The sequence below is a fragment of the Bacteroides sp. genome (assembly GCF_028690125.1).
GTDB lineage: Bacteria > Bacteroidota > Bacteroidia > Bacteroidales > Bacteroidaceae > Bacteroides.
This window is the reverse complement of the sequence record NZ_JAQVBV010000018.1, coordinates 57,672-105,330: the sequence shown is the minus strand read 5'-3', so window position 1 is coordinate 105,330 and position 47,659 is coordinate 57,672. Positions and strand designations below refer to the sequence as shown.

Sequence of the window (47,659 nt, the reverse complement as noted above, 5' to 3'; positions counted from 1 at the left end):
CAATTGCTGCCAGTCATTTTCTGCCAGTGCTTTCACCTCTTCTTCCAGTAAAGTTGAGTCGGGAATGATTTCCGTTCCGGCAGGTAGGTGAAGGGTGGTCACTAATTGATGATTCATGATTTTGCAAACATCTTGTACTTTGGCCAGTTGTAATTTTAAAGTCTCTTTTTGTAATTCATAGCGGGTGATATCGTTTCTCAAAGCAGTTCCTTGTGTACGTCGTGCTTCCATGTTATGTATCACTTGTTCTGTTAAATCGAGGTTTTTCTGTAATACTTGCATCTGATTGTTCAGTTTATACAGATCCAGGTAATAACCAGTCAGAAGAAAGCGTATTTCCTGACGGTTCTTCTGCCAATCTAATTCACTCATCTTTTGCCCGAGTTCAGCCAAAGCGATTCCGCTGTTGATTGCTCCACCTACATAGATTACTTGCTGTGCTTCCAGGGCAAAGTTGTTGCCGAAATGAGGCATCGGGATATTCTGACCATTTGTGAAGTCACGATCCCATAAATATCCATCACCAAGATAACTGAACGACAGTGAAGCGCCTATATCCGGCAACCGTTCTGATTTGGCGGCTTTTAAAGTTTCATCAGCTGCCTCTTTCCCGGTTTTGTATGTTCGGATACTTTGGCTATTTTCATCTGCCAGACGAAAGATTTCATTAATGCCCAACACCTGTCTGGATGGTGTCTGGGCAAATAAACCCTGACTGCATAGTGCCACGCATAGCGGTACTATGAGCCTTCTTTTTTTGCTCATAAAGTAAAATAAATAATGTGATTAAAATATACGCTCTTATATCACGCTTTCTTTCTCTAAGGTTAGCGTTTTGCGTCGTGATGAGTCCTTAAAATGAGAATTATCAAATTTGTGCAGCTACTCCCCAACCGTGGAAATCGTGCATTTTGTTCTTATAGCGAATGGAAATTTGATAATACTTAAGTTTCATATTAATACTTGTTTTCTATTTTGATTTGCAAAATTATAAAAAATAACAGATAAGTTGCGACCTTATATAGGTGCAGATATAAGCTTTTTTAACGGTTGGCAATATAAAATCTCTTATAGTCTTTTTATTTCTCATCGTCTTTTTGAAAAACATCGTTTGTTCTGAAAAGGCCTAATTTTGTTCTGATTATGATGACCTTAAACGGATAGAAAGCCTATACCTTTGCACTCAAATTTAAATTGTTGATTATGAGTGGTATAAAAAGAGAAAATTCAAAGGCTTTTCTATTGTTGCTATTGGGGATGCTGACCGCGTTCGGACCTTTCGTTACAGATATGTATTTACCTAGTCTTCCGTCTATGGCAGACTATTTTTCTACTAGTTCCTCTATGGTGCAGTTGGGACTCACTACAAGTATGGCAGGTTTAGCATTGGGACAAATCTTTTTTGGACCGCTTAGTGATAAATATGGGAGACGTCCGTTGTTGTTATCTTCGATGTTACTATTTATAGTTTCTACTTTGCTTTGTCTTTATGCACCGGACATTTATTCGTTTGTCGCTTTGAGACTGATACAAGGTATTGCGGGAGCAGGTGGAATTGTTATTTCTCGTTCGGTAGCTACCGATAAATTTTCGGGAAAGGAATTAGCTAAAATGCTTGCTGTCATTGGGGCTATAAATGGAGTTGCGCCGGTAGCGGCCCCCGTAGTCGGAGGATTATTGACGGGTGCATTAGGATGGAAAGGAATTTTTGTTGTGTTGTTGATTATTGGACTTATACTAGGAGTCAGCTGTATCTGTTTTAAAGAGTCATTACCTAAAGAAAAACGTTCAAAAGCTGGAGTATTTGCCACTTTTCTCAGCTTTGGAAAGATAGTACGCAATCGCCGTTATATGTTCTATGTTTTGCAGTTGGCATTTGCCCAAGGTATTTTGTTCGCCAATATAGCTTCTTCTCCTTTTATTGTACAAGAGCATTATGGCTTTTCACCTTTAGGTTTCAGCATTTGTTTTGCAGTCAATGCAATAGCTATTGGAGTAGCTGCCGCCCTATCGGTAAAGTTTCGCAAACTGGAAAATGGGACATTAACCGGATGTATCGGTATGGTTCTTTTCGCTGTTATGGAAATGGTTGCACTGTATAACGGTTGTAATTTCTGGATTTACGAATTGCTTCTCTTTGCTTTGCTGTTTATGATGGGACTCACTTTTACAACCTCCACCATTTTAGCAATGGACTGTGAACGTCAGTATGCAGGAGCAGCTTCCGCATTACTAGGCGCACTTTGTTTTGCGTCCGGTGGAATTGTTTCTCCATTGGTTGGTTTGGGTGATATACTTACATCTACCGGAATAGCATTTGTCGTCTGTGCCGTTTGTTCACTGCTTTGTGTGTTATGGACTTTTAAAAAGGAGACAGTTAAATTAGCTGTTTCTCCTGTATAGATGTAAATACTGCTGATTGTGTATCCTTTTTATGCATGACTTTTTGAGATGTGTTACACTTTTTTGCACGACTTTTTGTTGAAATTCTACATTTTTATGCACAACTTCCGCGTATCTCTACTTTTTTGTTGATAAAGATATTTAAAAGCCCTTCTGAATATTATATTTGCTTTGATACTCTCTGGGTGACATTCCTTCGTGTCGTTTAAAATATCTGCCCAGATACGACTGGTCCGGGAAACCGAGCCGGTCGGCTATCTCTTGTATGGTTAGTCCGGTGGATTGGAGTAACACTTTAATTTCCAGAATGGCAAAGTCATCAATAATCTTTTTAGCGGAATCTCCGGTCACACTTCTACAGATACCAGTCAGATATTTGGTAGAAATACAAAGTTTGCCGGCATAGAAATTCACTTCCCGTTCCGAAATACAATTTTCGTGGACTAAAGAGACGAAATTCTTAAATATCTCATCCTGTCGGTTTCCTCCTTCAATTTTCTGCCGGTCAAAGTAACGATAACACTTGTCATAAATGTCCAACATGAAAGATTGAAGATGATTTTTGGCTATTTGATTCCGAAAACGGTTCTCACGGTCTTTATAGATTGCTGTTGTGGCACGTATTAGTCCTTTAATGGCTTCGGTATTTTCTTCGGGGGGAGTGTAACAAGGATTCTCTTTGATGAACCGGAAGAAAATGGGTTCGAACCGGAGACAAGCTTCCCGAAACATATCCTGGGGGAATCCGAAGAAAGAGGCGGTAAAGTCACTGCTGCAACCATTGACACGTATGATAGTACCCGGTAATAATACTACTTGAGTGTTTTCTATAATTTCATAATCTTTCAGGTCAATCGTAACGTGTGCCCACCCACTTCGGCAGAAATAGATAGCACCTCCATCCAATTTCCATAAATGATGCATGATAGGTGATAGATTTTCATCTATGCCGGCCACAAAAGGTTCGCGAAGTACGGCAAGTAATGATTCTCTCTTTTTCATATACAGTTCTATTTTTGGAATACAAAAATAGGACTTTTTTGCTAAATATTAGTTTTTATATTCCGAAAATGAACAAAACTGGAAACACTATGAATAGTTTTCTATTATAAAATGTATCTACCTTTGCCGCAATAATTTTTTAATTAGGTAATAATAAAATGAGTAAAAAGGTATGTAAAATGAAGCAGGCATTAGTATTGCTATGCTCTTTGGCTGCTGTGGGATGTAAACAGGCACCGCCGGCACAAATGGAAACAGGATACGAAGTGATGACTCTTGCTCCGGCGGACCGGAAGATTTCGAGTACACATTCGGCAACGATTCGGGGACGTCAAGATATTGATATTTATCCACAGGTGAGTGGTACGCTGACCAAAATCAGTGTAACGGAAGGTCAGCGTGTGAAGAATGGACAGACATTGTTTATTATCGATCAAGTACCCTACGAAGCTGCATTACAGACAGCTTTGGCAAATGTGGAGTCTGCTAAAGCCTCTCTTGCTACGGCACAACTGACTTACGAAAGCAAAGAGGAACTGTATAAAGAAAATGTAGTTTCCTCTTTCGACCTGAATACAGCGAAAAACTCTCTTCTGGCTGCTAAAGCACAACTCGCACAAGCAAAAGCTCAGGAAGTAAATGCCCGTAACAACCTTTCTTACACAGTTGTGAAAAGTCCTGCGGATGGAGTCATTGGTACATTGCCTTATCGTGTAGGTGCGTTGGTTAGTTCCAATCTAGCCGAACCTTTGACTACAGTTTCCGATAACTCGGATATGTTCGTTTACTTTTCGATGACAGAAAACCAATTGCTGGGCTTGATTCGCCAATATGGTTCTAAGGAAGAAGCGTTGAAGAATATGCCTGTCATCGACTTGCAGTTGAGTGATAAGTCCGCTTATCCTCAACAAGGACAGATTGAGACTATCAGTGGAGTTATCGACCGTTCGACCGGAACTGTCAGTTTGCGTGCCGTATTCCCAAACAAAGAAGGGCTGTTACATAGCGGTGGTGCAGGCAATGTGATTATTCCTGTACAAAAAATGGAAGCACTTGTTATTCCACAAGCTGCCACATTTGAAATTCAGGATAAGAGATATGTATATAAAGTAGTGGACGGTAAAGCGCAATCAGCTCTGATACAGGTTACCCGTGTAAATGGTGGTCGTGAATTTATTGTAGATGAAGGACTGGTTCCGGGGGATGTAATTGTGGCGGAAGGAGCTGGATTGCTTCGTGAAGGTACGCCCATCCAGGTAAAGACCACCCAGGCTACAACGACAACTACTGAAAATCAAACAAAGGAGGGATAATCCATGAATTTAAGAACCTTTATTGAACGCCCTGTATTATCGGCAGTCATTTCTATTACGATTGTCGTTGTGGGTATCATCGGGCTGTTCAGTCTGCCCGTTGAGCAGTATCCGGATATTGCTCCCCCTACCATAATGGTGAGTACCACCTACTATGGTGCAAGTGCAGAAACTTTGCAGAAAAGTGTGGTTGCTCCTTTGGAAGAGGCTATTAATGGTGTGGAAGATATGACATACATGACCTCTTCGGCCACTAATTCCGGTTCAGTGAGCATTACCGTTTACTTTAAACAAGGAACAGATCCGGATATGGCGGCTGTCAATGTGCAGAACCGTGTGTCGAGAGCTACGGGACAGCTTCCGGCGGAAGTAACTCAGGTGGGAGTAACCACTTCCAAACGTCAGACAAGTATTTTGCAGATGTTCTCATTATACAGTCCGGACGATAGCTATGACGAAAACTTCCTTTCCAACTACATCAGTATTAACCTGAAACCGCAGATTCTGCGTATTTCCGGTGTGGGCGACATGATGATTATGGGAGGTGAGTATAGTATGCGTGTGTGGATGAAGCCAGATGTAATGGCGCAGTATAAATTGATTCCGTCGGATATTACTGTGGTACTTTCCGAACAGAATATTGAATCTGCCACAGGTTCATTTGGTGAAAACTCTAGTGAAACGTATCAGTATACAATGAAGTATAAAGGACGTTTGATTACTCCGGAGGAATTTGGAGAAATTGTCATCCGTTCTACGGACAATGGCGAGGTGTTGAAACTGAAAGATATTGCGGAGATACAGCTTGGTCAGGATAGTTATGCGTATCATGGTGGTATGGACGGTCATCCGGGTATTTCGTGTATGGTGTTCCAGACAGCGGGTTCCAATGCTACCGAAGTAAATCAACAGATTGACGACTTGCTCGAAGAAGTAAGTAAAGACCTTCCCAAGGGAGTGGAACTCACACAGATGATGAGTTCGAATGATTTCCTGTTTGCTTCTATTCATGAAGTAGTGAAGACGTTGATTGAAGCTATCATTCTGGTAATTCTTGTAGTGTATGTCTTTTTGCAGGATTTCCGTTCTACGTTGATTCCTTTGGTGGGAATTGTTGTTTCATTGGTTGGTACATTTGCGTTTATGGCTTTGGCTGGATTCAGTATCAACTTGCTTACTCTGTTTGCGCTGGTACTTGTGATTGGTACGGTGGTTGATGATGCCATTATTGTCGTCGAGGCGGTACAGTCTAGGTTCGATGTGGGATATAGATCGTCGTATATGGCAAGTATCGATGCGATGAAAGGGATCAGCAATGCCGTCATTACTTCTTCACTTGTGTTTATGGCAGTATTTATTCCGGTATCTTTCATGGGGGGAACTTCCGGTACGTTCTATACTCAGTTTGGTCTTACAATGGCGGTGGCTGTCGGTATATCGGCTGTCAATGCATTGACATTGAGCCCGGCGTTGTGTGCTTTGTTGCTGAGACCTTATATTAATGAAGACGGCACACAGAAGAATAATTTTGCGGCACGTTTCCGTAAGGCATTCAATTCGGCTTTCGATGTGTGGGTGGAAAAATATAAGAATATCGTATTGTTCTTTATCAAGCGCAAGTGGCTGACTTGGTCGTTGTTGGCTTGTTCTATCGTACTGTTGGTTTTTCTGATGAACACAACTAAGACCAGTCTGGTTCCGGATGAAGATCAAGGTGTGATATTCGTCAATGTAAGTACAGCCTCAGGCAGCTCATTGACAACGACTGACGAAGTGATGGAACGTGTTGAAAAGCGTATGATGGAGATTCCTCAGATTGCTCATGTACAGAAAGTTTCCGGTTACGGATTGTTGGCAGGACAGGGAAGTTCATTTGGTATGTTGATTCTGAAACTGAAACCTTGGGATGAACGTCCGAATGATGAAGATAATGTGCAGGCGGTGATTGGTCAAGTGTACGGTCGTACGGCTGATATTAAAGACGCCAGTGTCTTTGCTATTTCTCCGGGTATGATTCCGGGTTATGGTATGGGTAATGCGTTGGAACTTCATATGCAGGATAAGATGGGTGGTGACATCAATGATTTCTTTACGACTACCCAGCAATATCTGGGCGCGTTGAATCAACGTCCGGAGATTTCGATGGCGTATTCTACGTTCGACGTTCGTTATCCGCAGTGGACCGTAGAGATTGATGCTGCTAAGTGTAAACGTGCCGGTATTACACCGGATGCAGTGTTGGGTACGCTCTCCGGTTATTACGGTGGTCAGTACGTGTCCAACTTCAACCGTTTCTCTAAGGTGTACAGAGTAATGATTCAGGCAGATCCGTTGTTCCGTATGGATGAGTCATCACTTGATAACGCATTTGTACGTATGTCCAATGGTGAGATGGCTCCGTTGAGCCAGTTTGTTTCATTGACACGTAGTTACGGTGCAGAATCATTGAGTCGTTTCAATATGTATAACTCTATTGCAGTGAATGCCATGCCAGCGGATGGTTACAGTACCGGAGATGCCATCAAAGCAGTACAGGAAACAGCTGAACAATCTCTTCCGAAAGGATATGGTTACGATTACGGAGGCATTACCCGTGAGGAAAATCAACAAAGCGGTACGACGATTATTATTTTCGGTATCTGCTTCCTGATGATTTACTTGATTCTGAGTGCCTTGTACGAGAGCTTCCTGATTCCGTTTGCCGTTCTTTTGAGTGTACCTTGTGGATTGATGGGAAGTTTCCTTTTTGCCCGAATGTTCGGACTGGAAAACAATATCTATCTGCAAACGGGATTGATTATGTTGATCGGTCTACTGGCGAAAACGGCTATTTTGCTGACGGAATATGCTGCGGAACGTCGTAAGGCAGGTTTGGGAATCGTGGCTTCTGCGGTAAGTGCTGCTAAGGCTCGTCTGCGTCCAATCCTGATGACAGCATTAACGATGATATTCGGTTTGTTCCCCTTGATGATGTCCAGCGGAGTAGGTGCAAATGGTAACCGTTCGTTGGGTACAGGTGTAGTCGGTGGTATGACGATTGGTACGTTGGCGTTGCTTTTCATTGTTCCGACTTTGTTCATTGCTTTCCAGTGGCTGCAAGAACGTTTGCGCCCTGTGCAAACCATGCCTACAGAGGATTGGCAAATCGAAGAAGAAATCAAGATAAGTAATGAAGAAAAGTCTGAGGCAGGAAAAAAATGAGTCACCACAACGTGACACAGAGTTTTCAATTATAAAAAAGAAATATGAGAAAAATAATAATATTATCCGCAATGACGGTTGTTTTGAGTAGTTGCGGTATCTATAATAAATATAAACCGGTATCGGAAGTTCCCGAGGGACTTTACGGCAGCGAGTCAGTCGCTGCCACCGATACGGCAAATTTTGGAAATCTTTCTTGGCGGGAAGTGTTCACCGATCAGCATCTTCAAGTGTTGATCGACTCGGTTCTGGTGAAGAATACAGATATGCAGACAGCTCATTTGCGTGTAAAAGAGGCGGAAGCTTCTTTGATGACCGCAAAGTTGTCTTACTTGCCTTCTTTGTTTCTTGCACCGGAAGGAGCAACTAGCAGTTTTGATAAAGGAAAAGCCACACAGACGTATTCATTACCTGCAACAGCTTCGTGGGAACTGGATATTTTCGGTCGAATCACTAATACAAAACGTCGTGCGAAAGCAGCTTACGAGCAAAGTAAAGAGTTTGAGCAGGCTGTAAAAACACAGTTGGTATCTGCCGTAGCCAACAATTATTATACGTTGCTGATGCTCGACGCTCAGTATGAAATAGCTGTTGCCACCGAAAAAGCATGGGAAGAGAGTGTAAGAACCTCCCGTGCCATGAAGAAAGCAGGTATGATGAATGAAGCGGGGTTGGCGCAGACAGAAGCTAACTATTATACCATTCGTACAACGGTGCTCGATCTGAAAGAACAAATCAATCAGGCGGAGAATTCTATGAACTTATTGTTGGCGGAAGTTCCCCACACCATTCAGCGTGGTAAATTGGAAAACCAACAATTACCGGAAAACTTCTCTGTAGGAGTTCCTTTGCAGATGCTTTCTAACCGTCCGGATGTTCGTAGCGCAGAATTTTCTTTGGCGCAGGCGTTCTACTCAACAAATTCCGCCCGCTCGGCTTTCTATCCTTCTATCACGTTGAGTGGTAGTGCCGGATGGACGAATAATGCCGGAAGTATGATTCTCAATCCGGGTAAGTTTATTGCTTCGGCAGTGGCTTCCCTGACTCAACCTTTATTTAATAAAGGTGCAAATATCGCCCAATTGAAAATAGCGAAAGCACAACAGGAAGAAGCTCGTCTCAGCTTTGAACAAACATTGTTGAATGCGGGAGTGGAAGTAAATGAAGCGTTGGTACAGTATCAGACAGCGCGTGAAAAAGCAACATTCTACGATAAACAAGTTGCTTCTTTGCATACGGCTGTCAGGAGTACAAATCTTCTGATGAAGCATAGTGATACAACTTATCTGGAAGTCCTGACCGCACAGCAAACATTGCTGAATGCTCAGCTTTCTCAAGTGGCAAACCGCTTTACCGAGATCCAGGGAATGATTACTTTATATCAGGCACTGGGTGGTGGCAGGATGTAAGAGAACAGTATGAATCCTGAAACATTACGGAGTGAGATACTCGATTATACCAAACGGGAAATGTCTTTGCATGGAACCAATGGACTGACTATGGACGACATAGCCAAAGGGATGAGAATGTCGAAGCGCACGCTTTACAAACTCTTCCCCAGCAAAGTCTGCCTGTTCCGTGTTTGCCTTTCCGATTTTGCCAATGAAATCAGAAATCATGTACAACAGAAGCAAATACGAATGGATCGTTCGTGCATGGAACTTCTTTTCATGACAGTGAACGGGTATCTCACTTTGTTGCATTCGTTGGGGAAGACTTTACTGTTGGACATTGCCGCAGACGAAGAGTATCGCCTCTCTTTTGAACGGGAAAAGGCTTTCTGGTTACAGCAGTTCATTGATATACTGACGCATTGTAAAATATGTGGTTATCTGCTTCCGGGAGTCGATACGGATCGCTTTGCGGTAGATTTGCAAGACGTAATTTACCGGAGTTGCCTGCAAGGCACTCCATATATGGTACAACGGGTGTTGAATTATATGCTTTTACGAGGACTTTTTAAAATGGATGGGATTCGTTATATTGATGAACATCTGGCATTCGATAAGTTAAATGTTTGTGTTTGAAGAGAGAAGGCGTATCCGGGTAAAAACGGATATGCCTTTTCATTTATAATGAGTACTCTATTGTAGGATTCCGGTATTTTTGCAGGTAAAGATTATCTGTTTTTGTTTATAATCTCTATATTTGCGGGTCATATGAATGAATCTTATAGTGTAAAATATGAAAAAGCTACTTTTAATTTTATGCGTTATTGCGGGACTACTGTCAGGATGCAGTAAAGACGATGATAAACCTATTGTTCAGCAAGAATCAGAAGTCACCTTGTTTGACAAGAAGGCAGAACCGATGGCTTATATAAATTATGTGGATGATGATTTGACTATTTATATGTGGGACGGTACTCCGGTGGCTTATTTGGAAGATGACGGACTAATTTATCATTTCAACGGACAATTTCTGGGATGGTATACGAATGGCATAATATATAATAAGGATGGCTATGCTGTTGCGGCTAAAAAAGGTGTCGTGAGAGGAGACATAAAAATGAATGAGACGCTTGCGGAATCAGCGGTAAAAGGAGTGAAGCACGTTAAACCTGTTCCGTATGTTCAGTCATTAGTGCCGGAAACTCCCTTATTTAAGGATGAATGGAGTGTAACAGACTCCTCGCTTGATCGTTTCTTTCTAACAGAAGTTACTTTGTTTGACAAAGATAAAAAGGCTGTAGCATATATTGCTTATGCTGAAAAATCTACTATTTATATGTGGAATGGCACTCCGGTTGCTTATGTGGAGCAGGAAGATAAAATCTATCATTTTGATGGTCACTTTTTGGGATGGTTTGCGGATCGAATAGTATATGATAAGGAAGGATATGCTGTTGGAGCAGAGAAAAAAGTATTAAAAGGCGAAATATCAATGATTACTCCGCCAATGGAGCCGGTTAAATCTATGAAGCATGGTAAACCGAAAAAGGAAATTCAGGTCTTGGCACCAACGTCACCAGATTTTAGGAATTCTTGGAGTGTGACTTCTTTGACCGACTTTTTTCTTTAGTTATCAGTCACCTTCAGGCTCATATTCCTTACACTGATGGCGGCATCAAACGTACCGGGTACTTCCCAGCCGAAGTTTATCCCGCAAATTTCCATATCCTCCCAAGTTGTATCCTTAAAAAAGCCTTTTGATCTCATTCTCTCAATAGCTTCTTTAATCAGAGGCAGTACATCTACTTTAGCCTGATGCCATTGTTTATCTTGAAAAGTGATATCGCCCCATACAGGTAATTGAGGCACATTATAAATATAAGTGGAAGTACCCAAATCCCAAGAAATAGTTTCCCGGTCTGTCATCTGTTGATACCGGTAATCATAAGAAGGAATACCCAGCCAAATAAAAGAGTTAAAGTCCGAAGACTGGCTATTCTCATTTTTCAAAACAAAGTAAAAGGGAGATTGAGCCGTATGTATCTCCGGATTATATTCACTATCAGACATTTTCTTCTCACATTTCTCTAGTTTTATTTCCATTGAGAAGTCCAGTTGCTTGACTTTACCTATATTCGGATGACGTGCGAAGTCTTGTTCAATCAAGAGGTGAGGCCAGGGTTCATTTCCCTGTCGTGGTTTATCATACTCTTGGCTTGCATTGACTTCCAACCATAAACTACCGTCAGGATTCCAAATCACTTTTTTCCCCTGATTGGTATATGTTATTGCTCCATTCTGATTCTCCACAGGAATTGTATTCCCTAAATCGTGTTTACTAGACCATTGAGCCATTTTCCAAGTTGGAATTATGTTTTGTTTCTCAAAATAGAGGGTATCTACGCAAGCTTTCTCCCATCCTCCCTTTTCCTCCACTATCTTAGTATTCAGTGGACTTAATGCAAATCCATCTTTAAATGCTATATCTCCAAAAGCTTCCCACTTTTCTGCCGGAGGAACACTAGCGAAACAGATGCTTAAATTCAGTAGGAAACTACTCCACACAGACAACATGATAATTTTTCTTCTTTTCATACCAGCTACATTTTTAGGAGATTATTTAAATCGATTGAAATATAGGATAAAAGTGTCGGATTTGCAAGAAACAAACTAAATATATGTATAGAAAAAACTGCTTTTGAATAGTAGAAAACTTGTTTATCTCTCAAATAAAATGTATTTTTGTGGGAAAGAAACTATAATCGCAAGCTCTGATTATAAATCCGGAACTTTTGATTATATATTCAAAATCTTCGATTATATATTCAGAGCTTGCGATTATAGTTTTGTATTAAAGAAAAGAGACTTTTCATTTAATACAAAGCAAGTTATCTCTTAGTAGTATACAAGTTTGCTTCTGATAGCCGATATGCTTTCTTTTAATAGTCAATACTATATCAATGAGCAATATAAAATAGAAACAATGGCAAGATACATTATGGAAGAAATGCCCGATATCAATGGAACGGGCGAACGGATACTTTATCCGAAACTGGCAAGGATAAAACAAGCCTCTACCGAAGACTTGATAAACGAAATAGCATACAATAGCGGATTTAATGCTGGGGTTGTAAGAGGAGTAATTACACAGATGGCCCAAGAAATGGCACATCTAATGGCAGATGGCAAGTCGGTGAAGCTGGATGACATAGGCACATTTACCCCATCTCTTACCTTATGTCGGGACAAAGAACGTGAGAAGGTGGAGGATGGAGCAACTCACCGTAACGCGCAAAGTATCATGGTAGGCGGTGTGAATTTCCGGGTAGAAAAGAAGATGGTGAAACGTATCAACGGACGGTGTGATCTGGAAAGAGCACCTTGGAAATCACGACGTTCCTCGCAGAAGTATACATCTGAGGAACGATTGAATTTAGTTCTCAAATATTTGGAGGGGCATTCTTTCCTGACAGTTCATGAATATCAAAAGCTGACAGGATTATTGCATACTACGGCTGCCGAAGAACTGCGCCAATGGGCTCACCAACCGAACTCCGGTATTGGAATTGACGGACGCGGAACACATCGGATTTATGTAAAAAAGTAGTTACTACGTTATCAATCTATGGAGAATGTATGTATATTTGCGGACAGTGAGAAAAATTCATTTTAGTATCAGATATATGAAGACAAAAAAATAGCAGCCTTTTTATTGGTTATTGTGCTATGCCTCGCATCTTGTCAGGACGATGCAAAAATCATTTTGTTTAGTGGTTCGGAGTTGAACAACGAATCGGGAACTTACACCAATACCGTTTCTTCCACTACGTTATATTTGAATGGAACACCGAGTACGGATATTGGAATTGCCAATGGAAAAGGAAGCTATTCGGCAAAAAGTTCTGATGAAACAGTAGTAACGGCTACAGTAAAAGATGCGCGACTGTTACTCAATACGCATGATAAAGTAGGAACGGCAACGGTGACTGTCAGCGATAAAGAGGGAAATACCGTTACCCTGCCCGTAAAAGTTTCTTATGGAATTATATCATTCGATTGTCGTAATGAAAGAATCTCGGTAACAGTCAATAATACGTATTGGGAGGATGAGGAATTGCAGAAACAAGTAAGGACGGAACTGGCATCTTACTCCTTTATGAATGGACAGAAATATTGTACTTTGCAACCGGAGAATGTCAATAGGGTACTGAAAGAGAGCTCTAAAGGTAAGTTTGCTATTGAAACGGGTAATTGGGAAGTCCGGAGGCAAGGAACTTATCTGGTAAAATTGAGCGATGCTTTGACTGGAAATTGGGAGAGTACTATTGAATTTACGTATGATGATAATAATGAGAAACATATTTTCTTCCTTAATCCAAAATTAAATAATTCTTCTGTCAGAGATACAGGGCCTACTCCGTTTGTTTGGGTAGAAGATATAACAGTTACTCAGCCGGTATCATCGGTTCAGTTGCCCGAAGACAGTAAAGTGTTAAACGTTGTCTATGGTTCCATCTGGAGATTAAGACCGTCGGAAATTAAATAAATCGGTATTTTTTAGATTATGATAAAACACTGGTTGTAGATGCAATAAATAAATTTTCTATTAAATAGTTGGAGAATAGTTTTTTTCCAACTATTTTTGTCTCCATACTTTTAAAGCACTATATGTTCTCATGAAACGGAACCGCTTACGAAAACAAATTTCAAAGAATTACAATGAAACGATGACTACGAAGTTCGTGAAGGAACTTTGTATGCATTGACGTTGTGTTCTTTGACAGATTGGACACCCGTCCGGTATTTTGTAGTTGATTACAAAATGAGAGGTCCGGAGTATTTACAAAAGCGGTAATTTCCTATCTCCTTTTATTATTTGTAAATGTACTTATGTCTGTATGAATCGCATCGATTCGTACGGATTATTCTCGTATGAGAGTTTGTCGAAAGAAAAATAGACTATCAATATGTGATTTCCAGATGCGATAACACCCATGGACTCGGACTTAAAACTAAAATTCCCGTTATCTGTGTCATTCGCATCTAAAAGATAGTGATTATATACGTTTCGCAAGCCTCATTTTACTTTCTATTTTTATTTCCTCGTTTTTATATCAAAATTTATAGTGCTATGACAAAAAAGAAAAATACAACTATTGATGAAAATACAAATGATTTGGATGAACAAATCAAAGCTTTTTTAGTGGACATGGGAGCTTACAATCTCTCTTCTGATAATTCTAACTCTTCTGATACTTCTAATGTGACTGAGCCGGAGTCTGAATCAAAGTCAGATTATGACTACAGACTTTATAGGACAACCCGTTATGTAGATAAAGGAGTGACTTACTTTATTCCGGTCGATACTGAGTCGGAAGGGAAATATAAATTAGAAGATCTGATAGTAAATGCTGATGAAGAAAGTTTTCACCATGAAAGAATACAAAACAGACTTTATTTTAAACCGGATACTAAAAGGACTATTCGCATAGCGGTGTGCGCATCCAAAGTTAGAGGAAATGATTCACCCAATAATGCCTTATTTACGCTGTATCGGGAAGGATGCCGGACCCCTATTTTCAAGCGGTTGGAGTATATTGACCCGAATGGATATGAGAATTCTTTTACATATGAAGATTCGGAAAAACTGTTGCCCGGCTGTTACTTTCTGTTGATTGGCAATATGGAGAATAAATTGGAAACAGAGTCACCGTTGGAGTTGATGGGAACACAATTGTGTTACCGCTTTCGGATATTAACTGAAGGGGTCTATTTGCCTAAGCCGGAAATAAAAAGAGTGTCCGTATCTCGTCCCGTGGTGGAGCAAGGAAGTATTTGCGGTACTTCCGGGAAGCTGGATATAAAGATAGCTTTGAAAGGATGGATAGAGGAAACATCTGATTTTTGTATTTTTTGTTATAATTCTGATCATCGGTTGATTGCTTGCGTAGAAACAGGAGAGAAACTGACAACGCAAGACCAGAATACATGGCTGAAACTCTCTTTGAATTCGTCAGATATTTGGGTAGAAGGAAATTATTCATTGGTCTTTGTATATAATGAAGAACCTATTTACCTGTTTACTTTTTATCTTTCATCACGTGCTTTTGTACAGTGTGAAATAAAAGAACTTCAACCGGACACTTTTCATTATCTTATGGTCAAATATGGTGAGAAGAAGGTTGCATGGAAAAGCATACTATGCAAAGTACCCGGTATGCGAAAAATGTGGGAACAGTTTATACCTTTAATAGAAGAAACTGTTTTTTATGAACTGTCCTGTCGGCAAGGAATGAGTATTGCAAAAAGAAACAGGCATTTTGTGATCACAGGAGTAGAATCTTCGGTTAAAATCAAGGCTGCAACTTACCTTTCTTCTATCTTTTTATTAGGCAATGACCATGTAGATAAGGTGGATGCAATGTCGTTGATTTCGTCTAAAAATGCAATGACTCCTTATGAAGAAGTGGATACTTTGATGAATAATCGCTCGTATCATATGATTTGTTTGAATAATTTCTCAGTGTTGCTTTCTCCAAACGGATTGCCCGTATTGCGTAAAATTACAGAGGCTTTACAAAATCAGGAACATTCCTGGTCGTTGGTACTCTGTGGGACAGAAAGTGAGGTTGCCCAACTCTTTGAAATGGTCCCGGAGTGGAATGCTTTTTTCCCGAAAGAGTATCGGTTGGAAACTGGAAATTATTCGTTGGCTGATATATTATATTTGCTGGTATATCTTCTGGAACAACAAAAGTATAAGTTATCACCAGATGCCGAATTGTGTTTGTATGATGCGATCAAACAATCATGGGATAAGGGAGAACTGATGTATTGGGGTGAGAAAGAAATTACCGGTTTTGTAGAGAATGCTATGCTGCCTTTCATTCGTAAGCGAATAATGAAAAGGGTATTACTAACAGCCTCTCCAGATGCACAGGCATTGTGGACTTTACGCGCGGACGATTTGGAACTTTCTTTCAGAAATAATCAGACGAATAGCTTTGAGGAAAACATCAAGCCACTTCAAGCAATGATTGGATTGACCGAAGTGAAGGAACGGCTGGCTGAGCATTTCAATTTGTCCTGTTTGCAAAAGATGCGCCAACAGGCAGGACTTCCGGTGGAAGACGGAGGTCCGTATCACATGATATTTACAGGAAATCCGGGTACTGGAAAGACAACGGTCGCTAAGTTGATCGGGAAAATCTATCATTCGTTAGGAATACTTTCAAAAGGGGATGTAGTGGTGACGGACCGTTCACATATCGTAGGACAATATGTGGGAGATACGGAAAATAATATGCTCGATATACTGGAAAAATCACGTGGCAATGTGTTGTTTATTGACGAGGCTTATACATTGTATTGTGGAAAAGACGACCGACGAGATTTCGGATTGCGTGCTATTGAAGTGTTACTTCCCATATTAGCACAAAAGAATCCGGATATGCTTGTTATCATGGCTGGATATGAGAAAGAAATGGAATTGATGATGAACGGTAACCAAGGCTTGGCAGGACGTTTCCCACATAAACTTTATTTTTCAGATTATACGGCTGATGAACTCTTCCGAATCGGACAGAATTTATTGGAGAAAGGTGAGTATCTACTGACAAAAGAAGCAGAAGAACTTTTCAGAAAACTAATTGCTGAGGCCGTTGCAAATAAAAATGCGTTATTCAGCAATGCACGTTGGGTAGAACAAGTAATCAGTTCCGGCATTCTGCCTGTCATGGCGAAAAGGTTGATGCGTACTTGTCAGACTCTTTCTAAAGATATGCTTCGAACAATAGAATCAGGGGATGTGGAAGAAGGAATGTATCGCTTTATCAACGTACTGGAGGAGAAACCTAAAAGAAATCCTATCGGGTTCAGAGCATAAATAAATGAAGAATGAAGAATTTGGCTGTGTATGGTATATCCGCATCGCAATTCTTCATTCTTATTTTTTAGTTTATTATTGGGAACTTTTCATTTAGCCAAGCGCTTGCTCAATATCTGCAATGATATCGTCAGCATTCTCGATTCCTACTGACAGACGGATCAAGTCGGGACGTACACCTGCTTCCATCAGTTGTTCGTCAGTTAGCTGACGATGTGTATGGCTGGCCGGGTGAAGTACGCAGCTACGTGCATCGGCAACGTGAGTGACGATGGCGATAAATTCCAGTGAATCCATGAATTTGATGGAAACATCGCGTCCGCCTTTCAGACCGAAAGAGATAACGCCACATGAGCCATTCGGCATATATTTCTGGGCAAGTGCATAATATTTGTTGTCAGGGAGTCCGCAGTAGTTTACCCAAGCTACCTTATCATTCTTAGATAGATATTCGGCTACTTTCTGTGCATTGTTACAATGTTGAGGCATACGAAGATGCAAAGTTTCCAGACCCAAGTTCAGCAAGAAAGAATTTTGAGGACTTTGGATACTTCCGAGGTCACGCATCAATTGTGCTGTTGCCTTAGTGATATAAGCTCCTTTGCCAAAAGCCTTGGTGTAAGTCAGTCCGTGATAAGACTCGTCCGGAGTACAAAGTCCGGGGAACTTTTCGGCATGAGCATCCCAATCGAAGTTACCGCTATCAACGATACAGCCACCTACACTGGTAGCGTGTCCGTCCATGTATTTAGTGGTGGAGTGAACAACGATATCCGCTCCCCATTTAAACGGGCGGCAGTTGATCGGAGTTGGGAAAGTATTGTCTACAATCAAAGGAACACCGTTACTGTGAGCAATACGGGCAAACTTTTCAATATCCAGCACTTCGAGAGAAGGATTAGAGATTGTTTCGCCGAACAGTGCTTTTGTGTTCGGACGGAAAGCTGCAGAGATTTCTTCTTCACTGGCATCCGGACTGACAAAAGTAACCTCAATACCGAGTTTCTTCATCGTTACGCCAAACAAGTTGAAGGTTCCGCCATAGATAGCAGAAGAACAAACGAAATGATCACCTGCCTGGCAGATATTGAATATAGCATAGAAATTAGCTGCCTGACCGCTGGATGTAAGCATGGCTGCTACACCACCTTCGAGTGCGGCAATCTTGGCGGCTACTGCGTCGTTTGTCGGGTTTTGCAAGCGAGTATAGAAATAACCGCTATCTTCGAGATCGAAGAGACGTGCCATCTGCTCACTGGTTTCATACTTGAAAGTTGTACTTTGATAGATGGGCAGCACGCGTGGCTCGCCCTTTTTAGGAGTCCATCCTGCTTGTACACACAGGGTTTCGGGCTTGAATTGTATTGCCATAATGTTATTGAGTTTATTGTTTTATTGCCAAAAAAAGTTTTAATGACGCAAAAGTAGGGAAAATAATTGTATTTTTGCCCAGCTTATAGGCATTTAGTTTACCATAGAGAACGCAGAATTTTACGGAGTTCTCTTTAGATATACTCCATAGTGAGAATTCGGTAGAATGGCGTGTTCTTCGTGATGAATAATAAAGATAGTCTGCATAGAAATGAAAAAGAGATTCTATATTCTTTTGTTACTTACTTGTCTTTTTTCAGTAACTACTCTTTGGGCGCAACAGAGGGCGACTCCGAAAGCAGGAGAGGGCATTTCTTCTTTTCTGTTACGTCAGAACCGTGCTCCGAAGAAGTATTACAAGGATTTTGTAGAACTGAATAAGAAGAAGTTAGGGAAGAATAATGTGTTGAAAATGGGGGTGAGCTATGTGATTCCTCCGGTGAAGAAAGCAGCTGTTTCTTCTATATCTGAAAAAATAACTACTGAAAATGATACAACTGAAAATGCTATAACAGAAAATGCTACGTTTTCAGAAGACACAGATAGCAATTCTACACAGCAAACGTTAAGAGTCTCAAAAGTAGGTAACAGTATTAATGAACCTTTATTTGGAAAGTATTTAGCAAATGTAAAGGTTACTTCAAACAGACTTGCAGGAGCCTGTTTCTATGTAGTCAGTGGTCATGGTGGTCCTGATCCCGGAGCTATCGGACGAGTTGGGAGACATGAGTTGCACGAAGACGAATACGCTTATGATATTGCACTTCGGCTGGCACGGAATCTGATGGAAGAAGGAGCAAAAGTACATATTATTATTCAGGATGCTAAAGACGGTATCCGGGATGATGCTTATCTTTCGAATAGTAAACGTGAAACTTGTATGGGTTCGCCGATTCCGTTGAATCAGGTGCAGCGTCTTCAACAGCGTTGTGATAAGATCAATACCCTTTATCGGAAAGACCGTAAGAACTATAAGTATTGTCGTGCCATCTTTATCCATGTAGACAGCCGCGGCAAGGGCAAACAGACAGATGTCTTTTTCTATCATACCCTTCAAAAGCCTGAAAGCAAACGTCTGGCAAATAATATGAAAGATATGTTTGAAGCAAAGTATGGCAAACATCAGCCCAACCGGGGATTTTCGGGAACAGTGGGCGGACGAAATTTATATGTACTCTCGCATACAACTCCCGCATCCGTTTTTGTAGAATTGGGAAATATCCAGAACACTTTTGACCAACGCAGATTGGTGATGAGTTCCAACAGACAGGCACTCTCTAAGTGGCTGATGGAAGGCTTTCTAAAAGATTATAAAGTAAAAAAATAAACTTTTTGCTCTTTTGCTTTGAACAAAGTAAAGAGTGGTAATGTTATATATGTGCAAATCGCCTGATAAGCTACTTGTAGGTATGTGAATATATATGGGTTAGTACTATGCCTCCCCGGCATAACAGGAAGATTGCATAGTAGTTTTGTCGTGTTTTATTTTGTGTTTGTGTTGTGACGGTGCTGCGATGTGAATCGAGGTACCGTTTTTTTTGCATCATATTTTTTTCGAATTCTTGTGAACAAAAAGAAAACAGAGTTGTTATATATAGTGCAATCGCCTGATAAGCTACTTATAGGTATGTGAATATATATGAGTCAGTACTATGCCTCCCCGGCATAACAGGTAAATTGCATAGTAGTTTTGTCGTGTTTTATTTTGTGTTTGTGTTGTGACGGTGCTACGATGTGAATCGAGGTACCGTTTTTTTATTATATTGGTCCGGTATGGGCGAACTGCGGTAGGGTGTAAGTCCCGAACGAGCCCTGATAGTGGGAATCGTTAGCCAACGGCAACGAAGTCCAATAACTATCCGAGTCGTATGTTGTATATTCAGAGAGCACATGAGATGAAAGCAGTTTCTCTTAACTGGGGAGGTCTCACGGACAGGTACAACTTTATAGTATTCGGTTGAAACAAGATTTGCCGTAAGAAGTCAGCCGAAGCCATAGTACCGAGTATAAATTATAATCGGGAAGGGCTGAACCTTAATTACGTAAGATACATGAATGTTATCTGATGAAAGAAAGAATGCAGAACATAGATACTCTATCCGACCTGCGGGGCGTGATGGGAAAAAGAATGAATAAATAAATTTGTTTTGCCGGGCAGTTTTACCTCTTGCCCGGCGGAGAGTGATAAATCAAACGAATGGTCGCAAAAAGTTGCTACTATTAATCGCGGACGCAACGCACGGCAATCCCGATCGGCCGGCTGACGGTGTTGCCCGAGTTCACGGATGATTCGCTGAAGCTTAGGCAATAGCCATAGGTGTTGCTCACGGAAGCGCTCCAATAGCGGCCCGACACAAGGCTGCTCAATTGGCCATTAAAGAGGCGATAGCCCGAAGCCGGGAATTTCAGACCAGATGGGTGAGAAACGAACGTATTCTCCCATTTCCAGCCGGTATCAGGATAGTTAGTTTTATCATTGAATAACGTCCCAAATTCCGTACTTGTAGGTAATCTCCAAGTACCTCCCAGATAATAACGACAAGGGTCGCCAATACCAGCTATCTCATCAGCAGAACCGGCAGTTGTAAATGGAACAGTACCCGTTGTTTCCTGCCAGATTTTTCCACTACTTGCCCATTTAGCTTTGTCGCCAGAGTCATCAAAATTAGCAGGTTTCGCTACGATTGTAGCAGGTTCACCTGTATTACTCCAACCAATGAGTGAACCGAACTGGAAGTACAAGCCACCATCGGTATCCGTACCAATCTTACAGCCACCTTTTCCGTCGGCTACCAAGTTACCTTTTGCCACCTTTAACTTTGCGCCATCACTCAATGTCACTTCGATAAAGTCATCAATTGCCGGTGTACCGTCGAAGTCCATCACATAATGTATGTTACGCTCGAAGTTGATGCCTGTTTTCGTTATAGATTTCACAATATCATTTGTTCCATCATTAAACGTCACCTCAATCGTGATGTCTTTACCGGTCAGATTGGTGGGAAACAGAGCGAAAGAGATGGCCTTTGTTGCATCATTGGCAGTTCCGTCAGTCACGCCCATGGATAGTTCGTTCCTGTAAGAGGCGTAATCCGAGATTATCGAGGCATCACTCAACTTTATCTTCGCCGCAATATAGAAAACGTCTTCGGCACACTTCAGCTTCACCCCTGTCACCTTGCCAGGAGCGTTGGTGATGTTCAGCTTGATGATGCTCATCACCTGCTTCAGGCTGGCTGTGGCGGTGATGTTACCGCTGCCGTCGGCGGTAGCCGTACCGGTTCCTACCATAAAGCTGTTACTGATAGGACCGCCCACGGTATATGCCTGCGAAAGGAAAATAAAATCAACGGTTGCATTCGCTGGGACATCACTGTCGTTCACCGTATACTGACCTGTAGCCTTGTTAGGATAAAAGGCATAGATGGTTTTCTCGCCATCGAAGGCAGTCACCGGCCCGTTGAAGGCCGCGCTTTTGCCTTCGCCCGTGGTAGAGAGCTGGCAGTTTTCATTACCCGTCACTCCATCCACCACCACGCTAGTCTTGTCGCCGCTACGCCACGAGAAGAGCATCTTGTTGTTAGTTTCGTCGTCCGTATAATCGGCACGGCTTTGAGGTCCATCGGTAGCGGCTTGCATAGTCATCGTAACCTGCTTGCCGATTTGTGTTTCGCCGTTGTCCATTTCATTGCTGCATCCCGTCATGACGAGTGCACACAAAGCAGCTCCCGCCGCTAAGAATTGTTGTTTCATTCTTCTCTTTTTCTTTTTGTTAATCAATAAATGCATCACCAGTTTTGACGGTAGCCATCTTCACCGGACAGGTTAAGGATTGGACCTTCGATTTCCATCTCGATCACTTCCATACGTGGAGCTTCGTACTGTTCCATCTGTACGTCTTGTGTGTTGTTTTCAAATTCTTGTCTCATGTTTTTTTTTTTAATGTAAATAATATAATAAACAACCATTATTGGTTTCTCTTAAGATGCACGCTATCGTGGCAAGCGTTTGTTGCTTCGCTGCGGTGAGTGACCAGCACAACGGTTTTACCTGCCGTCGCCTCCGCCAGACGTCGGAGCAGCGTGCGTTCCGTCTCGCCATCGAGCGACGAGGTAGGCTCGTCGAGCAGCAAGATGCTACCCGGACGGAGCAGCCCGCGGGCAATGGCGACGCGTTGCGCTTGCCCTTCGCTCAGTCCCTCGCCGCCTTCGCCGCAACGGGTATCCATCCCTTCGGGAAGTGAGAGTACAAATTCGGCAGCAGCGATGCGGAGTGCCTCTTTAAGCTCATCATCCGTTGCAAGGGGATGCCCTAGCAACAGATTTTCGCGTATCGTTCCACTCAACAGGGTGTTGCCTTGCGGCACATACACCAGGTTGCAACGGGTGAGCGGCGAAGTAGGTATTTCTTGGGTTTCATTATAGAGTGTCACTGTTCCCCTGTCAGGCGTGAGCAATGCCAGCATCAACCGGATAAGCGTACTTTTTCCTGCCCCCGTTTCGCCCACCAGGGCGGTGAAGCTGCCGGGACGGAAATCGTAGGTAAAGTCACTTATCACCTGCCGTTGTCCGCCCGAATAAGCAAAGTCCACTCCTGTAAGGCGGATGCCTGCCTTACCTTTGAGGAAGACAGGCTCGCCCCGCTCTTCAGCCGGCAATCTGTCCAGCTCCGCCAGCCGTTCCACCGAAGTGACGGCATGGACGAAGGAAGGAATGTAACGGCTCAACTCCACCACCGGGCGTTGTACCTGCCCCACCAGTTGCAGAAAAGCAGTCATCATTCCGAAAGTAACCACCCCGCCCATCAGCCCATGTATGCCCCATAGGAAAGCGACGCAGTATCCGGCGGCGAAGCCTGCCTGCACTGCCGTGCGCGAGAAAAGCGTGAAGTCTGTGCGGCGGGTCACCTGCCGTTGCAGCAGGGCTTGCATACCATCCAGCGCGGCAAGGGTGCGGGGGGTCTGTTCGAGTGTACGAATGAGCGTGCGGTGTTGCAGGTGTTCCTGTACATGCGCCAATATTTGCCCCTCGGTGGTGCGTATCTCCCCGGTGAGGCGGCGCATCCGTTTCAGGTAGAGTTTGCTCATCAGCAATGCCACAGGCATGATGCCCGCTAGCATCCATGCCAGCGTGGGTTGCAGTGCCAGCAGGAAGCCAAAGGCAGCAATGAGTTGTACCACCGCCACCATCGCCGATGGTAACGCATTGGTCATCGCTTCGGTCACCACGCGGGTGTCCTCTTCCATCCGGTTAAGTGTATCGCCCGTGTGCGTCCGCTTTCGGTCGGTCAGGCGGCTTTCCATGACACGGGCGAAGAGGCGTTGGCGGAGCGTATTTTTCAGTCTGATGGCATTAATCATATCTAACCGCGAGCCCGCCGCCGAGAAGCATAGCTGAAAGACAACGCAGCCCGCCAGCAAGGCGGTGTATTGCCATAGTTCCCCGGCGGCTTTGGCGGTGGCGATGTCCACCAGCCGTTTGCTCACCCACACGAAGGCGAGCGACGCGCATACGTAGCCCACCCCCGAAGCGCCACTCAGGACGCTGCGGGAACGGACGATGCGGGAGGCATCCCAAAGCCATTGTATGCACGTTCGTGTATTCATTATCGCGGAGATTTTGACGTGAGAACTTCTTTTATCACTTGCCTAACCCCTACATATAGATAGCGCACGCATATGGCTACCACCTCCCTGGGAAAGAGGGCGAAGAGCTTTGCATAGTGGCCGTTCATCCTTCTGAAAGAATGCATTTTTCCGGCTATATAGCCCGTCGGGCGTTCTGTGCGAGCGGGATCGAAGAAGCCGAAGTTGCCACCCACTTCAATCATCCCGACGACCGTGGCAGCCTGTCCGGCATAGCGGTCGGTGTAAAACGGGTATTCCTCGCGAGGGAGTCCCAAAATGTCTACGGCTATGGAACTAAATACCCTCCACGGATGCCACAAGCCGAAGGAACGCAGGTCACATTCCAGTCCTGCACGGTCTATTTCGTGCCGGAAGGTGTGCAGGTAGCGCACCCAGTCGCACAATTGCCTCCAACCGATACCGCCACCTGCCGAGAGGTGGTGCCAGGCATGGTTGAAGATATAGAGCGCGTCGAAATTGATAGGCGGAAGTACTACGGTAGCATCTTCTATCACAACCGACCGCAGGCTATCGCCATGCAGGTGGTGGCGGGTCCAGTGCTGGAAACGGGCATTGTGCCAAGGTAGGGGAAGCTGTTCGGCAATGCGGTGGAGTTCCACTGTCACACCCGCATGGTGGAAGTGGTAGTGTTTCTCGCTTTCCATACTTTCACCCTCTGCCTCTCCCCATTCCCGGACGAGGTGGCAGGCTTTGCGGTAATCGGGTTGGCCAATATAGAGGTCAATATCACCGCACATACGTAAGGTCGGTTCGGTGTAGTTGGTGGCAACGCCTTGTCCTTTGAGTAATATGGGACGGATGTCGTTCTGTGCCAGCATCTCCACAGCTTCGGCAAGCGTGCGGTTCAGCAGGGCATGGCTGCGGATGGTGGCTGCCACGATGCCACGTGCTTTACCGAGAACAGGTGAGGGCGGTTGCACCTCCGTGGGAAGCGTGCTCGCAGCTTTCGCCACAAGCCCTTGCACGGTTTGCCGGGCAGCCTGCACAAAAATTGTTTCCCAGTGGGTGTCACCGTAAAACAGCTCGGCATCCGCGGGAGTGTCCCACAACCCGGCACGCAGCAGGGCAAAAAATTGTTGTTGTTCTTTTTGGTTCATGGCTCGACGGTATGGGATGCTGTTTTATTCTTCGCCGTTCTCTACAATTCCGCTCTTTATCCACTCCCCGCTGATGGCGGCAGCGTCTTTCCGGGCGGTTGCCTCGTCGATGCTGTAACGCTCCGTAAGCAACCCTGCCAGTTGCTCTACAGTGAACTCTTTTCCTTCCACCGACTGCCACAAGTAGGCCGCCGTGCCATTGAGCGTGATAAGCTTGTTGAAATTGATCTGTCCGATACCTTCGCCAATGACGGTGGGTTGCCCCATCACTTCGCGCAGTCTGAATCCTTCTATTATCTTCATTCTTGTATGTTTATTTGTTTTCTTATTTTGTTTTTATGTCTTTATGTCAGAATGCCCGTTTGTAGATAGCTAGCAGGTATCTCCTGATGGGTAGCAGTACTTTCCACAGTTTCGCCTTCCGCAGTTGGGTGGGCAAGGTGCAGTCTATCGTCCTGCTGCCTTTTATCACTCGGATGGCTTGTCCGGCAATGGAGTGCCGCATACACGTCTCCGTGCCGTAAAGATTGCCGTCACCCATCAGCGTGAACCATTCACCCCGAATAGCGGTGATACGGTGGAGTACATAACGTCCGTCGTCCAGCCGTGCTAGTACGATGTCGCCTGTGTGCAGGGTAACTGCCCGGCGGAGCACAACGCTGTCGCGCCCGCCTGTGATAAAAGGCAGCATACTGTTTCCTTTCACTTTCATGGTGACGGTTTCGCCCGCTTCGAGCAGGCGGGTGACTTCGGGCAGAAGCACATCGTTGGGCAGCACTATCCGTTGCATGGTTCCTCCTTTCCGGCTGTCGAAGCGCAAAGAAGCGCCGCCGCTTCATCGGGCAGGCATTCCAGTGTCCAGCAGGCGACGCCGGTGATTATCTTTTGCAAGGTGTTGTCTTTGCAGTCTGCCAGTTCTTTCTGCCAGAGCATACCCGAACTGCCAGGCAGTAGCGAGGCGTAGGACTCAATGGGCGAAAGGCGGCGGATGCGGTTTTCCGTGGCCCGCCTGATTCGTACAATGCCGCCCACCGGGGCGCTCGCGTTGTGGTAGCAGGGTGTTTTCCCGCTCCACGGGCTGCCGTAGGCAATGACACTCCCCTGTGCGTCAATACGCAGGATCGGGTGGTCGTCGTTCAACAGAGTTGTTCCGGCAATGGCTTGCAGCCACAAGCGGCTGTGGGTGCTCTTGCCCGTACCGCTGCGTCCGAGGAACAGGTAGGCTTTTTCGTCCTTCACCACGGCAGAAGCGTGCATCAAGACCGTGTCTAACTGGGCAGTGGCAAGAAGGAAAGCGAGCATCAGGGCACTGTTCAGTCCGTAAAAACGTTCCAGACGGTTACCCGACAGGGTGACCCGGGCGGTACGGAAATCATCGCTGATGTGCAGTTGGCAGTTCTGCCTGTCAGTGAAAGGAGTGCGCATAGCGAACAGATAGCCCTGAGCGGTGCGCCAAACATCTAACTTGGCTTCTTCTTCTCTGGGATTAGAGTCTCTCAGAATGAGGGATGCGTCTTCGGGAGGAATGGAATCGGTTACCGTCACCTCAAAAAGTGGTTGCCCGGTTAATGGAGCAGCAAACGGGGAGTAAGCGGGGGCAATGTCCCGCCACAGGTGCTCGCCCTCCGGGATGATGACGCGGAAGCCGTGTCCGGCAACTATATAAGATTCTATTTTGTCCATTGGGTGGGGTTAAATGCGAAAACTCCGCCAAAAAAAGATGAATCTTTTTGCAGAAATGTATTGTATTTGATTGTTTTTTAGATATATTAAGCGAGAGAACCTATTGTATAATAGGCGGTGTGTGCCTATAATAAATTCAGAAACTACCAAATTTTCGGGCATAAATTTAGAAGAAAAATTCATCTTTTCTTCTTGATAATTGTAGCCGTTGGCGGAAGTTACTGACCCTGTACCTTTATGAATTATATATTCATACATTGCTTACTTTTGTATATTTCTATTAATTGATGGTAAAAATAGTACATTTCATTGTGGTAGCCAAATGTTTACAGGAGAAATGTTAAGGAGGGGTTGAGAATAAGGGAAAGAGGGTATAAAAAAACGGTTACACCTTCAAAGAGCACAGTTTGTTCTCGTTATCTGCATCCGGCATTACTTATTTATCACCTGTTTCCGGTGAACTTTAGCATCAAATCGGTGACGTAGAAACTCATGTACGATTTAAAAATTGGCCATATAGTTCCTTTCTTTAGGTCAGTACTCTTGTCTGGAGATTTCTTTAAATATAGACTCTCCTCTTCAAATTTTTAACTTAGGTTCGCTTTCTTTTCAAGTAAAGATTGGTATGCAAGTTTATATTGGGTTTTTCATAGTATTAGATTTAAGGTTCACAAAGATTGGCTGTCTATCCCAGGCAGCCAATCTTTGTGACTAATCATTAGAAATAAAGAATGGCTTTTGCACAGTAGTTCAAAATAAAAAATTACCTCTGCTAATTGTTGCAGAGGTAAATGCTTTATAATAAGATTGAAATCAACTCATTATATGCTTACGTTTTGTTTATGGGTGCTATAGTGGTTGAATGATCACCCGGCTATTAGGCAAGTCGGGAATGTACATAGTTTCATCTATTACGGTGATGTCAGCAGGTCCTGCCAAGTTCTCTTTTATGGTGAATGGAGTGATTTGTTTGGTTTTCATATCGATAGCACTGATTCCGGCAGGCGACCAATTAGTGATATACATTGTCTTCTGATCGCAAGACATGGCTATACCATCGTACTGGCCGGATATCGTAATGAATTTCGCTGGAACAGGATTGGCGAAATCAGTAATTTCATAAATGACGTTTGCTTCTGTCGTATTACCGTCAGCAGGATAAGAAGCGATATACATGGCCCCATTATTAATAATCAATCCGTTCGGCCCCGTGATGTCTACCCATTTTACAGGGGTAGCATCGTTCAGATTTGCCGGATCGGTAATGTCTATCTGATAGATTCGTCCGGTATTGGTGACAGATGCATATAATGTATTCTCATTGGCTACTAAGTCGTTGATAAATAAATCATCTTCGGGGAAGGTAATGATTTGAGGATCTCCCAATATACTGATGTTATAAATAACTATTTTATTGACATCGCATATGAAAAGATAGTTATCTTTGATATACATACCTTTTGGAGCCGAGAGATTTCCATCGCTGGCAATGAATATGTTTGTTACTCCGTCTTTATAGTAGCTGATATATCCTTTGCCTTCGTCATTAAGAGGATTCAACTGTTCTGTGCCGAAATTACCGATCAGTATACCTTCTTTATAAGGATACGTACTTTCGCAGAAACGAATATTTTCATTGATTACGGAATGTTGGTTTTCTGCACTTTCATTACTCTTCTGCTTGGAGTTGTTCTGACAACTGATGGCTGGGAAGCAAATCACCAGAATAAGTAAATAGATTATTTTGTACATTCTCATAAAGCCGTCATTTTTGCTGTTTATTATTTGCAAAGGTATGCAGAAAGTACAAAATGATTCTTATCTAAATGGTTCAGCTTTTTGTCTGTTTGGCTCTATATTCAGAAGGAGTAAATTGATAGTACTCTTTGAATAACCTGGCAAAGTGAGGACTGCTAACGAATCCGCTGGTTTCAGCTATCTCTTCGATAGTTTTGTCGGAGGTATTGAGCAGATAGGCAGCGCGTTCCAGTTTCTTTTTCCGTATCCAACCGTGTGGTGGTTCGCCATATTGCAGGGAGAACTCACGTTTGAAACTTGACAGACTTCTTCCTGAAAGTATGGCTAGTTCGTTGAGCGTAGCAGAAGAGTAAAGATTACTTTCGATAACAGAAGATATGGACGGATTTTCACCTCGTGCCGCATCCAATAAAAAAGAGAGAATGAGCCGTTGATAAGGACTGTCCAGTAACAGATAAATCAATTCAGTGAATTTTAGTTTGAGAAGTTCGCAGATAAAAGGGCTTTCTCCATTGCTGTATGCTGCTATGGCAGAAAATATTTTCTCGATATCCGGGTTGTGTGGGATGATTTTGATGGCTTCTTTCTTCATTCGGCTAACATCACTCATATGCTTGGAAAGGTATCCGCTGATTTGTTCTATCAAGTCCTGTGCTACTTTTTTGCTAAAGAAAATCATCAGGCTTTGAAAACCATTTTCTCCCATGATATATTCCGACATAACATATTCCCCGCGTGGTATAAGAAAAAGCTCTCCCGGTTGAATCTGAAACTTATTCTGTGCTACTTTGATCTGTTTGACTCCGGAAAGAATATAGACCATGGCAAAATGCGTCAGGAAAGCATCATAATTCTCTTGCGTGGTTGAATTGACGTATTGTAATAGTCGTAAATTGGTGTTTTCATCCGGGCGAGCAGGACGAATAATGTCATCAGGGACGAAGAAGCGTTTGGTAGGCATAGTACGGACTTTTTTATCGTTTGGACAAAGATAAAAAAGTATCATTTATTTTCCCTATTAATTACATATTTTATTTTAGGGTAATATTGATGTTTGCTTTTTCAATTATACTTTTAAAAGTCTGCCGTGAGTTTTTTTGCTCTAATTGTTTTTATACGATGTATGATATCAAGGCACGGATTCTACGAATAAATACATTTCTTTTTATGAGAAATGTGAAATTCGCTTCATCCGTGCCTTGATATTATATTGGCTGATACTCAACGTTCCAATTTATAACGGCATATTACCGTGTTTCTTTGGTGGATTCGTTTGCATTTTGTTTTCTGTCATTTCTAAAGCTTGAATCAAGCGTTTGCGAGTTTGTCTCGGATAGATGATTTCATCAATGAATCCGAGTTCAGCAGCTTGATAGGGAGTCGCGAATTTAGCTTTGTAATCCTCAAGTTCTTTAGCCTTTGTTTCGGCGTCTGCTTTGCGGAACAAGATGTTGATAGCACCATCCGCACCCATTACAGCAATCTCTGCGCTTGGATAAGCGAAGTTTACGTCTGCTCCTGTTTGTTTGGAATTCATTACGATGTAAGCACCGCCATAGGCTTTACGGGTGATCACTGTTAGTTTGGGCACTGTTGCTTCGGCAAAGGCATAAACGATTTTTGCTCCGTGGCGGATGATACCATTGTTTTCTTGGGTATATCCGGGAAGGAATCCGGGAACATCTTCGAATGTGATTAACGGAATGTTGAAACAATCGCAAAAACGAATAAAACGGCTTGCTTTATCGCTGGCGTCAATATCGAGCACACCTGCAAGATAAGCAGGTTGGTTGGCGACGATTCCTACCGAACGACCGGCCAGACGAGAAAAACCGATGATTATATTCTTAGCAAAGTTAGTCATTACTTCGAAGAAATAACCATTGTCTACTACTCGTTCGATAATATCTTTCATATCATATGGAACATTCGGATCAGCCGGGATGATAGTATCCATAGTCACATCTTCACGATTAATTTCATCTGTGCAACTCAGCTTTCTGGCTTCATCCATATTGTTTTGTGGCAAGAAAGATAGCAGTTCGCGAATGCTCATCAGCAGTTCTTCTTCGGTGTTGCACATAAAATGAGTAACACCACTTTTAGTACTGTGTGTCATGGCTCCACCTAACTCTTCTTTGCTCACCTCCTCATGAATAACCGTCTTCACTACGTCCGGGCCGGTTACAAACATATGACTTTTTTCTTTTACCATAAAGATGAAATCAGTCAGGGCAGGAGAGTAGCAAGCACCTCCGGCACATGGACCGAGGATGGCGGAGATTTGTGGAATTACACCGCTGGCCATCGTGTTCTGGTAGAAGATGTCTGCATAACCGGAGAGGCTTTCGATTCCTTCCTGGATACGAGCACCCCCCGAATCGTTTAGTGCAATGATCGGAGCACCGTTTTTCAGTGCCAACTGCTGAACTTTTACAATCTTCTTAGCATTGGAAGCCGATAATGAACCACCATATACAGTAAAGTCATAGGCATAAATAAATACCTGGCGACCGTCGACCTTTCCATAACCGGATACAATACCATCTCCGGGAATCTTATTCTTATCCATGCCATAGTTAGTGCAACGATGGACCATGAGTTTGTCCAGTTCAACAAATGTACCCTTGTCGAGCAACATATTGATACGTTCACGTGCGGTCATCTTTCCACTTTCGTGCTGCTTTTCAATTTTATCAACGCCTCCTCCGAGTGAAGCGATGCGGTCACGTTCCTCGAACGTGGCGTATGCTTTATTTATATTTTCCATTATTCAATTGGTTCTAATGTTATTAATGTCTGGTCACCGGTGATGTTGTCCCCCTCCTGAACCAGGATTTCTTTGATACGGCAATCCGAAGTTACTTTATAATTGCTTTGCATCTTCATGGCCTCTATGACAATAACAGTGTCTCCGGCTTTCATCTCCTGACCTGCCGTCACGGGGATTTTTACGATTTTGCCCGGCATTGGAGAAGTAATGCAGTCATTCTGCTCTTCCTCTCCTTTCTTGCGCATACGTAGATATTTAGCCTGACTGTCTACGATTTCGACATTGAAGCTGCTATAGTGTGTATTGACTTTATAACTCTTTCCGTTTTCACGGCGGATCAGCTGCGCATTTGCACTGTGACCATCCATCAAAATATTGCAATTTCCGTTTTCTGCCATGACCACGTCTGCTTCAACTGGTTTTCCGTCAATGGTAAGTACTACCTTATTATCTTCTTTGCTGACCAGCTCTACCTCAGCGATGCGGTCTCCTATATGAATATCCATAATTTGAATGCTTTTTTATTAAATACGAAGTACGCCCTTATGCAATCCGAACTCTTTCCATTTACTGATAGGACGGTTGTCGGCAGCCAAGCCACTGTTGTTCTCCTCAAGATTCATCAAATAATCCATGTAGGCGGCAATCAGTGCAATATTCTCGGCACGTTCACTGGTACGCATAATACATTGTCTGAGGTATTCACCGTTCTTGGCAATGAAACCGGTATCATAGTGACCTTCCACAAAATCGGGAGTGTTCATGATAGCACGTAGATAACTGATATTGTTCTTTACTCCTGTGAGTTTATATTCATGGAGTACGCGACGCATACGTTCGATGGCATATTGCCGGTTGGTAGCCCACACAATCAGTTTACCGATCATCGGGTCATAGTAAATCGGAATTTCGTATCCTTCGTAAACATAGCTGTCAATACGTACCCCAATACCGTTAGGTTCTGTAATTTGCTTGATGATTCCCGGACTCGGCATAAAATTCATTTCCGTATCTTCGGCACAGATACGACATTCAATGGCGTGGCCACGTTGTTGGATATCTTCCTGTTTCAAGCGAAGTACCTGTCCGTCCGCTACTTTAATCTGTTCTTTCACTAAGTCCACTCCAATTACTTCTTCCGTGATCGGGTGTTCTACTTGCAGACGGGTATTCATTTCGAGGAAATAGTAGTTGCGGTGCTTGTCTACAAGAAATTCGATAGTCCCCGCACCGATGTAATTGACTGCTTTAGCAGCAGCCACTGCCTTCTCACCCATATCTTTCCGCAGTTCCGGAGTAACGAACACCGAAGGAGTCTCCTCAACAATTTTCTGGTTACGGCGTTGAACAGAACATTCACGTTCGCAAAGGTGAATCACATTCCCATGTTTATCGCCCAAAATCTGAAACTCAATGTGGTGAGGCTCTTCAACAAACTTTTCGAGATAAACAGTATCATCGCCGAAAGAAGAGAGAGATTCGCTTTTGGCAGTCGTATAAGCCTCTTCCACTCCTTCGACGCTATGGATGAGACGCATACCTTTTCCTCCTCCGCCCATAGAAGCCTTCAACATGACGGGGTAACCAATTTGATTACAAAGTTCTACGGCTTCTTCCACACTTTTCAAGTTATCTTGTGTGCCGGGCACTACAGGCACTCCGGCTTCCATCATTTTGATGCGGGCAGAGATTTTATCCCCCATAGCTTCCATTGTTTCAGGATTTGGACCGATAAAAATAATACCTTCTTCCTGGCAACGCCGGGCGAAGGTAGCATTTTCGGATAGGAAACCATATCCGGGGTGGATGGCATCTGCATGGCAAGCTTTTGCCACTTCGATAATTTTTTCTATATTCAGATAACTTTCTTTAGATGATGCCGGACCTACGCAATAAGCTTCGTCTGCATAAAGTACGTGCTTTGCAGTTCGGTCTGCCTCAGAGAATATAGCGATACTCGTTATTTCCATCTCCCGGCAGGAGCGCATCACTCTCACGGCAATTTCACCGCGATTGGCTACTAAGATTCTTTTTATCATACTTTTACTCAATTAAGTACATACATATTTATGCCTTCCCATTTTGCGGATACAATCCACTCAATGAAAACACAGTATTTTTTTTGATTTTGTAGCTTAACAAATGATATTATTCCTCCTAACCCACGAGGGAGAATAACGTTTACATCGATGGCAGGTCTTCTGACTGACTCCTATCTTATGGGGCCTTCCCAATGGATAATGACCATTAGTGGCATGAATAAGTTCATTCATAAGATATTGATAGAGCTTCACAGCAGCGGGACTGTACGGGATTTACACCCGATTCCCTTTTAATCTTCGTCCGTTGGATACGGATTCTGAACCAAATCGGGCGCAAAGATAAATAAATACTGAATAGAGTGTTCCTTTTTTGCACGAAAGTTTCTTCTTTGTGCAATTAAGGGGCGTGAGAAGAGGTATGGGATAAAAGAAGATAACACTGATTTCAATGACTTGAATAGCCATTTTTCTTCTTTGGATTCATTGGAAAATATGTTGGAAAATTCAGTAGAGTATTTCCCTGTGGAACTTAGAAGATTGGTCAGATATTACAATAGAACTAAATCTGTGTATATTAATGTTTATCCATTAAACTTTCCTTCTTTGGTATTGTTGAAATTTCCAACAATTAATTAAAAGGAGAAACAGTATGAAAGAAAAGAAAATGGCTCGTGATTCGAGAAACGCAGAAAAACTAGCTGGTGATGATTGGGTAATGGCTGAATTTTATGCAACGTGGTGTCCTCATTGCCAACGTATGCATCCTCTGGTAAATGAGTTTAAAAAAGAGATGGAAGGAATACTTGAGGTAGTACAGGTGGATGTGGACCAAGAAAGTGACCTTGCTAATTTTTATACTATTGAGGGTACCCCTACGTTTATTCTTTTCAGAAAAGGAGAACAGCTTTGGAGACAATCCGGTGAACTTACTTTAGAAAGGTTGGAAAGAGCTGTCAAACAGTTTAAGTCTTGAAAAAATATTAATAAAAGAGTATGTTTTATCCCGAAAGTTTTAAATCGTGTTATAAAACATACTTTTTTATTTGGAAAATTTGGAGATATGTCAAAAGTGCGTATCTTTGCAATGTGTTTTTCATAGTATTAGATTTAAGGTTAACAAAGGTTGGAGCAAGGCGTTGCTCCTTTTTTTATGCCTATACTCCAGATATACAATAATGATGGAAGATTCTATCATATCCACTATTTCAGTGTATTTATAAAAGAATTGCTATATTCCTAATATCATAATAATTGAAGTAATGGTTGTTGAGTTTGAAAAAATTATCTTTCAGAACTTTACTATGAAGGCATATGTAATGTAAGAAACATCGTTTTCAACCTCAAGTAGTAAGAAATTAGGTGAAGCGGGTAGTGACTTTGGCTGAAAGTAATGGCTCGTCTGGAGAATTTACGAAAGATATGTGCAACGTTATTATAAGCCTGTTAATCTCAGTTCATACAAACAGGCTTGTACCTCTTCTGGGCTACCCGTATGTTTTCCCGGATCATCCGATAGTTTAATACATTCTCTCCATTCTTGATTCGCATTCATCTTACATTGAGTCAGCTTCATCACAATATTAGAAGGTTTGAAACCTGTGTCATTTGTGAGATTAGTACCGATTCCAAAAGAACAGCGGATTTTATTCCGGCAATATTCCTGAATCTCTAATGCTTTGCTAAAATCGAGAGCATTGCTGAAAACAATTGTTTTGGTAGTTGAATCAATGCCTAACTCTTTGTAGCGTGCCACTAGTTTGTCGATGAATTTAAATTCATCACCTGAATCACAGCGTACTCCATCAAATAGTTTGGCTTGTTTGCGGCTAATGTTACTGAGAAAAATGCCGGAAGTATATGTATCGGATAAAGCAATACCCAAATCTCCATCGTACACATTCACCCAATTTTCAAGTGCCATATAATTGGCGTGCTTATATCCGAATTGTGCACCATGAAACATGAACCATTCATGAGGATGCGTTCCCATCATTTTTATGCCATATTTCATTGCGAAATAGCAGTTGGAAGTACCGGTACAATATTTTGCTGTTTCATTCAGCTTCTTGATAACTGTCTCCTGTACTTCTGTAGAAAACCTTCTGCGTGTGCCAAACTCAGAAAAGCGAAGCTGATTTTGATTGGATAATTCTACTTTTTCGGACAATTTGCAAAGGATAGTATCCATATCAGCTACATTCCCCGAAAATTGGTTTTTGATTTCGGAAACAATGGCAAGTAAAGGCACTTCATATAAAGTGACTTTATAGAGAAAGTCACTTACTTCAATGCGCAGATGATGCGCTTCGTCCAGATGAATTTTTATTTTGTCAGGATCGAAGCGGAAAGAAGATAACCATTCCCAATAAACTCTTGGAAGAAAACGGCAGTTACGAGTCATGTATTCCAATTCTTCATCCGTAAGTCTCAATTGATTCAGGTTCTTGACTTCCATTCTGAGTGTTTTCAAAAACTCTTCGGTATATATTGTCTCGTTTCTGTCATTGAAACTAAAGGTTCCCATAGCAGATGGAAACAGTTTTATATAAGCATACGAAGTGGTAAACTTATAAAGATCTGTATCTAGTAGTGTTCTTACAATCATTGGTTCGTTCTTTAGGATAGAAAACGCTGTAAAGTTAGTTTTTGTTGGTCAAAACTGATACCTAATTCCCAATAATTACTTCACTCACTTTTTTGGGGGGTGAATAAGGCATTGGCCATGCATATCTTCTATCAAGAACAAATAGCCTGTAAATATATTATTTCCCTTAAAAACTCTTTAATACGATTCAAAAGTCAGTTCGTAAACTTTTGCAGCTCTTTTTATTTGAATACTAATGTGTTTAAGAAAATTTCAAAATGTTAATGATAACTTGATTATCTGTTAATCTGTTTACGATTCTATTAAACCATGTTATAAGATGTCCCGTTTTTCTTGAAAAATTTGGAGATAAGTCAAAAGTGCGTATCTTTGCAATGTGTTTTTCATAGTATTAGATTTAAGGTTAACAAAGATTGGCTGTCTGGGATAGATAGCCTTTTTTTATGCCTTTAAAAAAGTGAGAACCAATCATTTCGTAAACTTAGCATTTCCCTCTTTTTTACTATATCATTTTCTGATAGACGGCCTATGAGCAGAGGCGAATTTCTATCGTGCTTCTGCATATTATATTCTACATTATTGTATTTACCCTTGATCGCATAACAATAGATGCATCCGTTGAGGCAACTTTTATAATTACCTATATCCATACTTTCAATGTTTGTGGCAATATAGTGACAGAGTGAAACAAAATAATTAGGAGAAGGTCAATTCTTTCGAAATAAATAAGGGTAGGCTGAATTGTGAACGAATATGTTAAATGTTAAATTGAAAAGTGTGAATAGTTAATTCGCTTCGGATACCTTTAAACCGTGTTATAATATTGCTGTTTCAGGTCTTGAAATTTGCTATTTATATTCAATTTGGTATCTTTGTATAGTGTTTTTTTCATAAGTATTAGATTTAAGGTTAATAAAAGATTGGTTGCTCGTGATGAGTAGCCATTTTTTGTTTTTATACCTCTTAGATTGTTTATTCCATAATCATCGTTAATAACATCTTGAATCTCTCAATGGCTGTGAGAGCATGAGGCACATTTGCCGGAAGTATAATGCTTTCTCCGGCCTTTACTGTAAAAGGTGTGCCATTGAGAACGACGTTCGCTGTACCTTCCAATACTTGTATGAGTGCGTCGAACGGGGCACGGTGTTCGCTTAATCCTTCTCCTTTACCGAAAGAGAATAAGGTAATATTCCCTGACGGGCTTTTGACTAACTGTTTGCTAATGATGCCTCCCTCTGAATATTCGATGAGAGAAGTTAAATGGAGTATTACTCCTTTTTGAAATGATTGTTCCATATCGATTTTGTTTTTGATGAATATATGGATGATAACAGTAGTAAAACCCGCATTGTTTGTTGGTTGCAAAAGAATAAATGACGATCTTTTTTCTGATAATGGAACTTTTATTTTATGTTTTATAAATTATTAATCAGCAAAAATCAATTTCTTTTGTTATAGTAAAAAGTAAGTTATTACTATGGCTTGCTATAAACGAATCATTCTATCTACAACTTAGTAAAGAAAACATTATGAGAAAGAAATTTTTGTTTTTGGGAACACTATTGGGTGCTTTCCTATTGGTTTCTTGTTCGGGAGGAAACAAGAAGCAGGACACTTCGGCAGTGAATGCAGAAGAATTGGATAACGCGAGTAAAGTGATTAATTATTATCATACGTCACTTAGTGTATTAAAGCATATAGCTAATGCAAAAAATATTAATGCAGTGCTGGGCTATATGGAACAAACCGGAAAAGTTCCTGAGGTTACTCCAATTGCGCCTCCGGAACTCTCCGCAAAAGATTCGGCAGAACTGATGCATCCGGGTGACTATTTTAGTGAAGAAATCCGTCAGCATCTGGAGCAGACTTATGCCGGACTGTTCGGGGTACGTAACCAGTTCTATGCTAATTTCAATAAGTTTCTGACTTATCGCCAGGAAAATGATACAGCAAAAACCAACCGGCTTTTGGATGAGAATTATCGGTTGAGTATACAATTGTCAGAGTATAAACAATTGATTTTTGACACTTTGTCTCCTTTTGTAGAGCAATCAGAGAAGGAATTGTTGGCTGAGGAACCGTTGAAAGATCAAATAATGGCTATGCGTAAGATGTCTGCTACGGTACAAAGTATAATGAACTTGTATAGTCGTAAACACGTGATGGACGGTGCACGGATCGACTTGAAAATGGCAGAATTGAAGAAACAATTGGAGGCTGCTAAAAAACTTCCGGATGTTAGTGGTTATGATAAAGAGATGAAAACTTATCAGGATTTTCTTTCTACTGTAGAGTCGTTTATGAAAGACATGAAGAAAGCCAGAGATAAGGGAAAATACTCTGATGAAGAATATAGTTCCATGATGGATGCTTATGAATACGGACTTTCAGTCATTTAACAAAGTTAGCTCCTGCCATTTTATGATTGGTTTCATAAGGGCAGGAGTTATTTGTTAATAATCTTTATATTATAAGGTATTAATTGTTTCCTTGAATTTGATCAAGGATTTTCTGTTGGCTTTGTCTTATTTTTGCTGTTACAACTACTAAACGATTTATATAAATAACTTATACCTTATATAATTATGAAGAATCTGAAATTTCTGGGATTAGGCATTCTGTTTCTTTCCATTTTGATATGTGGATGTAATGACAGTTTTGTTATTGAAGATTCGGTGGATAAAGGTCATTCTTACCAATCCGACCTTAATGTATTGAAAAAGTTTGTAGAGATTAATGAACCGACTCAAGAATACTACATTAATCCGAACAAGAAAAGTACGCTACTGTCTTATATTACAAACTCAGATTTGGATGAACTGAATGCTGTTAATCCTCTTAATGCATCGAGATATAAAGACAATTTGAGTATGCTTAATGCACAAATAGTGCACGCTATATCTTCTCAGGTTGTAGATTTTGTTGTAATGAGTACGGACCATGAGATCATTATAGAAAAAGTAAATGAAGATGCTCCTGTCGAGCTGACTCATATCGGTTTTTCAGGTTCGGCAAATAATCAGGTAAAATCTTTGTTAGATATATCAGATCAACGGCTGTCAAAGGATGTCTATTCCGGAAGTCTAATACAAACGGGTATCGAACTGAATCCCTCTTTGTATAATAAAGACAATTGGTCTTTCCGGATCAGATGCGAAGTGGGCGATACTCATAATAAGCAAACTGTACGAGTTCTTTTTTGTGGTACAGGATATTTTAGTGATGCTTCTTTTAACTGGTTGGTATCGGATTTTAATGATGGCAAAGTTTTGTGGAATTTTACTTGTGAGCGGGTGATGAATGAAAATCTGCCGTCAGTTGCACAGATGGTTTTCTACCAATAGTTATTGATAAATGAAAATAATAAAAGGGGTTGTCTCGGTCGTGATATATTTATGTTTTCATTTTATACCCGATGAATGTCGTTGATAGATATGGTATATTTGAAGAAAAGTGATATTCGTAACGGCATTTTATCTTATCATTGTCAAAAGACCAATCAACAACTCTTTATCAAACGGAAAACACGGACGCAAGAGATTGTAGGCAAGTATGATACCTCGTCGACACCTTATCTGCTTCCCATTATACGAAATATGAAAACTGATTCAAGAAGGTTGTATAGAAATGCCTCTCATTTGATAAATGCCAAACTGAAAATAATAGGAGAACAATTGGATTCTCCTATCCCTTTGACAAGCTATGTTGCCCGTCATGCTTGGGCGAACATTGCAAAGAGCAAAAATATACCTATTTCTACAATTAGCGAGGCAATGGGGTACGATTCTGAAAACACCACAAGTATATATCTCGCCACACTGGACACCTCAATTGTGGATAAGGCAAATAGCATTATTCTTAAATCATTATTATAGGAGGGGTCTAAATAGGATTATAACACCGTAAAGTAAGATGTACATTAAACTCCGTATGTCATACTTTACGGCTTTTGCATATGCTACTTGTAAATTTGATGAAGTTTCTATGATAAGAGAAACAGTAAAACAAGTCTATCAAAACTATCACTTCCAAGTTTCAGGTAAAGGAGCCTAATGCAAAAATACGCTAATGATAAGTATTTAGTGCAATATTATATATAGCTGATAAATAGTTGGAAATAATAGAATTACACCAAATTTTGTTTTAAAATTTGTCAAGTTAAAAATTTGTTCTCTTTATAAGAGAAGTATATAACCCTTTATATATACATATATATTTAATATTCAGGTTATTACAAATTTACACTAACCATGAAATGCTCAACATTAATCAAACTAATTTTCTTTAAACGAATAATTTTGAAAAAATTATGTCCTTTTTATACCTCAATTTGTGAAATATATATATCTTTGCGTCGTAAATACTTCTCTTATAGAGAAATATCGGATTTAGACTCGAAAAATAAGTCCTGCAGAGATCTTGCTATTGGCAAGTAAAATTTGTTATGATGAAAATCAAAAAATGGAATAATAATGGGGAATACCAGTTCCCAACTTTTACGATAGTTAGCTATAACTGCTTGATATGTAATAACTTTACAGTCTTGCAGGATTAGAAACATTGCCCTTAATCGAAATATGGCATCAAAGGAAGAGAGCAAAAGGATATGTTGGTATGTAATGCGTGATCTAAAACGTACTAATGCCAAAAAACCGGCTTACAAACAGTTTAATGAAAAACACATCGAGGTATTCACACCTATGAAATGGTGTCTAAAAGACAATAATGGGAAACAAGTACGTGAAAAAGTACCATTTATACAGGATCTCCTTTTTGTACACGATTCACGGGAAGTTATTGACCCAATAGTCCAAAAAATACCTACAATTCAATACCGCTACTGTAAGGGTGGCGAATATCGCAAGCCTATGATAGTTAATGAGACCGATATGGAGCGATTTATTCAAGCTGTCAATGCATCAGATAATCCAAAGTACTATCTCACAGAAGAAATAACTCCAGAAATGTGCAGACATAAAATTCGCATAATTAGTGGTAAACTCAATGGTTATGAGGGATTTTTGCTCTCTGTTCGTGGGTCAAAAGTTAAACGCTTACTGGTTCAATTACCGGAATTCTTTTCAGTAGGTGTGGAGGTAAATACAGATATGATAGAATTTATATAGAATATTGTAACTGCGCACAAATAGATGGAATACAATCAAACCGCAAGTGAACCTTCGTGGAAGCAACTGATGCGATTAATGGAGTCTAAACTATTGGATATTATCCGCAAGGAACACAAGAATGAAACACGCATTTGTCTATATTGGGTTGGTGGGTATTGGACAGCATTTGAGAAATCAGCATATATGCTCAGACAAATTTTCCCCAAGTGCGAAATTTTAGTTATTAATCACCCTTCATACCCTTTTTCGGTAGTGGTTGCGAGTGTACCTGATGATGAATTACACAACTATGGTAAAACTCACATTTTCTGTCGCAACTATCTGAATTATAAAGAACTTGTCTATATAAAGATTTACACTACTAAGTACTATTCTTGGCATCGTAGGGTGACGAATAAATTTAGCGAAACAATAAATTTGCTTCGACAGGAGAGTGTGTGATTCGGTGGAGTAATTAAATTTAGATTACAGATTTAGATAAATTATCATAGTGAATAAAAAAAATAAATCAATGAAAAATTTTGTATTAATCGGAGCTGGTGGATACATTGCTCCAAGACATTTAAGGGCAATTAAGGATACTGGTAATAAACTTATTGCGGCTTATGATAAGTTTGATAGTGTAGGTATTATGGATAGCTTCTTTCCTGAATGCTCTTTCTTTACTGAAAACGAACAATTCGACAGATATTGTAGCAAGATTAGAAATACAGAAAACAACATTGACTGGGTGTCAATATGTACACCTAATTATACACATGATGCATTTATACGCTATGGTTTGCGTATTGGCGCAAATGTTATTTGTGAAAAACCGGTAGTCCTCAATCCATATAATATAGATGCGCTAATGGATGTAGAGCGTGAAACGGGTTGTAAAGCATACAACATATTACAACTCCGCCTTCACGATTCAATCATCGCGCTTAAAAAGAAGATTGATGAAGGACCCAAAGATAAAATCTATGATGTAGATTTAACCTACATTACTTCTCGTGGAAATTGGTACTACACTTCTTGGAAAGGAGATATTCACAAAAGTGGTGGAGTGGCAACAAATATAGGTGTCCACTTCTACGATATGCTTACTTGGATTTTTGGCGATGTTAAAGAGAATATCGTTCACGTTATGTCGCACGATAGAGTTGCTGGATACTTAGAGCTTGAAAAGGCACGTGTGAGATATTTTCTCAGCATTAACTCTGAGCATCTTCCTGACAATGCTGTGAATGGAGAGAAAAAAACATATCGTACAATTATGATTGATGGTGATGAGTTTGAGTTTAGCGAAGGGTTTACCGAGCTTCACACCAAAAGTTATAAGCATATCTTAAATGGTGACGGTTTTAGAATTTCTGAGGCGAAAAGATGTATACAGATTGTGTCAAACATCCGAAATTCAACTCCTATCGGATTAAAGGGAGATTATCACCCATTGGCAAAATTACCATTAATTAAGCATCCATTCGGATGGTAGATATGAAGATTGACGGAGACCTATATTTTGACTCCGTCCATAAGATTATGTATGCAACCGATGCATCTGCATACAAAGAGATGCCGATTGGAGTTGCGTATCCCAAAAATTCTGAAGATATAAAGCGACTTGTATCTTTGGCAAGAGCAAAGGGAGTGTCTATAATACCCCGTACTGCAGGAACATCACTTGCTGGTCAGGTTGTAGGTGATGGATTGGTTGTCGATACATCCAGATATCTGAACCACATAATAGATATTAACAAGGAGGAGCGTTGGGTACGCGTAGAACCGGGAGTTGTCCTTGATGAATTAAATTTATATTGTAAGCCATACGATTTGTTTTTCGCTCCGGAAACATCAACATCAAATAGATGTTGTGTCGGTGGTATGGTCGGCAACAACTCTTGTGGCTCACACTCATTGGTTTATGGAAACACCAGAAAACATCTTTTAGAGGCAACGGTTATACTGAGTGACGGCAGCAAAGCTCTGTTAAAGTCTTTAACCCGAGATGAGGTTGAAGCTAAGTGCCAACTCACAACGCTCGAGGGTGATATTTATAGAAAAATCATTTCTATACTATCTGATGAGCAAAATCAGAAAGAGATAATCGAAAACTATCCTGACAGAACATTAACAAGACGAAATACAGGCTACGCATTAGATGAGTTGCTTTACACATCCTATTTTGATGATGAAATTAAAGAGGATTTTAATCTCTGTAAACTTTTAGCAGGTTCTGAAGGAACATTGGCTATAATAACAGAACTTAAGTTGAACCTGGAACCACTACCCCCTGCTTATAAGGCAGTTGTGGCTATGCATTGTAATTCTTTTGAGGAATCTTTCAGAGCTAATTTAGTTGCTCTTAAACATCTCCCCGTGGCAGTCGAACTAATAGATGGAAAGATACTTGAGTTAAGCAAACAAAATATATCACAAAGCAAAAACAGACAATTTATTAATGGTGACCCTGTTGCAGTTTTAGTTGTCGAATTTTTGGATAACAATGAATTAGAACTCAAACAAAAATGCAATAAATTAATAGCAGACTTACAATCGAATGGTATGGGTTATCACTACCCTGTAATATTTGGAAATGATGTCTCTAAAGTATGGGCGTTAAGAAAAGCTGGACTTGGCTTATTATCAGGAATGGTGGGAGATGCAAAACCAGTATCGGTTGTTGAAGATACAGCTGTTATTCCAGCTCTACTACCTGAATATATGGCTGATTTTAGGACTATGATGGAAGGCTTTGGACTAAGTTGTGTGTACCACGCTCATATAAGTACCGGAGAGTTACACTTGCGACCCATTCTTAACCTCAAAAACCCCAATGACAAAGCCTTGTTTAGAAAAGTAGCAAAGAATTGTACTTTGTTGGTTAAAAAATACCGAGGAAGCATTAGTGGTGAACACGGAGATGGCAGATTAAGAGGAGAATTTATTCCATTACTGGTTGGTGAAAAAGTCTATTCTTTAATGCGAGATATTAAGCAAGTTTGTGATAGTCAGAATATATTCAATAAAGGTAAAATAGTTGATACTCCACCAATGGATGAAAATCTTCGCTACGAAGAGGCTACTTTAAAGGGTAAAACTTATTTCGACTACACAAAACAGGGAGGTTACATAAGAGCCATTGAACAGTGTAACGGGTCGGGCGATTGTCGTAAATCTGAACTTTTTGCGGGGGTGATGTGTCCTACGTTCAGAGCTATCAAAGAGGAGAGATACGCAACTCGTGCCAGAGCTAACGTGCTTCGTGAATCTATGTTGAACTCTAAAGATGACGATTTTTTCAGTAATAAAGATGTAATAGAGATACTTGATGGTTGTATTAGTTGCAAAGGCTGTAAAAGTGAATGCCCCTCAAATGTTGATATGACCCGATACAAGGCTGAGTTTCTACAACATTATTACGACAAGCATCATATCCCATTAAGAATAAACCTCGTTGCAAACATAGCTAAGATACATCATATCTTTTCAAGAATACCCCAACTATACAATACAGTAGCAAAAAATAAGTGTCTATCATCTTTGTTGAAACAGAGTATTGGCTTTACTCAAAGGCGTTCGATACCCCAATTGTATAAAACGACACTTCGACAATGGTATAAGAGAAATTATAGAAAGTTAGAAAACCCCAAAGGAAGTTTGTATCTCTTTGCTGATGAATTTACTAACCATATGGATGTAGAAATAGGGATAGCATTTATTAAGTTGTTAAATGGATTGGGTTATCAAGTTGAGATTCCAAAGCACACTGAAAGCGGAAGAGCCGCATTGTCAAAAGGATTGTTAAAACAGGCAAAAAAACGAGCAGAAACAAATATCAACCTGCTCAAAGATATTATATCAGAAGAAACTCCTCTTGTTGGAATTGAGCCGTCATCGCTACTCTCTTTCAGAGATGAATATATTGATTTAGTGGATTCAAATCTAAAGGAAACGGCTATTTTATTATCAAAGCACGTGCTTCTATACGATGAATTTATAGTTGGAGAAATTGATAAAGGAAACATTACAATTTCTCAATTTAAGGGAGATACGGCAAAGATAAAATTACACGGACATTGCCACCAAAAATCACTGGCATCCATCGAACCATCGCGAGTGATGTTGTCTCTGCCTGAAAATTATAGTGTAGAGGTAGTCCCTTCCGGCTGTTGTGGTATGGCAGGTTCTTTTGGTTACGAAAAAGAACATTATGATTTGTCTATGCAAATAGGCGAGACAACTCTTTTCCCCGAAATACGCAAGAGTGACGACTACCTAATTTCAGCACCCGGAACCAGTTGTCGGCATCAGATAAAGGATGGCACTGGAAGAGATGCATATCATCCGATAGAATTGATGTATAATGTATTAAAATCATAAAAATGAAAGAAATTTTACTGAAAAAGATTGCTGATAAGAAAATCGTTGTCGGCGTAGTTGGTTTGGGATATGTAGGTTTACCTCTGGCCGTAGAAAAATCGAAAGCCGGATTTAAAACGATTGGCTTTGATGTACAAGCTGAAAAGGTCAACAAAGTTAATAAAGGAGAAAACTATATTGGCGATGTCGTAGATAGAGATCTTAAGGCTATGGTTGAACAAGGGTTACTCTCTGCAACCACCGATTTTTCTTTTATCAAAGATGTGGACTTTGTTGCTATATGTGTTCCCACCCCATTAGATACTCATCAACAACCTGATTTAAGTTATGTTAAAAGCTCAGTCGAAGCAATTGCAAAACATATTACTAAAGGCACTATGGTTGTTCTTGAATCAACGACTTATCCGGGAACAACCGAAGAATTGATAAAACCGATTCTTGAGAATGGTTCAAAGTTGAAATGCGGAGAGGATTTTTATTTAGGCTTTTCTCCTGAACGAGTAGATCCGGGTAATGCTATTTATAAAACTAAGAATACACCAAAAGTTGTTGGTGCTATTGGTGAAGATGCCAGAGAGGTTATTTCTGCAATGTATGCCACCGTATTGGACGATAATGTCCATTCAGTGTCGTCTCCAGCTGTGGCAGAAATGACCAAAATATTGGAGAATACATACCGAAATATTAACATAGGTCTTATCAATGAGTTGGCTATTCTTTGTAATAAGATGGGTATCAACCTATGGGAGGTTATCGAAGCTGCCAAGACGAAACCTTTTGGGTTTACACCATTCTATCCTGGTCCTGGATTAGGTGGTCACTGTATTCCTTTAGACCCTTATTATCTGAGCTGGAAAGCAAGAGAATACGGCTTCCACACCTCTATGATTGAATCGTCTATGATGGTGAATGACAAAATGCCCGAATATACCGTGGAACGCTCTTCTCAAATTCTTAATAGCTATCAGAAATCTCTGAATGGAGCAAACATATTGGCTCTTGGGGTTAGTTATAAACAGGATATAGATGATTATCGCGAATCACCGGCATTGAGAGTGATAGAGTTATTGCAAGAAAAAGGGTGTAATGTAAAATACTACGATCCTTATATTTCCGAGTATAAATACAAAGGAGAAAAACACAATGGCGAGATAGAGCTAACCGCAGATTTAATTCAAAGTTCTGATTTAGTGATTGTCTTATCCGCTCACTCAAAGGTCGATTACGAATTTGTACAGCAAAACGCAATTGCAATTTTCGACACTAAAAATGTAATGTCAAAGGTAGTAAAACGTGATAATATAGAACTTTTGTAGTATGGAGTATTTTGTTCACGAATCATCATATGTTGATGATAATGTATCTATTGGAGAAGGGACAAAGATATGGCACTTTTGCCATATTCAGACTGGAGCTATACTTGGTAAGAAATGCTCTTTAGGTCAAAATGTCAATGTTGGGAATAATGTAAGGATTGGGAGTAATGTTCGGATACAAAATAATGTCTCAATCTACGAAGGTATTGAAATAGAGGATAACGTGTTTTGTGGTCCATCGTGCGTATTTACTAATGTAACAACCCCTCGTGCAGACTTTCCTGTTCACGGAATATACGCTAAAACGCTGATTAAAGAGGGTGCTTCTTTGGGTGCTAACTCTACTGTTGTCTGTGGGCATACCGTAGGTCGTTCTGCACTAATCGCAGCGGGAGCAGTAGTTACAAAAAATGTTCCTGATTATGCCCTTGTTGCAGGAGTACCGGCCAAACAAATTGGTTGGGTCTGTGAATGTGGTGAACGCCTGTCAGATACATTGGTTTGCAAGTGTGGCAGAATATATAAAAAGGAAAATGAAATATTAACTCAAATATAGTATCACAGATGCAGTTCAGAGATTTGCAAAGGCAGTACGAGGTACTGAAAAAAGATATAGACCAAGCAATGGTAGATGTTGCCGGTTCGAGTAACTTTATTATGGGACAACCTGTTAAG

38 protein-coding genes, 2 pseudogenes and 1 riboswitch (1 of these 41 running past the window's edge) are annotated in these 47,659 nt (G+C 41.1%); of the genes and pseudogenes, 21 read left to right on the top strand and 19 right to left on the bottom strand.

The window, feature by feature from the left end:
* A partial coding sequence (locus tag PHO71_RS13140) for a TolC family protein (RefSeq protein ID WP_300203965.1) occupies positions 1–765 on the bottom strand: 765 nt, incomplete at its 3' end.
* Positions 766–1,203: 438 nt separating this feature from the next.
* On the opposite strand from PHO71_RS13140, the gene PHO71_RS13135 reads away from it, so the two are divergent.
* A complete protein-coding gene (locus PHO71_RS13135; protein ID WP_300203962.1) occupies positions 1,204–2,403 on the top strand; it encodes a multidrug effflux MFS transporter in 1,200 nt (399 codons plus the stop codon).
* 141 nt (positions 2,404–2,544) lie between these two features.
* Here PHO71_RS13135 and PHO71_RS13130 read toward each other — a convergent pair whose 3' ends face one another.
* Positions 2,545–3,405, bottom strand: a complete 861-nt coding sequence (locus PHO71_RS13130; RefSeq protein ID WP_300203960.1) for an AraC family transcriptional regulator — start codon at positions 3,403–3,405, stop codon at positions 2,545–2,547.
* Between the two features lie 158 nt (positions 3,406–3,563).
* Here PHO71_RS13130 and PHO71_RS13125 point away from each other — a divergent pair, with 158 nt between their 5' ends.
* The 5 genes from PHO71_RS13125 (at position 3,564) to PHO71_RS13105 (ending at position 10,940) form a co-directional block, all read left to right on the top strand.
* Positions 3,564–4,718, top strand: coding sequence for an efflux RND transporter periplasmic adaptor subunit (locus tag PHO71_RS13125; RefSeq protein WP_300203957.1), 1,155 nt, complete (start codon positions 3,564–3,566; stop codon positions 4,716–4,718).
* Positions 4,719–4,721: 3 nt separating this feature from the next.
* Entirely contained in the window at positions 4,722–7,919 is a 3,198-nt protein-coding gene (locus tag PHO71_RS13120; protein WP_300203954.1) for an efflux RND transporter permease subunit, read from the top strand.
* A 44-nt stretch (positions 7,920–7,963) separates the two neighbouring features.
* On the top strand, positions 7,964–9,328 hold the full coding sequence (locus PHO71_RS13115) for a TolC family protein (protein WP_300203951.1): 1,365 nt from the start codon (positions 7,964–7,966) through the stop codon (positions 9,326–9,328).
* A gap of 9 nt (positions 9,329–9,337) precedes the next feature.
* Positions 9,338–9,946, top strand: coding sequence for a TetR/AcrR family transcriptional regulator (locus tag PHO71_RS13110; protein WP_300203949.1), 609 nt, complete (start codon positions 9,338–9,340; stop codon positions 9,944–9,946).
* Positions 9,947–10,103: 157 nt separating this feature from the next.
* Positions 10,104–10,940 carry a 4-fold beta flower protein gene (locus PHO71_RS13105; protein ID WP_300203946.1) on the top strand — a complete coding sequence of 279 codons (837 nt, stop codon included), beginning with the start codon at positions 10,104–10,106 and terminating at the stop codon, positions 10,938–10,940.
* On the opposite strand, the gene PHO71_RS13100 is transcribed toward PHO71_RS13105, so the two are convergent.
* Positions 10,937–11,905 (bottom strand): hypothetical protein, encoded by a 969-nt coding sequence (locus tag PHO71_RS13100; RefSeq protein WP_300203943.1) that lies wholly within the window; start codon positions 11,903–11,905, stop codon positions 10,937–10,939. The two genes, PHO71_RS13105 and PHO71_RS13100, sit on opposite strands and share 4 nt — an antisense overlap.
* 388 nt (positions 11,906–12,293) lie before the next feature.
* On the opposite strand from PHO71_RS13100, the gene PHO71_RS13095 reads away from it, so the two are divergent.
* The 3 genes from PHO71_RS13095 to PHO71_RS13085 all read left to right on the top strand — a co-directional run bounded on the left by PHO71_RS13095 (position 12,294) and on the right by PHO71_RS13085 (position 17,195).
* Positions 12,294–12,917 (top strand): HU family DNA-binding protein, encoded by a 624-nt coding sequence (locus PHO71_RS13095; RefSeq protein ID WP_300203939.1) that lies wholly within the window; start codon positions 12,294–12,296, stop codon positions 12,915–12,917.
* Positions 12,918–13,022: 105 nt separating this feature from the next.
* Positions 13,023–13,856, top strand: coding sequence for a hypothetical protein (locus PHO71_RS13090; RefSeq protein ID WP_300203936.1), 834 nt, complete (start codon positions 13,023–13,025; stop codon positions 13,854–13,856).
* Positions 13,857–14,441: 585 nt separating this feature from the next.
* On the top strand, positions 14,442–17,195 hold the full coding sequence (locus PHO71_RS13085; RefSeq protein ID WP_300203933.1) for an AAA family ATPase: 2,754 nt from the start codon (positions 14,442–14,444) through the stop codon (positions 17,193–17,195).
* 93 nt (positions 17,196–17,288) lie between these two features.
* On the opposite strand, the gene PHO71_RS13080 is transcribed toward PHO71_RS13085, so the two are convergent.
* Entirely contained in the window at positions 17,289–18,566 is a 1,278-nt protein-coding gene (locus PHO71_RS13080; protein WP_300203930.1) for an O-acetylhomoserine aminocarboxypropyltransferase/cysteine synthase family protein, read from the bottom strand.
* A gap of 211 nt (positions 18,567–18,777) precedes the next feature.
* Here PHO71_RS13080 and PHO71_RS13075 point away from each other — a divergent pair, with 211 nt between their 5' ends.
* The gene (locus tag PHO71_RS13075; RefSeq protein WP_300203927.1) at positions 18,778–19,893 is read left to right on the top strand and encodes an N-acetylmuramoyl-L-alanine amidase; all 1,116 of its coding nucleotides are present in this window, start codon (positions 18,778–18,780) and stop codon (positions 19,891–19,893) included.
* An 893-nt stretch (positions 19,894–20,786) separates the two neighbouring features.
* On the opposite strand, the gene PHO71_RS13070 is transcribed toward PHO71_RS13075, so the two are convergent.
* From PHO71_RS13070 to accC, 12 genes are all read right to left on the bottom strand, one after another.
* Positions 20,787–21,785, bottom strand: coding sequence for a hypothetical protein (locus PHO71_RS13070; protein ID WP_300203924.1), 999 nt, complete (start codon positions 21,783–21,785; stop codon positions 20,787–20,789).
* Between the two features lie 569 nt (positions 21,786–22,354).
* Complete coding sequence (locus PHO71_RS13065; RefSeq protein ID WP_300203921.1) at positions 22,355–22,495, bottom strand: hypothetical protein; 141 nt, start codon at positions 22,493–22,495, stop codon at positions 22,355–22,357.
* A gap of 38 nt (positions 22,496–22,533) precedes the next feature.
* Complete coding sequence (locus PHO71_RS13060; RefSeq protein ID WP_300203919.1) at positions 22,534–24,171, bottom strand: ABC transporter ATP-binding protein; 1,638 nt, start codon at positions 24,169–24,171, stop codon at positions 22,534–22,536.
* The gene (locus tag PHO71_RS13055; protein WP_300203917.1) at positions 24,171–25,310 is read right to left on the bottom strand and encodes a nucleotidyltransferase family protein; all 1,140 of its coding nucleotides are present in this window, start codon (positions 25,308–25,310) and stop codon (positions 24,171–24,173) included. The genes PHO71_RS13060 and PHO71_RS13055 overlap by 1 nt, the downstream gene beginning before the upstream one ends.
* A gap of 24 nt (positions 25,311–25,334) precedes the next feature.
* A complete protein-coding gene (locus PHO71_RS13050; protein WP_300203914.1) occupies positions 25,335–25,613 on the bottom strand; it encodes a PqqD family protein in 279 nt (92 codons plus the stop codon).
* 46 nt (positions 25,614–25,659) lie between these two features.
* Complete coding sequence (locus PHO71_RS13045) at positions 25,660–26,100, bottom strand: S24/S26 family peptidase (protein ID WP_300203912.1); 441 nt, start codon at positions 26,098–26,100, stop codon at positions 25,660–25,662.
* Entirely contained in the window at positions 26,088–26,993 is a 906-nt protein-coding gene (locus PHO71_RS13040; RefSeq protein ID WP_300203910.1) for a hypothetical protein, read from the bottom strand. The genes PHO71_RS13045 and PHO71_RS13040 overlap by 13 nt, the downstream gene beginning before the upstream one ends.
* 849 nt (positions 26,994–27,842) lie before the next feature.
* Entirely contained in the window at positions 27,843–28,751 is a 909-nt protein-coding gene (locus PHO71_RS13035; protein ID WP_300203908.1) for a hypothetical protein, read from the bottom strand.
* A 73-nt stretch (positions 28,752–28,824) separates the two neighbouring features.
* Positions 28,825–29,757 carry an AraC family transcriptional regulator gene (locus PHO71_RS13030; protein ID WP_300203905.1) on the bottom strand — a complete coding sequence of 311 codons (933 nt, stop codon included), beginning with the start codon at positions 29,755–29,757 and terminating at the stop codon, positions 28,825–28,827.
* 228 nt (positions 29,758–29,985) lie between these two features.
* On the bottom strand, positions 29,986–31,521 hold the full coding sequence (locus PHO71_RS13025) for an acyl-CoA carboxylase subunit beta (RefSeq protein WP_300203902.1): 1,536 nt from the start codon (positions 31,519–31,521) through the stop codon (positions 29,986–29,988).
* The gene (locus tag PHO71_RS13020; protein ID WP_300203900.1) at positions 31,521–32,030 is read right to left on the bottom strand and encodes an acetyl-CoA carboxylase biotin carboxyl carrier protein subunit; all 510 of its coding nucleotides are present in this window, start codon (positions 32,028–32,030) and stop codon (positions 31,521–31,523) included. Before PHO71_RS13020 ends, PHO71_RS13025 begins: the two co-directional genes overlap by 1 nt.
* Positions 32,031–32,048: 18 nt before the next feature.
* Complete coding sequence (accC, locus tag PHO71_RS13015) at positions 32,049–33,563, bottom strand: acetyl-CoA carboxylase biotin carboxylase subunit (RefSeq protein ID WP_300203897.1); 1,515 nt, start codon at positions 33,561–33,563, stop codon at positions 32,049–32,051.
* A 134-nt stretch (positions 33,564–33,697) separates the two neighbouring features.
* Positions 33,698–33,908, bottom strand: a riboswitch (cobalamin riboswitch).
* A 307-nt stretch (positions 33,909–34,215) separates the two neighbouring features.
* Between accC and PHO71_RS13010 the strand changes: the two genes are divergently transcribed.
* On the top strand, positions 34,216–34,539 hold the full coding sequence (locus tag PHO71_RS13010; RefSeq protein WP_300203895.1) for a co-chaperone YbbN: 324 nt from the start codon (positions 34,216–34,218) through the stop codon (positions 34,537–34,539).
* Between the two features lie 459 nt (positions 34,540–34,998).
* Here the strand turns inward: PHO71_RS13010 and pncB are convergent, their stop codons facing one another.
* From pncB to PHO71_RS13000, 3 genes and pseudogenes are all read right to left on the bottom strand, one after another.
* Positions 34,999–36,171 carry a nicotinate phosphoribosyltransferase gene (pncB, locus tag PHO71_RS13005; RefSeq protein WP_300203892.1) on the bottom strand — a complete coding sequence of 391 codons (1,173 nt, stop codon included), beginning with the start codon at positions 36,169–36,171 and terminating at the stop codon, positions 34,999–35,001.
* A gap of 449 nt (positions 36,172–36,620) precedes the next feature.
* A pseudogene (locus PHO71_RS26220) lies at positions 36,621–36,830 on the bottom strand (hypothetical protein); the annotation flags it as partial.
* Between the two features lie 313 nt (positions 36,831–37,143).
* A complete protein-coding gene (locus PHO71_RS13000; RefSeq protein WP_300203889.1) occupies positions 37,144–37,470 on the bottom strand; it encodes a cupin domain-containing protein in 327 nt (108 codons plus the stop codon).
* 233 nt (positions 37,471–37,703) lie between these two features.
* On the opposite strand from PHO71_RS13000, the gene PHO71_RS12995 reads away from it, so the two are divergent.
* From PHO71_RS12995 to PHO71_RS12950, 10 genes and pseudogenes are all read left to right on the top strand, one after another.
* Complete coding sequence (locus PHO71_RS12995; RefSeq protein WP_300203887.1) at positions 37,704–38,573, top strand: hypothetical protein; 870 nt, start codon at positions 37,704–37,706, stop codon at positions 38,571–38,573.
* A gap of 186 nt (positions 38,574–38,759) precedes the next feature.
* Complete coding sequence (locus tag PHO71_RS12990; RefSeq protein ID WP_300203885.1) at positions 38,760–39,518, top strand: hypothetical protein; 759 nt, start codon at positions 38,760–38,762, stop codon at positions 39,516–39,518.
* A 39-nt stretch (positions 39,519–39,557) separates the two neighbouring features.
* A pseudogene (locus tag PHO71_RS12985) lies at positions 39,558–40,049 on the top strand (site-specific integrase); the annotation flags it as partial.
* Between the two features lie 702 nt (positions 40,050–40,751).
* Positions 40,752–41,300: a UpxY family transcription antiterminator gene (locus PHO71_RS12980; protein ID WP_300203883.1), complete on the top strand. Its 549-nt coding sequence runs from the start codon at positions 40,752–40,754 to the stop codon at positions 41,298–41,300.
* Between the two features lie 24 nt (positions 41,301–41,324).
* Positions 41,325–41,744, top strand: coding sequence for a hypothetical protein (locus tag PHO71_RS12975; RefSeq protein ID WP_300203881.1), 420 nt, complete (start codon positions 41,325–41,327; stop codon positions 41,742–41,744).
* 70 nt (positions 41,745–41,814) lie between these two features.
* Entirely contained in the window at positions 41,815–42,780 is a 966-nt protein-coding gene (locus tag PHO71_RS12970; protein ID WP_300203879.1) for a Gfo/Idh/MocA family oxidoreductase, read from the top strand.
* On the top strand, positions 42,774–45,668 hold the full coding sequence (locus PHO71_RS12965) for an FAD-binding and (Fe-S)-binding domain-containing protein (RefSeq protein WP_300203877.1): 2,895 nt from the start codon (positions 42,774–42,776) through the stop codon (positions 45,666–45,668). The genes PHO71_RS12970 and PHO71_RS12965 overlap by 7 nt, the downstream gene beginning before the upstream one ends.
* Before the next feature lie 2 nt (positions 45,669–45,670).
* A complete protein-coding gene (locus PHO71_RS12960) occupies positions 45,671–46,984 on the top strand; it encodes a nucleotide sugar dehydrogenase (RefSeq protein ID WP_300203875.1) in 1,314 nt (437 codons plus the stop codon).
* A gap of 1 nt (position 46,985) precedes the next feature.
* Complete coding sequence (locus PHO71_RS12955) at positions 46,986–47,540, top strand: acyltransferase (protein WP_300203873.1); 555 nt, start codon at positions 46,986–46,988, stop codon at positions 47,538–47,540.
* 8 nt (positions 47,541–47,548) lie between these two features.
* Positions 47,549–47,659 carry the 5' portion of a DegT/DnrJ/EryC1/StrS aminotransferase family protein gene (locus PHO71_RS12950; RefSeq protein ID WP_300203871.1) on the top strand. It continues 1,002 nt past the right edge of the window, so the window shows 111 of its 1,113 coding nt (coding positions 1–111); its start codon is at positions 47,549–47,551; its stop codon lies off the right edge, out of view.

Excerpts from the sequence above, each read along its gene's own strand:
- PHO71_RS13135 (WP_300203962.1), top strand. The coding sequence starts at position 1,204 with ATGAGTGGTATAAAAAGAGAAAATTCAAAGGCTTTTCTATTGTTGCTA.
- PHO71_RS13130 (WP_300203960.1), bottom strand. The coding sequence starts at position 3,405 with ATGAAAAAGAGAGAATCATTACTTGCCGTACTTCGCGAACCTTTTGTG.
- PHO71_RS13125 (WP_300203957.1), top strand. The coding sequence starts at position 3,564 with ATGAGTAAAAAGGTATGTAAAATGAAGCAGGCATTAGTATTGCTATGC.
- PHO71_RS13120 (WP_300203954.1), top strand. The coding sequence starts at position 4,722 with ATGAATTTAAGAACCTTTATTGAACGCCCTGTATTATCGGCAGTCATT.
- PHO71_RS13115 (WP_300203951.1), top strand. The coding sequence starts at position 7,964 with ATGAGAAAAATAATAATATTATCCGCAATGACGGTTGTTTTGAGTAGT.
- PHO71_RS13110 (WP_300203949.1), top strand. The coding sequence starts at position 9,338 with ATGAATCCTGAAACATTACGGAGTGAGATACTCGATTATACCAAACGG.
- PHO71_RS13105 (WP_300203946.1), top strand. The coding sequence starts at position 10,104 with ATGAAAAAGCTACTTTTAATTTTATGCGTTATTGCGGGACTACTGTCA.
- PHO71_RS13100 (WP_300203943.1), bottom strand. The coding sequence starts at position 11,905 with ATGAAAAGAAGAAAAATTATCATGTTGTCTGTGTGGAGTAGTTTCCTA.
- PHO71_RS13095 (WP_300203939.1), top strand. The coding sequence starts at position 12,294 with ATGGCAAGATACATTATGGAAGAAATGCCCGATATCAATGGAACGGGC.
- PHO71_RS13085 (WP_300203933.1), top strand. The coding sequence starts at position 14,442 with ATGACAAAAAAGAAAAATACAACTATTGATGAAAATACAAATGATTTG.
- PHO71_RS13080 (WP_300203930.1), bottom strand. The coding sequence starts at position 18,566 with ATGGCAATACAATTCAAGCCCGAAACCCTGTGTGTACAAGCAGGATGG.
- PHO71_RS13075 (WP_300203927.1), top strand. The coding sequence starts at position 18,778 with ATGAAAAAGAGATTCTATATTCTTTTGTTACTTACTTGTCTTTTTTCA.
- PHO71_RS13070 (WP_300203924.1), bottom strand. The coding sequence starts at position 21,785 with ATGAGCATCATCAAGCTGAACATCACCAACGCTCCTGGCAAGGTGACA.
- PHO71_RS13065 (WP_300203921.1), bottom strand. The coding sequence starts at position 22,495 with ATGAGACAAGAATTTGAAAACAACACACAAGACGTACAGATGGAACAG.
- PHO71_RS13060 (WP_300203919.1), bottom strand. The coding sequence starts at position 24,171 with ATGAATACACGAACGTGCATACAATGGCTTTGGGATGCCTCCCGCATC.
- PHO71_RS13055 (WP_300203917.1), bottom strand. The coding sequence starts at position 25,310 with ATGAACCAAAAAGAACAACAACAATTTTTTGCCCTGCTGCGTGCCGGG.
- PHO71_RS13050 (WP_300203914.1), bottom strand. The coding sequence starts at position 25,613 with ATGAAGATAATAGAAGGATTCAGACTGCGCGAAGTGATGGGGCAACCC.
- PHO71_RS13045 (WP_300203912.1), bottom strand. The coding sequence starts at position 26,100 with ATGCAACGGATAGTGCTGCCCAACGATGTGCTTCTGCCCGAAGTCACC.
- PHO71_RS13040 (WP_300203910.1), bottom strand. The coding sequence starts at position 26,993 with ATGGACAAAATAGAATCTTATATAGTTGCCGGACACGGCTTCCGCGTC.
- PHO71_RS13035 (WP_300203908.1), bottom strand. The coding sequence starts at position 28,751 with ATGAGAATGTACAAAATAATCTATTTACTTATTCTGGTGATTTGCTTC.
- PHO71_RS13030 (WP_300203905.1), bottom strand. The coding sequence starts at position 29,757 with ATGATACTTTTTTATCTTTGTCCAAACGATAAAAAAGTCCGTACTATG.
- PHO71_RS13025 (WP_300203902.1), bottom strand. The coding sequence starts at position 31,521 with ATGGAAAATATAAATAAAGCATACGCCACGTTCGAGGAACGTGACCGC.
- PHO71_RS13020 (WP_300203900.1), bottom strand. The coding sequence starts at position 32,030 with ATGGATATTCATATAGGAGACCGCATCGCTGAGGTAGAGCTGGTCAGC.
- accC (WP_300203897.1), bottom strand. The coding sequence starts at position 33,563 with ATGATAAAAAGAATCTTAGTAGCCAATCGCGGTGAAATTGCCGTGAGA.
- PHO71_RS13010 (WP_300203895.1), top strand. The coding sequence starts at position 34,216 with ATGAAAGAAAAGAAAATGGCTCGTGATTCGAGAAACGCAGAAAAACTA.
- pncB (WP_300203892.1), bottom strand. The coding sequence starts at position 36,171 with ATGATTGTAAGAACACTACTAGATACAGATCTTTATAAGTTTACCACT.
- PHO71_RS13000 (WP_300203889.1), bottom strand. The coding sequence starts at position 37,470 with ATGGAACAATCATTTCAAAAAGGAGTAATACTCCATTTAACTTCTCTC.
- PHO71_RS12995 (WP_300203887.1), top strand. The coding sequence starts at position 37,704 with ATGAGAAAGAAATTTTTGTTTTTGGGAACACTATTGGGTGCTTTCCTA.
- PHO71_RS12990 (WP_300203885.1), top strand. The coding sequence starts at position 38,760 with ATGAAGAATCTGAAATTTCTGGGATTAGGCATTCTGTTTCTTTCCATT.
- PHO71_RS12980 (WP_300203883.1), top strand. The coding sequence starts at position 40,752 with ATGGCATCAAAGGAAGAGAGCAAAAGGATATGTTGGTATGTAATGCGT.
- PHO71_RS12975 (WP_300203881.1), top strand. The coding sequence starts at position 41,325 with ATGGAATACAATCAAACCGCAAGTGAACCTTCGTGGAAGCAACTGATG.
- PHO71_RS12970 (WP_300203879.1), top strand. The coding sequence starts at position 41,815 with ATGAAAAATTTTGTATTAATCGGAGCTGGTGGATACATTGCTCCAAGA.
- PHO71_RS12965 (WP_300203877.1), top strand. The coding sequence starts at position 42,774 with ATGGTAGATATGAAGATTGACGGAGACCTATATTTTGACTCCGTCCAT.
- PHO71_RS12960 (WP_300203875.1), top strand. The coding sequence starts at position 45,671 with ATGAAAGAAATTTTACTGAAAAAGATTGCTGATAAGAAAATCGTTGTC.
- PHO71_RS12955 (WP_300203873.1), top strand. The coding sequence starts at position 46,986 with ATGGAGTATTTTGTTCACGAATCATCATATGTTGATGATAATGTATCT.